A 57,671-nucleotide genomic window follows, 5' to 3' on the forward strand; every position below is an offset into this window, starting at 1 on the left:
AGCAGCCGCACCACGCTGTCCACTACAACCATCGCCGGAAGCTCCCCGCCGGTCAGCACATAATCGCCAATCGACAGTTCATCCGTGACCAGATGCTCGCGAATGCGTTCATCATAACCCTCATAATGACCGCACACAAAGATCAGATGCTCCTCTTTGGCCAGCTCCTCTGCTTTTCGCTGTGTGAAGGATTCTCCCTGCGGACACATCAGAATGACCCGCGGCGGCCTTCCGCCCTCGGTAATCGTATCCTCTACCGCTGCGAAGAGAGGCTCAGGCTTGAGCACCATCCCTCCTCCGCCGCCGTAAGGATAGTCATCTACCGTATTATGTTTATTGTTCGCATAATCGCGAAAGTTAACCGCATTCAGGCTTACGATCCCTTTATCTCTCGCCTTGCCGAGAATGCTGGCTCCGAATACGCCCTCCAGCATTTCGGGGAACAAGGTCAGTACATCAATTCTCATGCTGCTAGACCAATCCTTCCATCAACCGCACAATAACCTTCTTCGCTTCAACATCGACATCAAGCACAACCTCATCAATGACAGGAACAAGCAGCTGCTTGCCTTTAGGCTGCTGGATAACCCACACGTCGTTGGCTCCGGGAACAAGGATTTCCGTAATGGCGCCCAGCTCTTCTCCCTCTTCCGTGAAAACCTTGCAGCCGATGATCTCGTAGTGATAGTATTCGCCTTCATCCAGCTCGCCGAGATCATCCTTGGACACTTTCAGATTCCAGCCTTTATACTTCTCCGCTATGTTAATATCATCAAGATCCTTAATCTTTACGATATACATATTTTTATGCAGTCTGGCTCCGTTCACAACGACCGGAATCCGCTGCGCTGTCTCCGGATTCTCTATAACCAGCTTATTTCCTTGAGCAAAGCGCTCTTCGGGAAAATCCGTTTGCGACACCACTTTAATTTCCCCGCGAATGCCGTGTGTATTGACTATTTTGCCGACTGTCAGCCATTCTGTCTCCATCGCTATTCCCTTCACCTTCTTTCGTAATTTCCATCGAAAAAGGGCTAGGACATATCATCCTAACCCTGCTTCGATGTACGATCGCTACGAAATAATATCGACCATGACGCGCTTTTGCGATTTGACAGCCGCCGATGAGACGACCGTCCGCAACGCTTTAGCGATCCGTCCTTGCTTGCCAATCACCTTGCCGATATCGGCCGAATTGACCGACAGCATATAGACGGTGCCGCGATCGTCTTCCTTCACGTCGACTCGCACGTCTTCCGGGTAATCCACTAAAGCCTTCGCTATGACAAGAATCAAATCTTTCATCGTCTAGGCCTCCGCTAAAGAGCAGTTATTTCTGAACTTTAAGCTCATGGAATTTTTTCAAAACGCCAGCTTTGGAAAGCAGGTTGCGCACAGTATCAGAAGCTTGTGCACCATTTTGAAGCCATTTCAACGCTTTTTCCTCGTCAATGCTTACTTGAGCCGGTTGTGCAACCGGATTGTAAGTGCCGATCTCTTCAATGAATCGACCGTCACGCGGGGAACGGGAATCGGATACTACAACGCGATAGAAAGGCGCTTTGTGCGCACCAATCCGTTTCAAACGAATACGTACTGCCATGTCATTCACCTCCTTGAAAGAATAAACAATGCCGTCCTAGAACGGGAATTTCTTGCCCATCATGCCTTTAAGCCCTTTCAGTCCGCCCTTGGGACCTTTCGGACCCATCATGGACGAGAACTGCTTCATCATTTTGCGCATATCATCAAACTGCTTAATGAGGCGGTTCACATCGGCTACCGTTGTGCCGCTGCCTGTCGCAATTCGCTTACGGCGGCTGTGGTTCATAATCTCAGGCTTCTGCTTCTCTTCCTTCGTCATCGATTTCACAATCGCTTCGACGCGGCCGATCTGCTTCTCATCCACCTTGACGTTCTTCATATCCTTCATTTTGCCCATACCAGGCAGCATGTCGAACAATTGATCCAGCGGCCCAAGCTTGCGCACCTGTTCCATCTGTTCCAGGAAATCCTCGAACGTGAATTCAGCCGTACGCATCTTGCGCTCCATCTCAGCCGCTTTCTCTGCGTCAATGCTGGACTGCGCCTTCTCAATCAGAGACAGCATGTCGCCCATGCCAAGAATACGTGAAGCCATCCGGTCAGGATAGAAAGGCTCCAGCGGCTCGATCTTCTCGCCTGTCGCAGCGAATTTGATCGGGCATCCCGTTACTGCCTTAACCGATAGCGCAGCTCCGCCTCTTGTATCGCCATCGAGCTTCGTCAGAACGACCCCTGTCAGCTCAAGCTGGCTGTGGAAGCTTTGTGCCACGTTGACAGCCTCTTGGCCTGTCATGGCATCAATAACGAGAAGCACTTCATCCGGCTTCGTGATGGAATGAATCTGATGCAGCTCTTCCATCAGCGCTTCGTCGATATGAAGACGGCCGGCGGTATCAATAATGACATAATCGTGATTATTGTCCTTGGCATGCTGGAGGCCAGCACGGGCAATTTCTACCGGCGAGGTCTGATCGCCCAGCGTAAATACCGGAACGCCGATCTGTTCCCCCAGCACCTGCAGCTGCTTGATAGCAGCAGGACGATAGATATCGCCAGCGATAAGGAGAGGCCTGTGCTTTTCTTTGAGCAGCAGCTTGGCGAGCTTTCCGGAAGAGGTTGTTTTACCCGCACCCTGAAGACCGGCCATCAGAATCACTGTCGGCGGCTTATTGGCCTTGGCCAGCTTGCTGTTCGTGCCGCCCATCAGCTCTGTCAATTCTTTATTAACGATATCGACGACGACCATGCCAGGCGTGAAGCTCTTCATCACTTCTTGGCCGATTGCACGATCCTTCACCTTGGCGATAAAATCCTTTACCACCTTAAAGTTAACGTCGGCTTCAAGCAGCGCAAGCCGCACCTCGCGCATTGCCTCGTTTACATCTTCCTCCGACACTTTGCCCTTGCCGCGCAGCTTGCCGAAAACATTCTGCAGCCTGCTTGCCAATCCTTCGAACGCCATGACCGTCACCTCCCTCAAGTAATCAAAAGTTTAACTCCATGGTTCCATCTATCGCGAACATCTTTCGTGCTTTCCGTCAATATGTAACGATCACCGGCACGCATTAATTTCGTTCGGTTTCGCGCAAGCCTTCAACAATCTGGAGCAATTGCAACCGGAGCGTCTCATCGCCTGCTAATTCGTCAGCGCAGCTGGCCAGCTTCTCCAGCCACTGCCCTGCAGCCTCATGCTTGACGAGCAGCCCGAGCTTGCTTTCGTAATCCTCCAATGCTGATTCAGCCCGCTTAATATGTTCATACACAGCTTGTCTGCTTATATCGAACTCTGTAGCGATCTCGCTCAGCGTATAATCATCGTGAAAATAATATTTAAGAAAAGTCTGCTGCTTCTCAGTAAGCAGCAGCTCGTAAAAATCAAACAGCATATTGATTCGATTGGTCTTCGCCAGGGCGTCAGTCTCTTGATCGGTCATCAGCAGCCACCCCTTTCGTCAAGGTAAATACCTTGACACCTTTACCACGACGTCTATCATATCGCAGACACGAGCCTACTGTCAAGTAAAATCCCTTGTCAGCGCTCTGGTGTCTGATGCGGCTTCAACTCTAGCCTTCCAACGGGGCTTCGGATTCTTCCGCCTTCTGAATGAGTCCGGCGAACAGCGCGTGCACGAACTGATCGGAATCGAATTCCTGCAGATCGTTCATTTTCTCGCCTAATCCGACCAGCTTGACCGGCAGATTCAGCTCGTTGCGAATCGCGATGACGATACCGCCCTTTGCAGTTCCGTCCAGCTTCGTCAGCACCAGACCCGTTACACCGCTCTTCTCGCCGAAGAGCTTGGCTTGACTAAGCGCATTCTGCCCTGTCGTCGCATCCAGTACCAGCAGCACCTCATGTGGCGCACTCGGAACCTCCCGCTGCAGAACGCGGAATATTTTGTTCAGCTCATCCATCAGATTCGATTTATTCTGCAATCTGCCCGCAGTGTCGCACAACAGGACATCCACGCCACGATTCTTGGCTGCATTAACCGCATCGTACATAACAGCTGCCGGGTCAGCACCGGACTCCTGCTTGATGACGTCAACGCCAACGCGCTGGCCCCATACCTCCAGCTGCTCAATTGCGCCTGCACGGAAAGTATCGCCCGCTGCAAGCAGAACGCTTTTGCCCTCCGACTTGAACTTGTGGGCAAGCTTGCCGATTGTCGTTGTTTTGCCAACGCCGTTCACGCCGACGAACAGAATGACCGTCATTCCTGAATCTGCCATGCGCAGACCTGACTGTTCGTCACTCTTGAGCAAGCCTACCAGCTTCTCAGACAGCACGGGCTGCAGCTCTGCCGCATCCTCGATCTTGCGCTTCTTCACCTCAACGCGCAGCTCGTCAATTAGCGTCATAACCGTATTAACGCCGACATCCGCACCGATCAATATTTCTTCCAGTTCCTCATAGAATGCTTCATCAATCTTCTTGCGGCGTGTGATCAGCTCCTCAACCTTCTCGACGAAAGCTGTACGGGTCTTCGTCAGACCCTCCTTGAATATATTCGTGACCGCTTCTGTCTTCTGCGAAATACTCTCCTTCAACCGTTTAAAAAAACTCATAATTATCACTCCATCCCTTTACTCACAAAAGCCGGGCCCGGACAACATAATATCCGGCTCCGGCTAACATGTCGTTTCATATATAATTGAGGCCATTAAGAGGATGTAGCGTAGACTGGCTCCTCGTCCTCCAACCGGACGGATACAAGCTTGGATACGCCGCCTTCCTCCATTGTCACCCCGTAGAGCACATCCGCTTCCTCCATCGTTCCCTTGCGGTGCGTAACAACAATAAACTGTGTCAGCTCCGAGAACTCGCGAAGGTATTGCGCAAATCTGGACACATTGGCTTCATCGAGCGCCGCCTCAACCTCATCGAGCACACAGAATGGCACCGGCTTGACCTGCAAAATCGCGAATAGCAGCGCAATCGCCGTCAGCGCCCGCTCCCCACCCGAGAGAAGCTGCAAATTCTGAAGCTTCTTGCCCGGAGGCTGAGCCACAATGTCTATGCCGCTCTCCAGTACGCGGTCGGGCTCCACCATAATGAGATCCGCTCGTCCTCCGCCGAACAGCTTGGCGAACACGACAACAAAATGGCCGCGAATCGCCTCGAACGTCGTGCGGAATCGCTTGGACATCTCTTCATCCATCTCGCGGATAACCTGATAAAGCGTCGTCTTGGCATCGATAAGGTCATTCTTCTGATCATTGAGGAATGTATAGCGCTCTTTGACCCGCTCATATTCCTCAATCGCACCCAAATTGACCTCTCCAAGCGCAGAGATGCTCCGTTTCAGATCGCGGACCTCGGTTTGCATCGCCTGTACGTCCTCAGGGACGGGATAACGCTCCTTCGCAAGCTCAAAGCTCAGCTCGTATTCCTCGCTCAACTTCCGCAGCAGATTATCCAGTTCGACATCAAGGCGATTGGCTGCAATTTCCGTCTGCCTCAGCCCATCCTCGACCGTGCGAAGCTGAGCACGCTGCTCCTTCGTCTCGCTCTCACCCTGTTCCAGCTCACGAATCATGCTCGCACGCTGCGAGCGCTGAATGTCCGTCTGCTCCGCACAGTTATTCTTCTGCAGCCGCAGCTCATTCAATTGCTGAATCTGGACGACGCTCTCTTGTGCGTGATACGCGGCATCCTCTTCCTGACGAGTCAACATATCCCGCAGTCCGGCAAGCTCCTGCTTCGCACGGCCAATCTCAGAGCGCACCCGCGCCGCTTGATCCTCGAAGGATTGCTTCTCCTGATCGGTCTTGGCTACTGCAATCTTCAGATCCGTCAACTGGCCCTGCATCTGCTCCTTGGCCGTCTCGCTTTCCTTGCGCCGAGTTTCCGCCACACGTATCGCTTCCTGAAGCTTGGCTTCGGCAAGCGTCAGCTCCGCAAGCCGCCGCTCAGCATCCGCTGCCGTCTGCTGGATCTGCTGCCGCTCAGACTTATGACCATCACGATCGGTCTCGAACAGCTGGCGCTGCTCGTCCAGATGCCGATTCTCGTTATCGAGCTGCTGCAATTCCGCGCGAAGATGCTGCTCCTCGATTCTGCGCTGCTCTCCTTGGCCGCGCAGCTCATCGACATTCTGTCCCCGTATCGATTGTTCCTTGCGCAAATCAGCGATTTTGTCACGCAGCTTCGCAAGCTGCCCTTCTGTCGAGACAATTTCCTGATCCAACTGCTCGATCTGGCGCTGCCTTCCCAGAAGATTGGCACCTTTCTTCTGAATGCTGCCGCCTGTCATGGAGCCGCCAGCATTAACGACATCGCCCTCCAACGTGACGACACGGAACCGGTAGGAGCATTTCGCCGCAATCCGATTCGCTTGCTCCAAAGTTTCGGCAATAATAACATTTCCGAGCAGACTGTCCACGATTGACTTGTATTTGGCATCACAGGAGACAAGCTCAGCAGCTACACCGACGAAGCCCTCTGTTCCCGCAATGACCCGTTTATCCTGCTCTGGAATGCTTCTTCCCCTGATGACATCAAGCGGAAGGAAGGTAGCCCGTCCAAGCTGGCGCTGCTTCAGGAATGCGATTGCTGCCCGGGCGCTCCGCTCATCCTGCATAACAACATGCTGCAGCGCTCCTCCAAGAGCAGTCTCAATGGCAAGCTCCACCTTCTCCGGCACACGGACAAGCTCCGCTACAGCACCATGCACGCCTTCCAGGCCGCCTGCAGAGCGGCGGGATGCTTTAAGCACTTCACGGACACCCTGCATAAATCCGTCCAGGTCATCCTGCATCTCTTTCATCGTATCACGGCGTGAACGGAGCGCCTCTACCTTCTGCTCCCACTTGCGCGAAGCCCCCTGTGCTTCTTCCAGCAGCTTCTGCCCTGATTGCAGCTGTTCGCCCTCTTTAATGTAACGGTCTCGAATAGCTGCAATTTCCGCAAGCGTTGATTCCAGTCGCTGCTTGAGATCCGCGCGGCGTGCGGTGAGCTTCTCATTCTGCTCCTGCCACTTGGACTGCTCATCTCCGAGCCGCTCCATTCTCCGCTGCAATGCCTCCTCCTGCTGGGAGGCATAACGAATTTCATTGCGCAGCTGAGCCATTGAACTGAGAATGTCCAGCAGCTCGCTCTTCAGCGATTCCTCGGCATCACCGGATAATGAAGCGGCATTCCCGATTAACTGCGTCTCCTCTGCGAACAATCGCTGACGCAGAACAGCAAGCTCATTCTCAAGAGCTGCCGCTTTCCCCCTGAACTCCGCTTCTTCCTTGGTCAGGGCCGCAATCCGCTGCATCTGTGCTTCAATCGAAGCTTCCAGCTGAGTGCGGTTGCCGTCCAAATTGCGCTTGCGCTCCTTGAGAACCTCGCCATAACCCTCGCATTTCTCGTAATCCTCGCTGTACTGCAGCATCGATTCATGGAGACGGTCGAGCGCTTCCTCCAGATCCCGCAGCTTCTGGCGATCCTTCTCAAGCAAAGCATCATGCTTGCTGACGACAGTTGACAGAGCAAGCTGCTCGCCCTGCAGCTTCGACATCCGTTCATTCGCTTCGCTCCATGAACGATGCACCGTTTCAATGTTATGTACATACATCGAAATTTCAGACGTCTTAAGCTGTTCCTTCAATTGCTTGAAATGAACCGCCTTCTCTGATTGAACACGAAGCGGCTCCACCTGATCCTCAAGCTCAGATACCAAATCATGAATCCGCAGCAAATTCTGCTCCGTGTCATCCAGCTTCTTCTGCGCTTCACGCTTGCGCGATTTATATTTCACAATACCGGAAGCTTCCTCGAATATTCCGCGGCGATCCTCAGATCTCGTACTCAGAATCTCTTCGATTCGGCCTTGCCCGATAATAGAATACGCTTCTTTGCCGATACCGGTATCCATAAACAATTCCGTAATATCTCGAAGCCGGCACGGCTGTTTGTTAATCATATATTCACTGTCGCCGCTGCGGTGGACGCGACGCGTTACCGTCACCTCGTTATATTCAAGCGGAAGCGCATTGTCGCTGTTATCCAGCGTTAATGACACCTCGCCATAATTGACCGCTTTACGAGCATCGCTCCCGGCGAAAATAATATCTTCCATCTTGCCGCCGCGCAAGCTCTTCGCGCTCTGTTCACCCAGCACCCAGCGGATGCCGTCGCTAATATTGCTCTTGCCGCTGCCATTAGGCCCGACAACTGCTGTTATGCCCCGGACGAATTCAAGCTCTGTCTTGTCGGCAAACGATTTAAATCCTGCTAATTCAATCCTTTTCAGGAACATAGCTCAGCCTTCACCTCACCGACCATTGTAACATAATTAACCGAAAAGGACATGCTGAAATCCACCAATCGACATCATTCGACATTCACTCTCAGGGGGCGCTGCCTGCGTCGCTATAAGCAGCTCCGTGCAGACTGTGTATCGGAATAAAACATACGAGACCAGCCCCGAAAACCTGATTAATTTGACCATCCGACAGACATCGAAGAAAACAGTACTCGTATATAGAGAAGAAACATCAAACTATATGCAGTGAAGAAACAGCACACAACATACAGAGAAGAAGAAGCACACAACATGCAGAGAAGAAATCGACTAACGACGGAACAGAGAAAATATGCACCACGCGACATGCAGAGAAGTCCATCGCACGTGCTGTAGAAAAGCCCAACACACGATATGAAGAAAAGCCTATCACATGACCGTTAGAGAAAAATCCATCACTCGGCAGGTAGAGAAAAAATCATGCGAAAGTACAGGAATTTTCAGCTAAAAAAGCTCTAGTAGGTAGAATACCTGCTATTGCGCATCAATTTCAAGCATAATTGATCGATAGAGGCCAATTCGAGGAAAATGCCTGCACTTTAGCAGGCATTGGCTCTTCAGCAGGCCAGAATAAGAAAAAACCTGCTCATACGCAGGAATGTTCACTGGTGTTGGTGTTGGTGTTGGTGTTGGTGTTGGTGTTGGTGTTGGTGTTGGTGTTGGTGTTGGTGTTGGTGTTGGTGTTGGTGTTGGTGTTGGTGTTGGTGTTGGTGTTGGTGTTGGTGTTGGTGTTGGTGTTGGTGTTGGTGTTGGTGTTGGAATCGCTCCTGGGTAAATTATATAGGCTCCACCTTGCAACGGGCTAATAGCGAAAAAACGCCAGGCGTGGGCCATGCCTGGCCATGCCGGACCATGCCAATCGCCATTATGATTGCCGGCTGTATGGAATTCAAGCAGAAGGCGGACTGCCCAGGAAATGATACCGCCAGAAAACAATAAAAAATCCCGGTCCCCACTACAGTGGCCCAGGATTCTTCGATAACAGCCCTCAAGCTTGTTTAAATAAATGCCGCCAAGCTTCCGCTGCCGCCTGCTGCTCGGCTTCCTTCTTGGTACGGCCTATTCCCATTCCCCACTTCTGCTCGCCGATGTGCACCTCGACTACAAATTCGCGGTCATGGGCAGGCCCGCGCTCTTCCTTGATCCGATACTCGATTGGACTCATTCCGGCATGCTGCGCCCTCTCCTGCAGCGTTGACTTGTAATCCTTCACAAGCAGCCCGCCGTCAATATCGATATGAGGAAAAATATTGGCAGCCAGAAAAGTCCGCACAGCCTCGATGCCTTGATCAAGGTAGATCGCACCAATGAAAGACTCGAACAAATCCGCAAGCAATGCAGGACGCTGCCTTCCTCCCAGCTGCTCCTCACCGCGGCCCAGCAGCACATGAGCACCGAATGCCAGCATGTCAGCAAAACGCGCAAGCGAAGGCTCGCATACAATGGAAGCCCGCATCCGTGTCAGCTGCCCCTCCGGCCTCTCCGGAAAAGTGCGGTACAAATGCTCCGAAACGGTGAGCTGCAAAACGGCATCGCCCAGAAATTCCAGCCGCTCGTTATGCTCCAGCTCTTTCTGCTTATGTTCATTGACATAAGAAGTGTGTGTAAACGCCTGCTTGAGCAGGCGCGGCTTATGGAATCGAAGCTGCAGACGCTGCTGCAGCTCCTCGAAACTATCATGCTTCATATTTCTTCATCACGATCGTAGCGTTGTGACCGCCGAAACCGAACGAATTGGACAATGCCACCCGCACGTCCGCTTTGCGCGGCGTGTTCGGCACGTAGTCAAGATCACATTCCGGGTCCTGATTATCCAAGTTGATTGTTGGCGGAATGGTGCCGTTCACTAGCGTCAGCCCGAGAATAACCGCTTCAACGCCTCCAGCAGCCCCCAACAAGTGGCCTGTCATCGATTTGGTCGAACTGACGGCAACTTTATAAGCATGGTCGCCCAATGCTTTCTTGATCGCAATCGTCTCCGACTTGTCACCCACCGGCGTGGACGTTCCATGTGCATTGATGTAATCAATATCCGATGGTGCAAGACCCCCATCCTTCAGAGCGCGCTGCATGCAGCGGGAAGCTCCGTCCGGATCAGGCTCCGTCATATGATAAGCATCACCGCTCATGCCGTAGCCTGCGATCTCCGCATAGATGCGAGCACCGCGCTGTAATGCATGCTCCAGCGATTCTAGCACAAGAACACCTGCGCCCTCACCCATTACAAAGCCGTCACGGTCAATATCGAACGGCCGGCTGGCTTTCGTCGGCTCGTCATTGCGTGTGGACATCGCACGCATGGAGCAGAAGCCTGCCATACCTGTCGGACGGATTGTCGCCTCGGCGCCGCCGCAGATCATCACATCAGCTTCTCCGCGTTGTATCAATTTGTATGAGTCGCCAATGGAATGCGTTCCTGTCGCACAAGCGGTAACCGCTGTGCTGTTGGGACCTTTGGCGCCAGTTGCAATGGATACTTGACCGGATGCCATGTTCGCAATCATCATCGGAATAAAGAACGGACTAACGCGCTTGGGACCCTTCTCCAGCAAAATATTATGCTGGTCCTCCCACGTTCCAAGACCGCCAATGCCGGAGCCGATCATAATGCCGACACGCTCAGCATCCGCATTCTCGCCAATATTAAGCGAGGCGTCCCTGACAGCCTTCTGGCTGGCCGCAACCGCAAATTGAACGAAGCGGTCCATGCGGCGTCCTTCTTTTTTGTCAAAATAATCTTCTGGATTGAAGTTCTTGATCTCTGCTGCAATTTGGGTTGGATATTCGGATACGTCGAATGCCTCAACATGCGAGACTCCAGACTTACCCTCCATCAAGCTACCCCAAAATTGATCCAAATCGGTGCCGAGCGAGGTCATGACCCCCATACCCGTAACGACCACTCTCTGTTTCATTCCAAATCACCTCTGCTGGACAACAATATTTGGTACGTACAATTAATCTATTAGAAACGCGCGCTGCGATTGTTCATTTCCAGGGGAACCATGCAAGAAGAAAGAATGACGCCGTCATTAATGGCGGTGCAAGGTTTCTTCCCGTTGGAAATATAAACAAAGTATATAGAGAAACTTATACTTTCTTATATTTTGAAAAAATGCGTTAGATGGAGAGAAGTCCCGCCTTGTGAACGGGACTCTTCTTAAACTTAGGTATGAGATTGTATGTAATTCACAACTTCTCCCACACTGGTAATTTTCTCTGCATCTTCATCAGAGATCTCCATATCGAACTCATCTTCCAGTTCCATGACTAGTTCAACGACATCGAGAGAGTCAGCGCCGAGGTCGTCTTTGAACGACGCTTCGATTGTGACTTCTGATTCGTCAACGCCAAGGCGGTCGACAACGATGCGTTTAACACGATCTAATACATCGGACATCCGGTTCACCTCCTCCATGGTATTATACGAGAATTGTGGACAAATTGCCATATCTCTGTTGGCTGCCCCAGCGTTCTCCACTGAAGCAGCAGTTTGCTACATGTACATGCCGCCGTCCACGTGTATCGTCTGGCCAGTCATGTAAGAAGCCGCATCGGATGCGAGGAAACGGACCGCACTGGCGATATCTCCCGGAGCGCCCAGCTTGGCCAGCGGGATGTCTTTCGAGAGCTTCTCCTTCATCTCCTCGGGCAGCTTGTCGGTCATATCGGTCTCGATGAAACCTGGCGCAACGCAGTTAACCGTTATGCTGCGAGATGCCAGCTCGCGGGCGGAGGCTTTAGTCAATCCGATCACACCTGCTTTGGCAGCGACATAATTGGCTTGACCTGGATTGCCCAGCACGCCCACGACTGAAGATATATTGATAATTCTGCCGGAGCGCTGCTTCATCATTTGACGGGTAACCGCTTTAATGCCGTTGAAGACACCTTTGAGGTTCGTCTCAATAACTTGGTCGAATTCCTCTTCCTTCATCCGCATAATTAGATTGTCCCGCGTAATGCCGGCATTATTAACCAGAATATCGATAGCCCCGAACGTCTCAACAACCTGCTTCACCATGGCCTCGAACTCGTCAGACTTGCCTACATTCGCCTGCAGAATGAGCGCGCGCCGTCCTAATGCCTCAACAGCTTGAGCCGTCTCGGCAGCCGCTGCCTCACCACCCGCATAGTTGATCGCAACGTCAGCACCCGCCTCCGCCAGCTCAATGGCGATGGCGCGGCCTATGCCGCGAGAGGCGCCGGTTACTAATGCGATTTTTCCTGAAAGGTTAGCAAACAAGATACAGTCCTCCTTATTTCATTCAACTTTTCAACGCTGTACGATTCCGGATTCACTATCTTAACTAGGCTGTGACTGCAGTCTCCAAGGAGGACAGGCTGTTAATGGTATGCACGGTGACCGTTCTGTCGATCTTCTTGATCAGACCCGTCAGGACGCTGCCTGAGCCGATTTCGACAAAGGTATCGACGCCTTGCCGGATCAGCCAGCTTATGCTGTCTTCCCATAGCACAGGAGAATATACCTGCTCCGTCAGCAGATTGCGGATCTCTGCCGCTTCGCTCACCGGCCCTGCTGTAACATTGGCAATGACCGGAACTGACGCATCCTGCATCGGAATGGCTGCAAGCACCTCAGCCAGCCGCTCTGCTGCCGGATTCATCAGCGAGGAATGGAAGGGACCGCTTACTTCCAGCGGAATGACCCGCTTCGCTCCGGCTTCCTTGCCGCGCTCCACAACCGCTGCTACGCCTGCCGCTGTGCCGGATACGACAATCTGGCCGGGACAATTGACGTTGGCAAGCTCAACGGCATTTCCCTCTGCTGAAATTGCCGCGCATAGCGATGACAAGGCTTCACGTTCTGCGCCAAGCACGGCCGCCATGGCCCCTTGGCCGCTTGGTACGGCCTGCTCCATGAATTGTCCCCGCAAGCGGACCGTCCGCACGGCATCCTCGAAGCTCATGACGCCAGCTGCGACTAGCGCACTGTACTCGCCCAAGCTGTGGCCTGCCACATAATCGGGCTTCAGGCCTCTGTCCTTGAACAGCTCGAGCAGCGCGATGCTGACTGTCAGAAGAGCCGGCTGCGTGTTAACGGTTTGCTTCAGCTGCTCATCCGGTCCGTTAAATATAATGTCGCTCAGCTTGAAGCCCAGCGCTTCATCCGCGCGTTCGAAGAAGCTTCGCGCCTTCTCAACCGAATCGTAAACATCCTTCCCCATGCCAACCGCCTGAGCGCCTTGGCCGGGAAAAACGAATGCTGTTTTGCCCATAGCGTTTCAACCTCCTAAGCCGAAATTACCAAATCAATACGGACGCGCCCCAAGTAAGGCCGCCGCCGAATCCGACCAGCACCAGACAATCGCCCTCGTTGACACGCCCCTGTTCAACCGCTTCGGCAAGCGCAATCGGGATGGACGCCGCAGACACATTGCCATACTTGTCCAGGTTAACCATGCATTTGTCAGCCGAGAGCTCCAGCTTGTTCAGCGCCGATTGAATGATGCGCATATTCGCCTGATGCGGAATAAGCAGGTCGATCTCGCCCTTGTCAATCCCCGCCTTGCGCAGCGCCTCCTCAGCCGCATTCCCCATAATGCGCACAGCGAACTTGAATACTTCGCTGCCTGCCATATAGATATAATGCTGCTTCTCCGCAATGCTCGCTTCTGTCGAAGGAACTCTGGAGCCGCCGCCGCATACTTTGAGAAGCTCCCCGCCTGAACCGTCAGCGCCAAGCTCGAAGGAACGGAATCCGCGGCCTTCCGGCACTTCGCCAAGCACGACAGCGCCGGCCCCGTCACCGAACAGAATGCAGGTGTTGCGATCCGTATAATCCGTTATGCGCGAGAGACATTCAGCGCCAACAACCAATACATGCTTGTACATGCCCGAAGCAATCATGCTGCTTGCCGTCGCCAGTCCATAGATAAAGCCGGAGCAGGCCGCCGAGAGGTCAAAAGCCGCTGCTTTGGTCGCCCCTAATTTCTCTTGAAGCAAGCAAGCTGTCGAAGGGAAGAACATGTCCGGCGTAATCGTCGCGACGATGATCAAGTCAAGCTCCTCCGCCGTGATGCCGGCAGCCTTCAACGCTTTCTCCGATGCTATGAATGCAAGATCAGAGGTCGCCTGTTCAGCCGCAGCGATCCGCCGTTCGCGAATCCCTGTGCGCGTCACAATCCATTCATCATTCGTATCGACCATCTGCTCCAATTGTTGATTGGTTAATATACGATCAGGAACATATTTGCCTGAACCAATAATGCCTACGGAATTTAATTGCATCTTCCCACTCACTTCCTGCTGATTTCCGCAGCAATGGATTGAATCAGCTCTGTCTCAATCGCTGTACGCGCTTTGCCGACCGCATTCTTGACCGCTTTGTTGTCAGAGGAACCGTGACATTTGAGAACCAGGCCGTTCACTCCAAGCAGCAGAGCAGCCCCATACTCTTTATAATCCATCTTGGCCTTCAATTGACTTACCTTGGGACGAACGACAAGCGCAGCAAGCTTGGTGAGCCATGTGCTCATAAACGCATCACGAATCGCTCTCATTACGAAGCTCGCTGTTCCTTCCATCGCTTTGAGCATAATATTGCCCGAGAACCCGTCGCATACGAGCACATCGCACTGGCGGCTCAACACCCCATTGGCTTCCACGTTGCCCACAAAATGAATAGGCGCCGCCTCCAGCAGCTCATAAGCAGCCTTCGACAGCTCATTGCCTTTCTTGTCCTCTGTGCCTACATTAAGCAGGCCGACCCGAGGATTGGCCATCCCGTGAATCTTCGTTCGGAAAATACTGCCCATAATGCCGTACTGCAGCAAATGCTCCGGCTTCGCATCCATGTTGGCGCCCAGATCAAGCGCCAGGACGCCGACATCATCCATGGTAGGAAGCATTGGCGCAAGCGCCGGCCGCTCAATCCCTTCAATCCGGCCGACGACTAGCAAGCCCGTTGTCATCAGAGCGCCGGTGTTGCCTGCCGACAGCATCGCCTCCGCTTTGCCCTCGCGTACTAGCTGCCCTGCGATAACCATGGAAGAGCCCTTCTTCCGGCGCACGGCTTTAACAGGCTCATCATCCGGCCCAATGACATCATCCGCATGTATAATCGTTATGTTCGCGGGCTTGAAGCCGCCAAGATGGGCTTCAATCTGTGCGCTATCTCCTACAAGAAGCAGCTGTGTTTCGGGCCATTCGGCTGCCGCTTCCAGCGCCCCTTTAACAATAAGTGCCGGAGCATGGTCGCCGCCCATTGCATCGATTGCGATCCGCACGTTAAATTCCTCCCTCAATAACCGTCTCGCCCGTAGAGCGATAGATGACAAAATGGCCCTGAAACACCATCTCGTCTCCCACGTACGAGAACACCTCTACCTTCGCTTTGCTTCGTTCGCCCGAGATTGACCTGACATAGGCCTTGGCGATGCATTTCTCACCAAGCTTGACCGACCTGACGAAACGAATGTCCGCTGTAGCTGTGAGCGCAATCTCTTCATTAATAACCGCTACCGCGAGCGAGTTGGCCTGTGCAAAAACATGATGGCCCCTCGCGATGCCCGTTCTGGAAAATACATGCTCCGCCCGAATCTCGAATATAGAAATTCCGCTGCGATCCAACTGCAAATCCACAATATCGCCGATGACCTCATGCAGCGGCAATGACCGGACAGCATCATACGATCTCTCCGCCATCAGCTTCAACCGCTCACGCAGCTCGGGAATCGCAAGCTCCATCCGATCAAGCCGTATCGTTTGTATACTTACCTTCAATTGTCGTGTCAGCTCACGATCCGTAATAAATGGATTTTCATCGATTAGACGGGAAAGCTGCTGATGCCTCTGCCGTTTCGGAAGACGTTCGATGGTCCGCACCACCTTTGCCTATTGATCTCAGTATGAACGTGCTGCACGATAATTACACAACCTGCTTGTAAGCAGCTATTATAACCTGGTACTAATTATATAGAAGAATTCGCCTTTAAGCAATGTCAGGCCAATGGTAATCGCCGCTGTCCCCAAAAAAACAGCACCTCATCACAGGATGAAGTGCCGCTTATTAATGAAACTATTGTTTAATGATCTCTCTTGCTTTGTACGTTCCGCAAACTTTACAAACGCGGTGGCTCAATTTCAGCTCTCCGCATTGTTCGCATTTCACCATACCAGGCACCACTAATTTGAAGTGCGTGCGGCGTTTGTCACGACGAGTTTTGGACGTTCTACGTTGTGGTACTGCCATGTTTCCCACCTCCTTAACGAAATTCAATGGAACAGCATCATTAACAAATCATCATTTGAACAAATCTTTCAACGCGGCAAGCCGTGGATCAATCTCATCCTTCGTGCATCCGCAGTTTTGCTCATTTAAGTTGGTGCCGCATGTGTGGCATAGTCCCTTGCAATCCTCGCTGCATAGCGGTGCAAAAGGCAATGACAGAAGCATCGTCTCTTCAAAGAAAGGCTCCATATCGAGAGGTTCCTCATTTACGATGATGACCTCTTCGTCATTGGTCTGCTTTCTTGAAGCAGCAGGCTTGAATTTCTCCGCGAAGGGAACGACAACGCGTTCACTTGTCTTGTCAAGGCATCTTGAACAAGCAATATCGACCGCAATCGACAGCTCGCCCTCCACATAAGCGATGCCTTCTTCTCCCCTTGCTGTAAGATCGACCTCCAGCGGGCTAACACCTATGATGTCCTTGCGCACCTCCAGCAGCCAGTCCGCATTGAGACTTTCGCGAATAGAACGCCTGGATCCTTTGGACACCATCTCTTGAATATGAATCTCCATAGTATCACTCCAAACAAACAAAGTTTATTATATCGATTCTTGAATCGTTTTGTCAACATTTTCACGTCGTGATATAGTGAAAAAAGATTAAAACCATTCGGAGGATCGCTCATGCGCACAGTCGGGCTCATTGTCGAGTATAATCCGTTTCATAACGGACATCTATATCATTTGCAACAATCGGTCAAAATAACGAAAAGCGATGCCGTCGTGGCCGTGATGAGCGGCAATTTTCTGCAGCGCGGCGAGCCTGCGCTGCTGAACAAGTGGACGCGGGCCGAGATGGCGCTGCGCGGCGGCTGCGATCTCGTCATCGAGCTGCCGGTCGCTTATGCGACGCAGGCGGCGGAATGGTTCGCCTACGGCGCCGCCGCGCTGCTTGACGCGACGGGCGTTGTGGACGCGCTATGCTTCGGCAGCGAAGCGGGCGATATCGGCCCGCTTCAGCGCATCGCGCGGACGTTCGCACATGAGCCGGAGACCTTCGGCGGGCTCATGGCGGATGCGCTGGCGGGCGGCGTCAGCTATCCCGCCGCTTACAGCGCGGCGGTACGCCGCTATATGGCTGCCCAAGGTGACGATGAGGCAGCCGCTTTCCCTTTGGAGCAGCCCAACAATACGCTGGGGCTGCATTATTTGCTGGCTCTGGAGCGGCTCGGGAGCCGCGTGGAGCCATTCACGCTAAGGCGCGAGAAGGCCGGCTACTCCCAGGCCGAAATTACCGATGCGCAGATCGCCAGCGCTACGGCGATCCGCAAGCTCATCGCGGAGCAGCAGTCCCCGCTGGACGCGGCTCCTTATGTGCCAGCGGCGACAATGGAGCTGCTGCTGCGGGACTGCGCGGCAGAGCGCGGCCCCGCCAGCTGGCAGAGCTATGCCGCGCCGCTGTTTCATGCCATTGCCAGCAGCTCGGCACAGTCGCTGGCGGGCATTCACGAAATGAGCGAGGGACTGGAGAATCGCCTGAAGCAGGCGCTTCCTGCCCTTCCTTCGCTTGAAGTCGAGGCTCTGTTGAATGCGATGAAGACGAAGCGCTATACGCGCACGAAGCTGCAGCGCGTGCTGCTCGCCATCCTCCTCGGGCATCGGAAGGAGCAGCTCTCGCCCGAGCAGCTGCGCGGCGGCATTCAATATATTCGCGTGCTGGGCTTCTCCGCCAAGGGCCGCGAATTATTGAAGCGCATGCGCAAAGCGGCCCGTCTGCCGGTGCTGCTAAGCGCTGTGCGGCCCCCGGCGGACTATCCTTACCTGGAGCTTGATGTAAGAGCTACATCGGTCTATTCATTAGCTTGGCCGCAGGCAACGTCCCGCGACCTGTTCCGCGACTACTATGAGAAGCCTGTGACCCTATAGCAGGCTTCGAGTTAATCCGCTGCTGCGGCCAGGGCAGCAAGCGCTTGGGACAGCGTCTTCACCGGAACGATACGCATCGGCGTCCCAAGCTCTGCGGCCTTCTCGGCTGCTTCCTCCGCATTGTCCGCCGGAACGAGAAATAACTGCGCGCCTTGACGCTCTGCTGCCGCAACCTTGTGTCTGATGCCGCCAATCGCTCCGACCTCGCCTGAACGGCTTATCGTTCCCGTCCCCGCTACCCGCATCCCGCCCGTCAAATCTCCTGTTGTAATCTCATCGATGATTTGCAGGGCGAACATAAGACCTGCCGACGGCCCTCCGATCTCGGATGCATGGATCGTAATTTTCTTTGCCGGATCACGGGGCTCGATCGTTCTCACTTCAGACAATCCCTGTACGCCAAGAGCATGTGCCGCAACGGTGGATTCGCCCTCCTCGACGACATTCCAGCTCTCTCTAGCAAGCTGGAGCGAGATCCCGATCCTTTTCTCATTCCGAATAACACTTACCTGCAGCGTCTCGTCCCGTTTGCCGGAGTCCTCTTCAAGCACCATCAATAGCTGTTTCAGGCTGTGAACCCCGCGCCCATTGACTGCAACAATTTCGTCCCCTGCCTGCAAGATATCCGCAATTTCCTCCCGATCGCTGCCCGTCTCTTCCTGTTCACCGCCCGCCATCGCTTCCTCAACAAGTATTGAGACCGGAACGATATCATAAGGTGTACCGGTCACGGTGTACGCCGCCTCGATGGCATCATTTTGCGATCCCCGCATCATAAAGGACTGCCGCTGCTTATACTGCTGCTCCGTCCTGCCTCCCAGCACATCCTTCCTGCGCAGCAGCTCGACATCGGAATTCCAGCTTGAGGCAATCGTCTCCCAGAAGTTCGGATAGCTCATCAAGACGGTCGTCATCATAAACATGCCTTGACTGCTCTCATCACGCTGCGCTGCATCAACAAGCGTATTGGCATCAACCGTAATACCAGGCCGGAGGGCGGCAAAAGGGGGCGGCAAATAGAGCAGCAGCACCATCACGGCCGCCGCCAGCAGCGCCCAGCGAAGCGCATGGGCTGCAATTGATTTGATTTCGCGCTTCTCCATTCTCTTGACGTCCCCTCATCCTTGTGGTCTAACACCCCGGAGACAAGCGTACAATGTAGTGTCCTTTGTCCGGGCCACTACATCTGCAATGGAGTTGAATGGGATGAAATACACCCTGCTGCTTGCCTGTCTGTCTGTTACTGTTGTTGCTGCCATTATCGTGCGCCCGGACGAAGCATTCCAGGCATCCTTGCAGGGCCTGACGGTGTGGTGGAACATCGTCTTCCCCGGATTGCTGCCCTTTCTCGTGCTGCTGGAGCTCATGCTGGCCTTCGGCGCTGTGCAAGCATTAGGAGCATTGCTGGAGCCGCTTATGCGCCGCTTGTTCCGCCTGCCCGGCGAGTCCGGCATTGCCATGGCCGCCGGATGGACGGGCGGATTCCCTGCCGGAGCCGAATCCGCAGCCGCACTGAGGCGCAGCGGAGCGGTCACCAAGGCGGAAGGGCAGCGGATACTCGCGCTTGCCCATATGCCCAGCCCGCTGTTTATGCTGCTCGTCATCGGCTCAGGCTTTCTGAAGCGCGCTGAATTGGGTCTGGCAATTGCGCTTGCCGTATGGCTGACCGCACTATTGGCAGGACTCGTGCATGCCCGCTTCGCAAGGAATCAGGGGGAAACCCTTCCTTCACCGGGTCGTCCCGGCTCCTCTCATTCAAATGGTCCCGCCGGCATATTGCGGCGCGCCGCCAAAGCCATGGTTCTGGGCAGAGAGCGTGACGGCCGAACCTTCGGCAAGGCACTCGGCGATGCAGTAGTGAACAGCGTTTACAAGCTGATGGCTGTTGGCGGCTTCATGATGTTCGCGGCTGTTATTGTGAAGTTGATGGAGCCGGCCATTCCAGGCATCATCCCTTCCTGGCTGCCGCCGGGAATAGTCGAGAGCCATATTGGCGCCTATGCCGCAGCTGCCGCCCCCTTGCCGGGCGGACTTGCCTGGAACGGAGCCTCCATTGCCGCCATTCTAAGCTGGGGCGGCATCAGCGCCCTGCTTCAGGCTGGCAGCGCCGTAGCCGGAACGGATCTCTCGATTCGTCCCTTTGCCGCGATCCGGTTCATCCAGGGCATTCTTGCTTTTGTAGTGACACTGCTGCTCTGGCAGCCCTTAACGAGCATGCTGGCCTTTCTGCTTCCGGCAACGGCCGCTCCGGCGCTCCTGCAGCAGGGGATCAATGCAGCGGCGGCGACAGGCGAGGCGATCAGCGTATCCCAGCTTCCATCCCTCTGGCTCTATACGCCTGCGCTGCTATTCTTGTTCATCTGCTCGCTGCTGCTGCTGGCCTCCTGCTCCATCGGACTGTCCAAGAAACGGCTCCGCTAATAAAAACCGCCGCCGTGTCGCCCATCTTCGGCATTGACACGCAGCGGCGGCCCAGCTCTTATTAGCTATATGTATTTGTTGGCCAGCGCCTGCTCAATCTCCGGCGGCACCAAATCCTTCACATTGCCTTGAAACTGCGCGATTTCTTTCACAATGCTGGAGCTCAGATAGGAATACTTGGGATCCGTCATCATGAAGATCGTCTCAATTTCACTATCCAGCTTCTGATTCGTGGAAGCCAGCTGCAGCTCATACTCGAAGTCCGTAACGGAGCGGATTCCCCGCACAATGACCTGCGCATTCCGTGAGCGCATGAATCGGACGAGCAGGTCGCGGAAGCTGTCGATAGATACGTTGGGCAAATCACGCGTAACCTCAGCTAGCAGCTGCTTCCGTTCCTCCACGGAGAACAGCGGGTTCTTGCTCGAATTATTAAGTACAGCCACGATGAGATGGTCGAATTGCTTCGCGGATCGGCGAATAATATCCAAATGACCGCATGTCACCGGATCAAAGCTGCCCGGGTAGACAGCAACTCGTTTGCCTGAAGATTGCATAGCCTATAACTCCTCCAATGACGCCTCAAGATCAGCATCCGGCACGTATTCATAGATGGTAACTGCCGTATCGCCGTATTGTGCATGCTTCAACTGATGAAATGCTTGTATTTCTTCCGGATATTGATGCGCCCCGTCATGCTCAATGACAATAGAAGCATCCGGCTCCAGCAGCCCGCTCTGCGCAAGCTCCGTCATCAAACTGTCCATCTCCTTCATCCTGTAGGGCGGATCAAGAAAGACGAGCCTGAAGGGGGTTCCTCTTTTGGCGAGCGCTTTAATGGCTCGTCCTGCTTCATTGCGGTAAATTTCAGACCGATCGGCAAGTCCGGCAGCTTGTACATTCTGCTTGATGACATCGATGCTCATCCGCTCCAGATCGACGAACACGGCGCGATCTGCGCCGCGGCTGAGCGCCTCGATTCCAAGACCTCCGGTTCCGGCAAACAAATCAAGCGCCCAGCCACCGTCAAAGTAAGGACCAATCATGCTGAATATGGCTTCCTTGACCTTGTCCGTCGTCGGGCGCGTATTGGTGCCGGGCACCGCTTTAAGAGCACGGCCCTTGGCCGTGCCTGCAATCACTCTCAACGATGCTTAGCTCCTCTCATGACTTCAACTGCTGTTATAGTAACATATTTTTGCAGCCTTGTTAACGCATCATCGTTCATTATAATCGCTCGGATACGACTTTCGGCTGAAGGAATTGAAGCAGATAATCGGGCCCCCCTGCCTTGGAGTCGGTGCCTGACAGGTGAAAGCCGCCGAAAGGATGAACACCTACGAGAGCTCCCGTACATTTGCGGTTGAAGTATAGGTTCCCGACATGGAACCGTTCACGCGCAGCCTCCAGATTCATGCGATCCTCAGAGAATACCGCTCCGGTAAGGCCATAGGGCGTATCATTAGCCAGTGCCAGCGCATGCTGGAAATCCACCGCCTTCATAACCGCAAGCAGCGGCCCGAATATCTCCTCCTGCGCAATGCGGGAACGCCCCTCAACGCCTGCAATAACCGTTGGCTCGACGTAATAGCCGATTGAACGGTCCCGCCCCCCTCCGCATAACAGCTCGCCTTCGCCTTGCCCAATCTCCACATAAGCGGCGGTTTTGTCAAATGCGCTGCGATCGATTAGAGGCCCGATATTCGTCTCAAAGAGCTCGGGGTCGCCCAAGTTCAACTGCCGGGTCAGACGGACAATCTCTTCAACGACCGGATCATATACCGCCTCATGAAGAATGGCGCGCGAGCAAGCCGAGCATTTTTGCCCGCCGTATCCGAATGCCGACTGCACAATCGCCTCCGCCGCATCTCTTATGGAAGTATTCCGGTCCACAATAATCGCGTCCTTGCCTCCCAGCTCGGCGACAACCCGCTTGATCCAGCGCTGCTCCGGGCTTCTTCTGTTCGCCTTCTCGTTCAGCTGCAGGCCTACTTCCATCGAGCCCGTGAAATTGATGAATCTTACAGCAGGATGGGTAACCAGCAGATCGCCGATCGCACTTCCCGCACCAGGCACATACTGCACAATATTGTCCGGCAGCCCCGCCTCCACCAGCAGATCGACGAAAATAGCGGCAACAACGGGCGCTGCGCTTGCCGGCTTCAGCACCACCGTATTGCCGCATACGATTGCTGCAGCGGTCATTCCGGCCATAATCGCGAGCGGGAAGTTCCATGGCGATATAACAGCACCGACGCCTAGCGGCAGGTACGTCCATTGGTTATCCTCGCCTGTTACCGTAACGAGGGGAGTACGCCCCTCCAGCAGCCTTAGCGCTTCACCCGCATAATAATTCAGAAAATCAATCGCTTCCGCCGTCTCCCCATCCGCTTCCTGCCATGTCTTGCCCGCTTCATGCACAAGCCATGCAGAGAAAAGATGCTTTCGCCTGCGCATGAGCGCTGCGGTCTTGTAGAGAATGGCTGCTCTGACCGATGGCTTGACCTGCTTCCACGATTGGTAGGCATCAGCCGCAGATTCCACCGCCTGCTCGACCAGACTGCTGTCAGCTTGCGCTGCCAATCCGATCATTTTGCCGTGCTGGGCAGGGTTGACAGAAGGGAGCATCGTGCTTGTAATCATGCGCTGCCCGTTGATTACAAGCGGATATTGCTTGCCCCAGAGCGCCTTCACTTCAATGAGCGCTGCCATAAACGCCCGCCGGTTGTGCTCCAGTGCGAAATTGGTGAACGGCTCGTTGCTAAAGGTCACCATGGCCTCTCGCCCCTTCCTTTTGTTGTCATGTCATCCAAGCGTAATGTCTATATATAAGCATGATGGTTCTCAAAAATGACAGCTTGCTTGCAGGTGACGTTACCTAATCAACGCATGGGCATGGGAGAGTGATCGTTATGGATTTCGGCACGCGGCTGTTTCGAACGGCGCTGCTCGGCCTGGCCGGCAACCGCGCTGCAAGAGCGCTGTCGCAAAAGTATGGACTCAAGCTGGGCGCGAGCCGATTCGTAGCGGGGGAAACAATGGACGACGCCATCGCACAAGCCAAACGGCTGAACGCAGCGGGCATAACGGTAACACTGGATTACTTGGGGGAGAGTATTGGCAGCATGGAGGAGGCCGCGGAGAGCGAGCAGGCTTACCATGCTTTGCTTGCAAGCATTCACAGAGAGGGCATTCAAGGCAATGTCTCTCTCAAGCCGACACAATTCGGACTTGCAATTGATCGGGACGGGTGCCGGAGCGGCATACGAAGTGTTGTAAAGGAAGCGGCAAGGCTCGGACTGTTCGTCCGGCTTGATATGGAAGACAGCCCCTGGACCGAGGCAACAATTAATCTTGTTCGGGAGCTTCATGCAGAAGGCTGCTGCAACGTGGGTACGGTCATACAAGCCTACTTGTACCGGAGCGAGCTCGACATTCACCAGCTTACAGCAGAAGGCATCAATTTGCGCCTTGTGAAGGGTGCTTACAAGGAGCCTCGCAAGCTGGCCTTCGACTCCAAACGGGTGGTGGATGCCAACTTTCGGCGCTTGATCGCGGCCAGGCTGGATAGCAGAGTCTACACCGCAATCGCTACACATGACGAGGCGATTATCCGCTATACCAAGTCCTATGCAAGAACGCGCGGCATTCCGCGAACTGCCTTCGAATTCCAGATGCTCTACGGCATTCGCACACCTCTTCAGCTTGCACTGGCGAAGGAAGGCTACACCGTGCGAAGCTACGTCCCGTTCGGGCGCAGCTGGTACCCCTATTTTGTCCGAAGGCTTGCAGAGCGTCCGGCGAATCTCACCTTTATTATGAGAAGCATCTTCACACGAAAATAAAGGCATCACGAGAAGGAGGATGACGATGAAGGAGAAGCAGCCGATCTCCATCCTCCCCGTTCCATTCGATTGGGGAGCAAGCCGCAGAGGCGCGGCCAGCGGTCCGCAGGCGCTGCTCGGTGCAGGCCTGGAGCGCAGATTGCAGCTTCTTGGACATCAGACTAAGATACGTCCTGACAGCTATTTGCCTGATTTCACCTCTGACTGCCGGACATCACCGCGCATGAAGCAATGGGGTTCCGTGCTGGCAATGTGCGAAGCAGTGTCCCGCGAAATCGCTCTGCTCGCATCCGGCGGCACATTCCCGCTGGCAATCGGCGGAGACCACAGCATATCAATTGGCACGATAGCCGGTCTTGCCCAGCAGAAGCGCAAGCTGGGCGTAATCTGGATCGACGCCCATGCGGATGTGAATACACCGGAGAGCTCGCCTTCCGGCAATATTCACGGCATGGCGCTTGCTGCAGGGCTTGGCCTTGGCGATCCAAGATTTACAACCATCGGAAGTGCGGCGCCCAAGCTTCAAGCAGAGCGGATAGCGCTAGTCGGCACCCGTCAGCTTGATGAAGGCGAGAAGCGGCTGATCCGCAAGCTCGGCGTCGCTTGCTTCACGATGCATGATATCGACAAGTTCGGTATGGCTCGCATTATGGAGCAGGCTATTGCGGTCGTATCATCCGGCTCGGACGGTGTGCATGTCAGCTTCGACATCGACAGCGTTGACCCCGGAGAAGCACCGGGAACCGGCACTCCCGTAAGAGGAGGGCTGAATTTCAGGGAAGCTCATCTGGCGATGGAACTGCTCTACGAGGCAGGGGTCGTGACGTCCGCCGATATCGTTGAAGTAAATCCGCTCCTTGATAATGGCCACCAGACCGTCAGACTTGCAGTCGAGCTGATCGGCTCGCTTCTCGGAGCGCGTATATTGTGAGTGATAGAATGCATAGCTAAAATAGACCGCCTGCGCGGTGAGTGAATCACCACAGGCGGTCTCATTGGGATATCGAACATGCAAGCTGCAAATTAGCCTTACTTGGCTTCCTTATCGGCGCCCGTATTGGCTTCCTTATCAGCAGCACCCTCTGCATCCTTCTTCTCATCTTTTAAATTGTTCGTAATTTTTGCTTTGTCATTCAGGTCTTTCAACCAGGTTTGGGACATTTCGTACGTCTTGTTATTCATAATAATATCTTTAACTTCTTCCTTCTTCTCTTCCAAAGTTGCTGAATGAGCATCTTTACGGTCCAGAAGCTTAATAACATGGAAGCCGCTATCCGTCTGAACTACACCACTAAGCTCGTCCTTCTTAAGGTTGAACGCCGCGTCCTCGAATGGCTCGTGCATCGTGCCGCGAGGGAAGAAATCATACTCGCCGCCATTATCCTTGCTTCCTGGATCAGTCGACTTCTCCTTGGCAAGCTGGGCAAAGTCCGCGCCTTCCTTGAGCTGCTTCAGCACAGCTTCCGCTTCTTCCTTGGTCGCAAGCAGAATATGAGCAACCTTGACCTGCTCTACTGTGTCGAATTGCGCTTTGTTCTCATCGAAGAACTGCTTGATTTCATCGTCAGTAATCGTTACTTTAGGCTCAAGAATTTTGCGCATCGTAAGCTGCGGAGCGAGCTGCTTCTTCAACGTCTCGATCGTCATCCCGCTACTCTGCAGCTGCTTCGTCAGTTCCTCTTCAGAACCGCCGAATCTTTCCTTGATGCTGTCGATTTCCTTATTAATATCTGCTTCTGTAATCTTTACTCCTGCTTTGTCTGCTTCTTGATTGATCAGCGTTTCTTGAATCAGGTTATCCAGTGTTTGCTCGCCGCCAACTTCTACGAGAGACTTGTACAAATCTGCCTTCGTAATATCGTCTCCATTGACCGTAGCGACCACTTCATTGCTATCTCCGCCTCCGAATGGCGGCTTCCACAATACGATTACCAGCAATAGCGCCAAGCCAATCGCGATAAACATCCATGCTTTGCCACTGCTGCCCGCAGCTGGAGTGCCGCCAGCGCGTTCTTGCGTCTGCTCTTCCGCATGAGTGTCGGGAGCATCATTTCCGGATTCAGATACGATTGCATTGTCCTCTGCTACGTCCGGATCAATCCCTCTATCCGTGTCTTTCTTTGATAAATCCAAGTTCTTCTGTTCTGAATCTTTCTCGTTCAACGTTAAATCTCCCTTCTGGCATGAAAGCTCAGTGAATAGTTATTCTGACGTCACTATACCAGAAATTGAAACAAAAAACCTTAAGATTAAATAAAATTAAGCAATCGCTTACAAAATGAGCAGGTGAAGTGGAAGCAGCAGCAATGGTGTGAATACTGCGCAAGCCGCCATCGAAAAACTGCTAACACCTCCCATTTCCTCCGAATCAGCAAGCAATCTTGCCGAGCCGATCCCATGGGATGCCGCACCAATAGCAAGAGCAGCCGCTATCGCTCCTCTTACACCCGCAAGCCTGAGCAGTGGCGGGCCGATTAGACTGCCGAACAATCCGGTCAGCGCGGTGAGAGCGGCTGTCAGTTCCGGCGTTCCGCCGAGCCAGCGGGTCAGATCGACGGCTACAGCCGTCGTGACAGACTTGGGCAGCGCCGAGAGCAGCATCTCTTTTGACCCGTTCAGCAGCAGGATCGAAAGAGCATTGAGGACCAGACCGGCCGCACTACCAACAAGGGCGCCAGCTATGAGGTGCGGAAGGTGATCCTTCAGGCGAATGGCGTGTTTATACAGCGGTACGGCAAGTGCAACAGTGGCTGGGCCAAGAAAGAATGTAACGAGCTCACCACCTGCCTCATAGTAGCTATAGTCGATCTCCCCAGTAAGCAGCAGTGTATAGATGAGGATCGGAGCAGTAACTAGCGGGTGCAGCCAGCGGAATTTGCGGCGGATCAGCAGGGCACAGATGTAGGCAATTATAGTCACCGACACACCGAATAACAGTTCAGAATAGAGACCGCTGCTGTTCATGCCCCTTCTCCCTCCCTCTGGACATCAATCTCTCCGCTGCGAAGCCCGTTGCCAGCATAATCGCAGCCGTTCCTGCCGTAACACTGACAGCTGCAGCAAGCCATGAATCCCCGATTAGCGGGAGAAAGGCAATCGCGCCGACAAGCAGCGGTACAAAAAACAGCATGAAATGTCCCGTAAGCAGCGCTGCGCACCCTTCCACCCATTCCACTCTGACAATATTCAGAAATAGTGCGGCCGCTAACAGCAGCAGCCCTAGAACATGCGAAGGAAGCGGGACGCCCGCTAGTGTATGCAGGAGCCAGCCGAGACCGTCAAATCCGATAATGATAGCAAAACCGCGCATATCATCCCTCCAACCGATGCATACTCTCCGGACAAATGCCCCGTATTCCGCACCTTGCCGCCGCTCAGAACACGAGTGGAAAGCTTATCTTCTGATTGTTATTCTGATTGTTTAATACTGTCTCTGACTGCTGTCCTGTCTATTGTATGTTTATCTTCCTCTTACAGAAGCGCTTATACGCTGCGGCTCGTTCTTTTTCCCATAAGCAGATGTATAATTTGGCTGTCGGACGGCAATCATGAAGATATCGGCGTTGAGAGACGCCGTAGACAACCGCGGAGAAGACTTACGTTTCCCCATAAGCTCTTCGTCCGGTTTCTCCTCTCCCATGAAAGAGCGTCCTCGAAAGAGGGCGCTCGATTTTTTTGTTTTTAAGCCAGCTCACAACATAGATGCTAACTGTCGGAGTTTCATTAGCATTTGCCATCCCAGTCCATGAAACAAATAGTAGTAGCAATCCTAAAAGATTTTGGGACACAAACGACTATTTCGCCGTTACTTTGACGGACTTTTGGGGTATCGACTACTTCTATTTATTCCAATGACACGGAAAGTACGAAGACATATTTCCTCTAACTGTACAACCTCGGCGATCAGTCTTTCGATAACCAGTTCAAAACTATTGGTGTTGGAGGCTCTTAATTCGCCTTGCTTCGAGCAGGTGGGTCGGGAAAGTGTGTGCTATTACTGTTCCGGCACCCTGTGTCCTAGTCTACTGCCTTACGCTTTAAGTAAGCGACGTTTGCATCGGTTAAACAATGAGTTAATCCAATGTCCATTCAAACGGGGCATTTCACAAACCGATGGTTTTTTGAAAATTAATTCGATTTTGATATATTTCTCGCTATGCTTGAACTAGCTAGCACCTCATCAAAATTTTTTATTCCTATCATCTCTATCGACTGAGTAATATTGATTGCCGTATTGAATCCAGCCGTCCAAGTGGGATACTCTAATTTAGCGCTTTTGTCCGATACTTCTTCCATCAATATATTTATAATGCTACTTTCGCAGCGTATCTTTACCTTTTTTATGATTTCAATTAAATAACCATATAAATACTTACTGTACTCATAAACTTCAACATACTCAGGAATTATACCTTGATGGATTACCTTATTTCGGAAATTTTCTACATTATTTTTTACTTGGGTAGGTGTTTCGTTGAATTCATTCAGAAATAAAAAGTAGAATGCCCCCATTTGTCTTTGGGAGTTATTGGAGATAAGTTTCCAAGTATTATCATAGTTTTTTCTATCCGTTAATCCGCTCTTATTAATAAAAATCTTAATGCAACACTCATAGAACCTTTCCACTGATGCGGCAAAGCTCGAAACTGCTTCTCTATAATAGCCCTCTTCCAGTGCTTTTAATCCGAGTTCAAATAGAATCTCAAATTTGAAATTTTGAAGTACTACTGTCATTTCATGTCCGTTTCTGCAGACGACTTTAGAAACACCCTCCTCGTTTACTTCAAAGTCTGTAACAGTTTGTTCACCATATATAATAGCGCAGTGATGGCAAATCGAGTTGAATAATTTCAAGTTATACCCCTCCCCGTTCAAATTTCTACAGCGGAGAGCCTTAATCCTTTATTTGGGTTAATCCATTGTTATGAGGACATTCGCAATAGAGACAACCGCTCCCTTATGCCTCATTTAGACATAAGGAAGAAATCCCCACCCTTTTCGTCGAAAAAAACTGATCGAGGAGTTATAACAGATGCACACTTTGAAAAATTGTGGAGGCGATGATTTCAATGAGTAGCCTAAAAGGGTTACAACATTGGACTACGCTGTGTACGGGAATCTGGTCGTGCCCCTTCTTATATTTGGTGAGGATATCATGTTTCAACTACGAGAACGACACCGGCAAAATGCCGTCTTGTATGTCGACAGCACAAACGTAAATAAATTGTCACTTGTCATTGCTGATGTTCATATAATAGAAGCAGACTTCCTTAGTTAAATGTATGAGTACTACTGCAGTTTAATTGACGCAGCTAAGTTGCCATTGCAATTGCGAAAACGAGCCATCCAAAGAAATTCCTGCGAAAACGCATGGTTTTTTCACACTCCGACCAGATAACGATGAAATGCCTGCACTGTGGCAGGCATTTCATCGTATTTGCCCTTAATTGGCCCGTTCTTCTTCCTATTCCTGCACCCTAGCAGGTATTCTATCTCCTACTCGTTCTTTTAGCCGTAATTCCTGCACTTACGCAGGATTCCTTCTCTGTCTGCCTGAGGTTGTACGGCCAACCAGCTCCCTCCCTCCTCCAATCAACAAATCCCCCCCTCCTGCTCGCAGCCGACACCGTTCAACATCAGTTCAGGGCTAAAGTACGATTAACATAAACTGGTTATTTGTGACATACTTGCGTTAGACGCTGGCCGGCTCTAATAACTTTATGGAGGGTTGATTTTATCGGGATGAAAAAATTATTCAGTGCAGTCCTTATGTGGACGCTTCTGCTGTCAATCGCTTCCCAGACGGTATCGGCTGCGAATACAATTTGGGAGACGACGGATGTTTCATCTTGCATTTGCGAAGCCCAGAGCATCCAATTAAACGATCAATTTATGGGGTACTTGGGTGCGGTTGATCAGTGGGGATTTATTGACTACGGGGATGCCTTCAAATGGACCAATACGACAGATCATGACATTGCAATCGAAGCATGGCTTTACACTCCGCTTGGGATCGATTACGAGCTAAGAATTCGGATGGATGGCTACAACACGTTCGTGGCCGACAGGATAGGAAGTCAAGTGGATCATAAAGCTTCCTTCGTCCCCTCGGGCCAGCCCAGAAGGCAGATTATTATTAAACCTGGACATTCAGCCTCTTTCTGGGTCCTTCCTTCAGGCGTCAACCTCAATCCGACCAAAAACTACAAGCTTAAGATTAACGAAATTCCTATTCAATAGCTTATGACGCCATAATAATGAAACGGCTGGCTCCCCTGTTATACAGACGGGAGCCAGCCTCTTTGTCCTTCGCTGGCCGTTCGTTATCTGGCACTAACCTGCAAATGCGATCCCTGTTCATGAATAAAGAGATGCTGCGGATGCGGATGGCTCAAAAAATCATGATGCGAGATCGTCCAGCCATAGGCACCTGCCAGCTCGAACAGCACAATATCGCCAATGCGCACTTTTTCTACATAGATATCTCTGGCCAATACGTCCTTGGGTGTGCATAATTCCCCTGCTATCGTGATTTCAGCATCTGTAAGCTCCGCTCTGGCAAAAGGATAATCCCATCTCTCTATGGGCAAGATTCGAAACGGATGGTTGTGCTGCCAGGAGGACGGCAGGCGAAAATGATGGGTTCCGCCGCGGATGACGACAAAGCCGTGTCCATGGTTATGCTTCACATCCAACACTTCGGCAGCGTAGTAGCCGCAGAACGCAGACAAATAGCGGCCGCATTCAAAAATAACCGTCACACCCGGCGGACACACCTCACTCACTTCCCCCGCAAGCCCTTCTGTAAATGCCCTCCAATCGAACTGGTCGTCCAGCTCAGCGTAATTGACGCCAATGCCGCCGCCCGCATTCAAGTACGAGATATCCAGATTGAACATCCTTATCCATTCCATCACTCGGCTGCAATACAGCTTCACAAGCTGAATATGGCGTTCGCTGCTTAAATTGTTCGACAAGGAGTGCAGATGGAATCCCTCCAGCTTAATAGAAGGAAGAGTTCCGGCAAGGCTGATGACATCAGGAATTTCATGCTCGTCTATGCCGAATTGGGAGCGGGGGCCAGCCATCGTCAATGTTGCGTCAGGCAGCGAGGCTCGCAAATTCACCCGCAGCAGAACAGGAGCAACGATGCCAAGGCGGCTGGCAATATGACCGATGCGCTGCAGCTCATTACGGCTCTCAACATGGAACAACTGAACCCCCAGTTGAAGCGCGCCTTCAATCTCCGCATCTGTCTTGCCTGGACCGCCGAAAATAACCGGAGCAGCAGGTGCGGCACGCCTCACTTTCTCCATCTCGCCAAATGAGGCCACCTCGAAGCCGTGCACGCTCTCAGACAATGCCCGCAATATCGGCTCCTCCGGATTCGCCTTCACCGCATAATACAACCGGCAATAGGGCGGCAGAGCGGCTATGCTCGACGCGGCATGGCGCCGGAGCGCCTCCATGTCATACAGATAGGCGCTGTATGGCGCTTCACTCGTTCTTTTACAGGCAGCAATTTGTTCAATAATGGCATTCATCATCTTCTCCAGTCCACCAGCCGATCCTCATAAGATGCCATATTCAGCGGATTGGGCAAATCGATATAGAGGGGATTCTCGCCCCTTTGCCGATAACAGCTGATGAAATTGGCCTTCACGGGCAATGTTTCACCAGTCAGCAAATCCAGCAGCCAAGGCCGGTAGGCGGGGTTCAGGAACAGCTGCGAGCTGGCTATGCATTCGCGCACGACATGCCACAGCTCCTTCTCGCTCCTCCTGGAATGATAGCCGACTGTATGGATCACATGACCGAAATGATTGACAATGATGTAATATTTGAACCTCATCCACGCCTCTTCATCAGCATACAGCGCCGGACTATCATCCTCGACAAGCTGCTCTGACAAATATAGATGCGCTCTGCTGCGGCTGATGCTCGCCCCCTCCAGATCTCTGACAGCCAGTGTACGCGGCCAGCCCTGCTCCAAAGCAAGCAAGGAATTCTGCACATGCGCCTCCAGACTGATGCCATGCTCCAGGAACAGCCACAACAGCGGAATAAGCGAAATCCCCACATACCGCTCCAGCCAGCTCGTAATAAACGCTTCATTCAGCGGCATGCTCCGCGCAGTGGCCGCAAGCTTGATCATCCCCCACAGCGGCGCATCCACTGCGTCGGATCGCTTCTCCAGCAAGGCGGCAACGACAAGCGGAGCAGCAGCTTCGTCGTATCGGCCCCCCTGCTGCTCGCACAGCGGGTTGTGCCGAAACAGGACGCCAAAGCTTGACGCAAGGCCTTCATCACCCGTGGCAAGTGTCCGGTAGCTCCGCTCAGGAATGACGACGAGGTCAGGATACGGCATCCCGGCCGCTAATGCGCGGGTTACAATACGGCTTGCGTCAAGTGCCCGTCGAAGCTGTATCGTAGGGTTTACGCGCACAAAATTAGTAATTCTCACATTCAGCGGAAGCTTGTAGATCGCAGGAGCATCCTCCCCCCATACCGTGCGCACGGAAGAAGTGGGAAACAGCTTCTCACCCAACGGTCCAAGCTCAATAAGTCGCCGGGATGCCAGCAGAGAGCTGACTTCCCCCAGCCGCTTCACATATTCCGCCTGCCACGGGTGGCAGGGCAGCAGAATATAGTGGTGGTATTCTTCCCCGAGGCGGCGGCTTGCCTCCTCGATTACAGTGGAGCTGAACAGCCCGCTCTCTTCGACGAAACCGACTGTACGCTCCTCGACGATTGACGGATCGGCGGAAAAATAGTGCAATTGGAACTCCGCCCCCAGCTCCGGCGAATACAACTCGGAATCCCGATGCGTAAAGCCTTGGGAGCTTTTGGGCGATGGATGAAAAGGATGGCCCAGCAGCAACGCCTGCTCGGCTGCCCTTACGAGGCCAACACCCCGCTGCTGCTCCAACGTTGCGTGATGCTTCGCCCCATTACAGCGCAAGTAGCACTCCGTCCGCGCCAGCGAGCCGCGTATCTGTTCCAGCATTTTTGCACCCATGAGAGCAGCTTCCTCTGCGCGTTCAGGCCTGGCTTCAGAGGCGGCAATTTCGCCCAGCAGCACCTGAGCCAAGTCCAGGGAGCCGCTCATCTCTCTGAATCCACGCTGCTCTTCCCGGGCATCCGATCCTCTTCTTATCCAGAGGCCGGTTCCGTATTTATGATGGCCGATGGACGAAATATAGGCCAGCGTGCCCGCGATAACAACTCCCGTAGCCGGCAGTCTCAAGAGCAGCGGTCGTCCGCCTTCCTTCAACGCATCCTTCAGGGCGGAAGGCAGCTCGCTTAGGAGGCCGTCGCCAGGGACAGCAGCAGGATTACTAACAGCGGTCTCGCGCAAATAAGCATTCAGAAGCCTTTCGGACTGGGCCGCATCCGCCACCTGATCCCAGGAAGCGGTCTCAGCGGCAAGATTATGCTTGTATGGAATCATCATCGCTCCTCACCTCGTCCCGGTTCCGATCGGCTCGGCGCCGTATAATGACAGCAGCGTGCCCTTGCCCGCCTGGCTTGCAAGGCGGTAGATCGCTTGAGCGCTGGAGATGTCCTGAATAGCCATGCCCATCGGATTAAGGACAATCACTTCCTCCTCGGATTCCCGGCCCGGCTTTCTCCCGATGATGATCTCACCCAGCTCCGCATGCAGCTGCTCTCTGGAGAAGCTGCCTTCAAGCACAAGCTGGTTGATCGTCTTTTTCTCGCGGTTGGACTGCTCCCAATCATCGACCACCACCTTATCGGCGCGGAGAAATACTTCCTTATGCAGGTCCATAATCGATATGTTGCTGATGAATGCTCCTTTACTGATCCATTCAAAAGGAATGTATGACTGGTCGGCGACCGTGCAGGTGACGATCACTTCTCCTCCCCGTACCGCTTCCTCCGCATCGCCGGCCACCTTGACCTCAACATCATCAAACCTGCCGCACAATTCTGCAGCCAGCCGCTCCGCAGCCTCAGCACAACGATCATAGAGCCGAATAAGCCTGATCGCCGGGAACTGCTCCAGCATCGCGATCATTTGCATCCGGGCGATAGCACCGCAGCCGAGACAGCTCACCTGGCGGAAACGGGGGTTGGCCAGCAGCCGTGCGCCAATAACCGTAACGGCAGCGGTCCGCATGCCGCTGATCAAGCCCGCTTCGAGAATCGCGACCGGATAATTGCTTAACGGATCGTTAAGCACGATAACCCCGCTCGCACGCTCCAATCCTCTTGCTGCTGGATTGTCATGCTTGCTGCCGATCCATTTGATCCCTGACATCGGCGCACCGTCATCCAGATGGGCAGGCATCGCAATAATACGATCGGCAATATGCCCGCCCTGCGCATTGCTTCGCAAATACGGCTTCAGCGGCTGAACATATTGCCCCCTGGCATGCAGCTCGAACGCCCGGGCAACGGCCTCCACATACAAATCCGAGCATTCTCCTCCAAGCTCTCTTATCGCCTCTCGATTCAAATAAAGCAATGCGGGTACACCTGTCATCACATGGCCCCCTTCTCTATTAAATTGGTTCCAAGCATAGCGGCCCAGCTCTCGTTATATACACTGTCCATATATCGCTCTCCCCTATCGGGCAGTATCGTGACGATTCTCGAATAGCGCGGGATACCCGGCAGCAGCTGCCGGATCGCCGCGATGAGCGAGCCAGAAGAGCCTCCTGCGAAAATCCCCTCCTTGCCGAGCAAATCGTGGCAGCCCTTTACCGATTCCATATCGGTCACATAGACAACCTCATCGACATCCGCAAGCTGAGCCAGCTCGGGCACACGGCTTGCCCCGATGCCGGGGATTTCCCGCGGGCCGGAGGCCCCTCCGAATATGACCGACCCTGCAGCATCGACGGCAATCACCTTCACATGGGGAGAGACCTCGCGTATCCGCCGTGAGACTCCGATAATACTTCCCGTTGTACTGACTGCACAGATCAAATAGTCGATCCCTCCGCCAAGCTGGGCAGCTATTTCATCGCCTGCGCCATAATAATGCGCCTGCCAGTTCAGCTCATTGGCATACTGGTTGATCCAATAGGCGCCGGGAACCGTCCGCAGCAGCTCGCCGATCCGCTCTATACGGGTTTTCAGATAGCCGCCCTGATCATCCTTCTGCTCCACCATGTCAATATTGGCGCCAAGGCTGCGAATGAGATGCAAATTGGACTTTGTAATCTTGGGATCTACGACACAGGTAAGCTTCAGGCCGTATATTTTGGCTACCATCGCAAGTCCGATTCCCAGATTGCCCGAGGTGCTTTCGATCAAGTGGGTATCCTTGTTGATCTGGCCGCTCCGCAGTCCCTGCTCGATCATGTACCTCGCGGGACGATCCTTCATGCTGCCGCCGGGATTCATCATCTCCAGCTTGGCGTACACCTCGATATCCCGTTCAGAGAACAGCCGCTTCAAATGAACCACGGGCGTCCTGCCCACACAATCCACGATAGATTCTGCGACCTCCCGTCCAATAAAGCTAGATTGCAGCGCCCCGTTGTTCAATATCCGCACCATCCTTCTCTTCCCGAATAATGATAGCCAATGGATTTGTAACCTCATGATCCCTGGTTACCTGCTCGCCGAACAGCCTCCGCTTCGTCAACTCGCCAACCTTGATTGATTCCGTGAACAGATCGAACATGTCGAATTGTCGCTGAAACTCCGGAAAGCTGCGCTGATAGTCCCGGATTTCCTCGGCAACAAGCCCCCAGAAGCTGCGTTCGTCATAGCTGTATTGCTCCTCCATAAAAACCGACAATGCCGCCAAACTAATTTGCAGAAAGGAATCCATCAGAAAGTTGCGTACCTTGGACGCCTGATCCGTTTCCATCGCCGAGGTGCTGTAGCTGTTGGGATGATGGGAGACTGCCTCGCGCAGTCCTCCCGGCCGGGATGCCCCCCATGCCGCGCGGTCATAGAAGCGGACGCCGCCGGGCAAATCCCGCAGCGCGATCCGGGACGGCTCGCCGTTCTTATGGATCAGCACCATGTTCTGCCCATGTGATTCCATCGCGATGCCGTGCGCGAACAGCAGATGGAGCAGTGGACGCATAGCAACATGCAGCAGACGCTTCAGCCAATGCTCCACCCCCCGGCGGCTCACCCAATCCGCGATAAAAGGCCTGCCATCCTCAAGGACATGGCACAGAGCTGTGAAGGGGATCGCCTCTTCCCCGCTGACCAGATGAGCGTCCACACTTTCCCGCCATATAACGCCAAGCGTTCCCAGCGCCCGTTGACGCACCGTTTCCGGCAGCAGCTCGTAGCGGAAGGACATGCCCGCAACCTCCTTCAACAGAAGGAGACGCAGCTCTTCCTTCAAGTAAGGATCTCCATCAACAACGGAGCCGAGCCAATCCGACAGCGCCGGTGCATTGGCCGCATGATGAGCTCCGATTATGCGCAGCGCCGAAGTATTGAGAATGCTGAGCGATGCCTTCACATGGCATCTGGCGGGATTCGTTCGGTTGCTCAGCGTCCGGATGGATTGCTGCGGGGAATAGACATCCTCGCCCGCTCCCAGCGGCACGATCGTACCATCGTGAATGTACCGGAAGAACAAGCCAGGCAGCAGGTTGTTCCATTGCCACGGATGGACGGGCATGAACCGGTAATGCGGGGGTTCCTTGCCACCGTCGGCCAGCTTTCGCACGAAGCGCTCATGCAGGGATTCACCCAGTTCTCCCTTGAAGAACCCCGTCTCATCCAAGGACGTCGACAATGCAAGCTCCACCGCATCACGATGTACAGCAATCCATAACAACGCGAAAGAAGGATGGAATTCCGGCCCGAAAGAGGCATTGTCCTCCAGATCAAAGCCTATTCTGGACTTGAAGCACGGATGATAGGGATGGGCGTCCAGCACATCGCCTTCCAGATCGGCGCAGCTGCGCTTTGCCGGTGCCGGACCGATAAGGCTGCGCCGGTAGCGGGCAGCCGCGTCCTTGAGCAAGGTCTGCTCCAGCTCGCTCACAAAGCCTGCCAGATGCTGCGGCGTCTCCTTCAAGAACGGTGCAATCTCCGCCATAAAAATAGCCAGATCATCCGCCTCCTCTTCCTCTCCGCGCGACCCCCGCATGACCGTCCCCGTCAGACGCACCCTGCCGAAGCCGAGCAGCCTTCGGCCTGTGCAATGATAGCTCACATGCTCGCCGAGCTCGTCCCTGCCGGGAATGGCATAATGGCGCACAGCGTCATGCGGTCCGGATAGCTGCGGCTCTATAATTTCTTCATACAAGAGCGCCTCTATAAGCTGGCGGAACACCTTTCTGCGCGATTCCAGATATGCGGCGGAACGCAGCATCGCATTGCAATCCTTCCAGCCTGACCAAGCTTCGTTGTCATATCGTGGCATATTTTCAACCAACCTGCCTTTCTTTTGAATGATGATGAATCCGTGCTTCAAGCATAGGTCGCCATATAATGAAGGACGTTCGGAACACGATGATCCCGCTCGCCCGCTTCATTCCCGAACAGACGGCGCCTGGCCAGCAGACCGACCTCGGCCTCCGCCCCGAACAGATCAAAATCGCGGAAGGATTGCGCCAAATGCGGAAACTGCTCCTGATAATCCTGGATAATCCCCCGAAGCTCCTCCCAAAATTTCAGTTCAGGCCAGTCGTAATGCTCCTCCAGAAAGAGAGACAATTCCGCCAGATTGATGAAAAACAACGCATTGTGCACAATATCGCGCACCTCACCGCCTGCCTCCGTCTCAGGCAGCAGATCCGGCTCCGCTCCCTTGCCCTTATAGAACAGCACGCCCCCGGAGAAATCTCTTGCAGCCAGTCTGGACGGCATGCCGTCACGATGCAGAAGCAGCAGGTTTTGCGCATGGCTTTCGACCGCAATCCCGTGCGCGAACAGCAGATGCAGAAGCGGATGCAACGTCGTTTGCAGCAAACGCCGCAGCCAGCGTTCCAGCCCGTGCCGCTCCACCCACTCGTCAATGAAGGGACGGCCGTCCCGGCGCACATGGCATAGCGCTGTAAAAGGCGCCGCTGCCTCCCCTTCCCGCAGATGACAATGGATGCTCTCTCTCCATATCGCGCCAAGCGATCCTAAGGATGCTGCCCGTACCAGTCCGGGGAGCTGCGCCCCCTCCAGCGCAATGCCGAACAATTCCTGGAGCAGAACAAGCCCGCCTTCACCCTGCAAATATGGGTCGCCGCATACCGCCTCATGAAGCCGCTCGGATACGATGGGGCCATTGCGGACATGGCGCGCTGCAAGCGTCCGCAGGGAAGAGGTGTTCACGATGCCGAGGGAAAGCTTGATACTGCATTTCTCCGGGCAAGTCCGATTCGCCAGCGTTCGGATCGACTGCTGGGGCGAATAGAGGTCAGCACCTTCCCCCAGCAGCAGCATTCTCCCTTTGGCTATGAGCCGGAACAACTGCTGGCAGCCAATCTCCTGCCACTGCCATGGATGGACGGGCAGCATAAGACAGGCTCCGGTCTCATATCCCGCCCCATGCAGCATTTGTTCGAATCGGGCATAAACAGCGTCCCCCAGCTCCCGCCGGATAAAAGCGCGATAATCGGCGTCGCCCGTTCCCGACAGCAGTACGTCATCACGATGCGCCGCAACCCAGAGCAGCTTGAAGCGGGCATCGGAATCAGGCCCGAACCGCTCGTTATCCTCCAGATTGAAGCCGATTCTCGACTTGAAGCAGGGGTGATACGGATGCCCGTCCCTGATGCCGCCTTCAAGATCATCGTAGCTGCTCCCGCCATGCACATTCGCCTCGCCCCCGCAAGCTTGGGCCAAAGCATGATGGATGAGCGTCTGCTCCAGCTCCCGGGTAAATCCGATGGTGTCCGCATGCCGGATCGCCGAGCCGGGGGCGTTCTCGATGCTGCCCGCTCGCCCGCTTGCCAAGCCGGAAGCATTCTCGTTGCTGCCCGCTCGTCCGCTCGCCAAACCGGGGATAATCTCGGCGATAAATTTGGCGATATCGTCAGCCTCCATCTCCTGCCCTTCCCGCAGCCGCCTTACCGGCTCCTCTGTCAGACGATAGCGTCCGAAGACGAGTCTTCTGCGTCCACGGCACAGATAGCTTATGCGGCATCCCTGCTCATCCATGCCGCCAATCTCATAGAGTGTTAATCCGTCCTGCTCCTGCAAAGCCCGAAATGCGACGATGCCTTCGTACATCAGCACCTCGACAAGCTGCCGGAACAGCCGTCTTCTTGCCTTAACGTATGCGCCAGAGCCAAGCACATGTCCCATCTGCGTTAGACTGCCGCTCCAATCCCGCATCTCCACTTCATTCCCTCCTCCTCTTGTGTTAAGGTTCAGCAAATATTGATCGACGACAAAAGATAACGATTATCATTATCAATTATGACTCATGAATCATGGACATCTCGCGTCCATGACAGCATTTATCATCTTTGCTGCAGTAATCGATCTCCCGTCTCCCTCCCGGCCCCCCTCCTCTCCACCCCCTGCATCATCATCCTGCTGTACAGCTTGTCCGCGAGCAATAGCTCCTCATGGGTACCGGACTCCGCGATACGTCCCTTGTCCATCACATGAATGAGATCCGCATGGCGCACAGTCGACAGCCGATGAGCAATAATAATCGTGGTCTTGCCTGCACGCAGCTGCTCCAGATTGCGCTGCACGATCCGCTCCGTCTCCAGATCAAGCGCAGAGGTCGCCTCATCCAGAATGAGAATGTCCGGATTGACAAGCATCGCCCGGGCAAGAGCAAGACGCTGGCGCTGTCCGCCTGACAAGATGATTCCCCGTTCACCGACCGGAGCGTCGAGGCCGCCCGGCAAGCTTGAGATCGCATCATCCAGCCCCATAAGCCTGCATATCTCCATCAATCTATCGGTCGCAATGTCCTCAAGCCCCAATGTCAAATTCAGCCTGATAGAGCCCGGAAACAGGTATGGCTCCTGGAAGACAATATCAATGACTCTGTGCCACTCCTGGCGCCTGATCCGCTGAAGCGGCATGCCGTCTACCTCTATGACGCCATGAAGCGGTTCATAATACCGGATCAGCAGACCCGCTATCGTCGATTTGCCGCCGCCGCTCATGCCGACAAACCCGACTATTTTGCCTGCCGGAATATGCAAGGTCAGCTCCTTTAATACCGGGTCCAACGAAGGTCCGTATGCGAATTGAACGGAGTTGAACCTGATCTCCCGCACTGGCAGCTTCAGTGGCAGATCGCCCTGCGGCTCGCTTTCGCGTTCCAGCATCCGCCGAAGCCTCTCGACATAGCCCATATTTTCCGATAGCCGCATAACCTGCTCGAACAACTCATTGCATGTGTCCATACATTTTTGAGTCAAGGAGTAAATAACGACGAATGTCCCGATTGACAGCCCTTCGTTCAGCACCAGATAACCGCCGAAGCCGAGCACCGCAAGCAGCGCCCCCCACCGGATAGGCTCACTGGCGAATAATTGGCGATTCACCAATGCTCCCTGCTCCATCACTTTGGCCAAATAACGGTGAAAGGAATCTCTGTAGCGGGCTTCCTCCCATTCCATCCGGTAATTGGCAAGCACCTCGCGCGTAGATGCAATCCCTTCCTCAATCGTAACAATCATCCCGTCCCGTGCAGACTGCACATCGCGATTCATTCGCTGCATCCTTGAATGGTAATACTTAGTCAATAAGCTATATACTGCGCTTACAATAATCATGACTATGATCAAGGGCAGGCTGCCGCTTCCGACTGTGAGCAGCAGAACCGCCAGCATGGCAAACTTGGCTGCGAACTGCGGTAATGTGCGGGCAGAGAATTCGCATATTCTCGGAATGTCGATTGTCATATGATTGACGTACACCGCAGTCCGCTCCTTCTGAAATTCTTGTATCGGCAGAGCATGAACCGCCCTCAGCAGATCATCCGCCATCCTGCTGCTGATCCGGCTGTAGGGCCCTGTATACGCAAATGCGCCAACTGCATTGAAGCCGATATTGAACAGACAGATCAAGGCCAGCAGCAGCAGAATAGAGGGCAGCCGCCCAAAATCCTGCGGCAGGAACACATCGTCGATCAGCAGCTTCTGAATATAGACCGTGCCAAGCTCCGTCAGCGAAGTGCCGCAAAACACAGCCGCCATGGCAGCGAGCCCCCACTGCTCACGCCGGATATAGCGCCAGAGCCATCTTGCGTCATCCACTTCCGTCCGCCCTCCCCTCGACCAGCCGGTACAAGGCACCCCGTCGGCGCAGCAGCTCATCGAAGCCGCCTGCCTCTACGGCCATGCCCCGCTCCAGCACAACAATGCGGTCATAGTGGCGGACCGTTGTAAGCCGGTGGGCTACCGTCACAATCGTCTTCTCCCTCATCAATGCTTCAAGTGCCTGTACCACTTCCTGCTCGCTGTGATTGTCAAGTGCAGAGGTTGCTTCATCCAGCACGATGACCGCAGCATTTTTGAGGAACATTCTTGCAATTGCAATCCGCTGCTTCTGGCCTCCTGACAAGCGGTAGCCGCGTTCGCCCACCTCTGTCTCATACCCTTGCGGCAGCCCTTCGATGAAAGTATGCAAATAAGCAGCCTTCGCTGCCGCTGCCACCTCCGCATCGGTCGCGTCCGGCTTGACGAAGCGGATATTATCGCGGATCGTAGTCCCGAACAGGTACGTTTCTTGAAAAACAAACCCGATCGATTCCCGGATCTGGCGCAGGGACAGCTCCTTGTAGTCGACCCCGTCAAGCAGGATGCGCCCTTCTGTGGGATCATAGAATCTGCCCAGCAGCTTGAGAATCGTCGATTTGCCGCCGCCGCTCTCACCTACTAGCGCAACCTTCTCCCCTGGCCTCACATCCAGCTTGAAGGCGCGGACAATGTCGGCTTTGCCGGAGGGATAACGGAAAGATACGCAGTCAAAAGCAAGATGCCCCTTGACAGCGGGCAGCTTTACAGGATGCTCCGCCTCTGTCAGCTCCGCCTTCTGCTCTGCAAGCCGGTACAGCTTGCCCGCCTGCGACATGAGCACTCTGATCTCCGTCATAATCGTAATGACGAGCGTCAAATTAAAAATCATGATCATGTAATACAGCGCGAATGCTACGAACTCGCCTACCGACAGAAAGCCGTCGCGGACGAGAACCGCACCGTAGGCAAACATCGTGAGCGCGCTGCCGTACACGACGATTCTCCGCGGCACGCCCCGCAGCCACAACGGAACCGTCATTCGTCTCCAGCTTCGAAGATAACGCTCCAGATCTTGCAGAACGCGCTGCCGATCCCAGTTTAGCCTGCCGTGGGCACGCAGCTCGGCTTGCGCCGAAATGCTGTCGTAGACGGATTGCCCGTATGCGACCCGTTCCTCTGTCATGCGCAGGACGCCGAGCATCGATCTGCGCTCAAGCAATGGGCCGCAGATGGCGTACAGCCCGGCCCAGGGCAATGTCCACAGCAGGAGCGGGGCGTGAAGAATAGCCAGCATAACGGCAATAACGAGGACGTACAGGGAGCAGCGGACAAGCTCTGGCCAATGCCGCTGGTAGATCGTCTGCATCGCGCTGACCTCGGTATTCATGAGCGAAAGGGAATCGCCGGTGGAATGCTTCTCATAATAAGAGAAGCCTAGCTCCCGGAGCTTGCGGAAGAGGGCCAGCTGCACATCGCTTGCCGCCTTCTCCCGCAGCTCGCGCTCAATCAAATTGCGATACGCGCGCATGCCGAGCATCAGCGCAACCATAACCGCCATGGCAGCGAGCAGTCCTGCAAAATAGCTCCAATTCCGCTCAGGAATGACATGATCAATGAACAGCTCCAATGATTTCGGAACCATCATTTCACAGGCGGTGAGCAGCACGCCCAGCGTCAACTGCAGCAGGAGCTGCCGGCGGTACGGCTTCATGAACGACAGCGTCCACCGCCATACCTGCACCATGCTCGCTGCCGCTTCTCCGCTCATACGCTGCACATTTCGGCCAAATCCGCTGCCGCATCGTTTAATCGCTCCATCAGTTCCTCAGCCAGCTCATAAGAGCCGTCAGCGTTTCTCGCGACTTGAGTCTCGACAGCGTAGACCCCGCCCAATTGATGACAGGCTCCCAGTACGGACAGAACGGGCTTCAGCGCATACTCGATGGCCAGCAAATGAGCCATGGAGCCGCCGATGAAGACCGGAAGTATCGTTTTGCCCGCAAGCCCTTTCTGCGGCAGCAGATCAAGATACGCCTTCAGAATACCGGAATAGGAAGCTTTGTAGACCGGGCTCGCCACAACAAGCACCTCCGCCTGCTTCACCAATTCATTCGCCTCTGCAATAGCCGGGCTGTCAAAGCGGGCATAGACCAGATCCTCCGGCGGCAGGTCCGCAACCGCGATCCAGCGTACCGTGCAGCCGTCTGCCTTCAGTATGCGCTCCAAATATTGCAATACACCTGTCAGCCGCGATGTCCGGGACGGGGTCCCGGCGATAATGACCGCTTGTTTCATCATTCTCCTCCATTCTTCATTTCGTTTCTATCGTTGTTCTCTCTTCCGCATCACCTCCATGAAGGAATTGTCCCCCTGCAACGGGGGCAAGCGTACTGAAATCCCGCATCAGCTCCGCGAAGGGTTCAGGGGCCAGCGCCAGCCGGGAGCTGTCCGGATCTCCAAGGTCAAAGCCAAGAAAAACGCCGCTTGCCCCGGCCGCAACCGCTGCTCTGGCCAATGGCACGACCATTTCCCCCCTTGCGGCGGAATGAGTCGCATCCACGAATACCGGCAGATGGCTCAGCGTCTGCAGAGCCGGAACCGCCGCGATGTCCAATGTGCTGTCGGTATACGGCTCATAGGTTCTGATCCCCCGCTCCAGCAGGATGACATTGGGATTGCCGCGCTGAAGAATATAATCGGCGGCGTTCAACATATCCGCATAAGTTGCGCTTAGCCCACGCCGGAGAAGGACAGCATGGGACAGATCGCCCAGTTCATTATGCAAATCCCGATTCTGCATATTTCTGACTCCAACCGCCAGAATGTCCGCATAGGCCGCACATTGCTCCACCTGGCGCGGTCCCGGCACAGTCGTCAACGTAGTGAGCCCGTACTGCTGCGCCACCTCCTTCATCATGCGGAGCCCGTCGATGTCCATCCCTTCCTCGGCGCCGACGACAAACTCGCCCCGCAAAATTTGCGCCCCGCATCGCTTCATCCATGACGCAATCGCGGACAAATGCTCGTAAGAGCGAACCCTTCCCGGCCCAGCGATAACGGCCAGCGAATCTGAGCCAATCGTCAAGCCGCCGATTCTAATTACAGTATTCCTTCGCTGATATTCGCGATCTGCCAGCGTGTACGGCTTGCCCGCCGTTACCCGCTTTACATCCGGCAAGCTCCGCAGCCGCTCGGCGACTGCCTTGTTCCCTTTGCCGTACAGCGCAGTAACATCCTGTCCCAGATCAGGAGATTGCTTGGCCTTGAAGCCATATTCCTCGATCAGCCCCATCATCTCGCTTCTGCTCTGCGCCGTCATCTGGCTTTCGGTAATAACGATCATGTTCCGTATCCCGCCTCCTCTACTGGAATTCCTGTCAGTTCCAACAGCTCGTTAATAATGGCGCTGCGCCCTGATGGCGTCCAGCTCATGCGAAGCCAATGCGGAACAGCCTTCACATTGCCGTTCTTGACCGCGTGAATGGACTTCCATGCCGGCACACCGCATAGACGCTCATAGATATGGTCACTGCCGGCACGCTCATGCTTCTGCAGGATGAACAGATAGTCCGCCTCCAGCGGCGGCAGCCACTCTGGAGGCAGCTCCAGCATTTTCGCATGAAGCGGCACGCTCCTGCCCGGTCTCAAGCCGAGGTCGCGATACAACAGCTCATTAAGCGGATGATCAATCGCTCCCTGAATGCCGATGCCATCATGGCTGACTTGAATAACGCATACCGTCTTGCCCTCCAGCTTGCGCTGCAGCAAGCCCTTTGCCTCCGTTACACGCAGCTCCAGCTGATGGATCGTCTGCTCCGCTTCCGGCTTCCGGCCCAATATATCAGCCATCTTGCGGTAATTTACGATCCAATTGCCATCGGATGCCAGCACGACGGAAGGGGCGATCTCGCAAAACTTGTCATACAGGTGCTTATGATAAGCATCGCCAATCAGTATATCCGGGGCGGAGCGCACCAGTTGCTCCCACTGATTCGTGAAGAAATATTCGTATTCAACCTCTCCCATGCCTGGATTTTTGCAGCAATTGACAGATGCGACGGGCTCTACGCCGAGCGAAAGCAGACTGTTCTGCAGCTGAAGACAGGAAGCGACCGCGACCTTCAACCGGTTTCGCTTCATATAGAAGGTAGGAGATACGCCAACTGCGCGATGAAAAATGCGGCTGAAATGAAACTCGTCCTCATAGCCGACGGCGGCAGAGACTTCTCGCACCTTGCTGCCCTTCTGCGATAAGAGCGTCTTGGCGCTGTCAATTCTGATGCGGGTCAAATATTCAATAGGCGATTCGCCCATCGTTTTTTTGAATAAGCGGGAAAATGAACTTGGGGTAAGGTTTGCCATGGCGGAAAGGGTCTTCATATCAATCTTGTCGTGGAAATGGGACTTCATAAATTGTATGACGTGATGCAAGCCCTGCTTGGCCGTATGCTGCCGCGGACGGTCGCTGCAATCCTGCAGGATGAGATAGAGCAGCTCTTGAAATTGCAGATGAAGCCTCATCCCATCGGAAGAATGGCGGCTTGCCTCATATAACAGCTCTATGCGGTTCAAAATTTGCTTTGATTTTCTGGTGCGGATCAAGCCCGGTATGAACAAATCCGGCGATTCTCTGTGCATTTGCACCGCTGCTGCTTGCTTGGTTCCGGCATGATCGTTGTATTGCTCGAAAGCAATCGTATACACTTCGAGCCTCTCCGAGGCCAGCGACAATTCTGCCTCCGTATCGCAATCTACATAGTAAAGCTGGGACGGCTCGAAATCTCTCCGCTCGCTGCCGATAAGCAGCGTTCCCCTGCCTTCCGCTATAAAGCACAGCATCGCCGAAGGAAACCCGCTGAAGCGCAGGCGGCTATCCTTTGCGCAGCCCCGCTTGCGAATGGAAGTAAGGAATTGAACGGAACGTTTCGTCAAGGAATTATTTCTATCGTACACGCCGCAACTCAGTCCTTTCCCGATTTCATTCCTAGTGGGGGCTATCCCATAAGTAGATTATTTATTGTTCCCGGGAGGTTCCCCAGCGCAGCTTTTACCTTCTCCAAGTGTGGTTTGAAGGTAGAGTGACAGAGTATTTGAGGGAAAATCTGCCGTTAAGGAGAACCGAAGGTGAAATACCTGCACGCTGGCAGGCATTTTAGCCCCAATGAATCCATCCCATTCTGTTCAACAATGGACTCCGTCTACAGGCAGGCTCCCATCATACAGGCTTGGGCATCCCCGCCCCGGAGCGGATTACCTGCAGCAATTGCTGACAAACCAGCTTGTTCCCCTCCTTGTTCAAATGCTGGTCGTCCGGCAGTAAATATTGCTGCGGATCATGCGGAGAAATATGGGAGGCCAGATCGACGTAATGAATTTGATGATGGTCAGCTATGCAGGACAAGACATGGTTGTAATCGGCTATCTGCTGCAAAATGCCAGGATACCGCTCCTCCATCTTGCAGGACGTCGGCGCAATCCCGATTACAAGCAAATTCGTTTCCGGGCGCCGCCGCATATGTTCCACCAGCTTGAGACAGCTCTTCGTGAAGGTTTGAATGTTGACATAGCTCCTGCCCTCCAGCTCTGCCCTGTACCAGCAATCGACGATGCCAATATGCAGAATAAGGTAATCCGGTTGAAAATAGTACAGATGATCCTCGATTTGATGCAGCACATCCAGAATCGAATAGCCTCGCTGCGACCGGTTCTGGACGCTGACGGCATACTCCGGGTATTGCCTTGCAAGTGCCAGATTCAGCAAATACCCGTAAGTGTCCGTATACGAAATCGCCAGCCCGCGCTCAGTGGCAGGATCGAAGGCTTTGATCTGATGCGGCCTCGGAAGCGAGAGTGAATTGCCAGCCAAAACAAGCAGCATGCTTTTCGGCTCCATACGACTCTATCCCGCCTCCTTCGCGTTCTTATTGAAATGCTGGAGATTGCTTCGGTTCGTTTTGCTTGGTATGCGGTTGCTTTCGCCCTACTTCAGCCCAAAGAATGTGTACAAATCCTGCAGGAGCAGCTGTGCAGCCGTGCTTCCTCCGCCCAAATTCCAGATGATCGGATTCGCCAAGAAATAATTGCCATCCTTCACCCCTCTAAGGTTGCTCCATAGCGGATGGGAGGTCCAATCTGCCTTCGTCTTGGCATCTTCTTCAGATGTTCGGGATATATCAAATATATAGTCGCCGTCCAATTGTCCCATCTGTTCTTTCGTATTCAGGGTCACGGCTGTCTTGCCCTCGACCTGCTGCGCCTTAGGCCGCGCCAAGCCAAGCTCGTCAAAAATCTCGCCGGCGAAGCCCGACACATAGAACCTGGCTGTTCCGTCAGACTCGAACCGGACAATCGACATTTCCTTCCCGTTCAGCTGGTCGCCCAGCTTCGCTTTGAAATCAGCAACGCTTGCGTTCCAATCATCCATAATTTTGGCGGCCGCATCCTGCTTGCCTAGCGCTTCGGCGGCAGTCGCCAGATTTGCTTTCCAATCAAACAGCTTCTCCAGCACAATGGTTGGGGCAATGTTGTTAAGCTGGGAGTAGATTTTTTCATGGCGCGACTTGGCGGCGATAATAAGATCAGGCTTAAGCGATACGATCGCCTCCATATTGGGCTGCGTTTCCTCGCCCAAATTCTCTACCCCCTCCATACCTGCGCGCAAATACGCATACCACGGCTTCTCCTCCCATGATTCAACAGCGCCGACAGGCTTGACACCCAGCGCAACAGCGATATCCACCATACCATTGAATAATACAACGACACGCTTAGGCTCGCCCTTTATCGTCGCCGTCCCCATAGCATGCTGAATGCTTCGCTCGCCTGCCGCTTCCGTGCCAGCCGAGTTGACCGTCCCGGCTCCCGCCTGCTCATTCGTCTTCCCTGCCGCCGGCTTTGACTCCCCTGTCCCGCCTGCTTGATTGGTGTTGTTCCCTCCGCAGCCAGCGGCGGTTAGCAGTACCGCCAGCAATACGAGCAATGTTGCAGCTTTCATTTGTTTCATCTCTCTCTTCCTCCCGGTTATCGATCACTGTTTATTGGCCTTGGGCATCCTGCAAAAATGATAGAGACACCCTGCACCTTTGATATTGATTATGATAATCATTATCACTCACAATGATAGCCTTCCCGGTTCCGAAAGTCCATGCACATTTTTACCCCTCTGTCTGTGCGTTTTTGTCCTATGAAGTGACAGCCGTTCCATAACAGGCATGATTGTTAACGGCATTGTTTTCCTTCCGGCCGTTTCAATCCATAATGCTCCCGCAGCGTACAGCCGGAATATTCCTTGCGGAACAGACCGCGGTTTTGCAGCTCCGGCACTACCTTGTCCACGAAATCCTCCAGCCCTGCGGGCAGACTGGATGGCATCAGATTGAAGCCGTCTGCCGCGCCATTGACGAACCAACGCTCCAGCTCATCCGCGATTTGAACCGGTGTTCCAGTGAATGAATAATGGCCGCGAGAAGCTGCTGTCCGAAACATGAGCTGCCGGATCGTCAGCCCTTCTCTTCTTGCCATCTCCACGTACAATTGATGCCTGCCCCGATGGCCGTTAATCGTCTCCTGAAGAGGCAGCTCCGCAATTGGAAGCTGCTCATCCAGTGGATACTGCGACATGTCCGTATTGAACATATTCGACAGCCGCTTCAAGCCGTACTCCGTCTGGATCAGCTCCTGCAAAGCATCTTCCTTGTCCTTCGCCTCCGCTGCCGTATCGCCAATAATCGCACTGAATCCCGGCAGTATCTTCACTTCATGGAAGGTGCGGCCATAGCGGGCCAGGCGGGCTTTGAGATCAGCATAGAAATGCTGTCCGTCCGCCAGCGTATTCTGTGCCGTGAAGACAACCTCCGCCGAACGGGCAGCGAACTCCTTGCCGGCTTCCGATGCGCCCGCCTGCACCAGCACGGGGTAGCCTTGCGGGGGGCGCGGAAGGTTAAGAGGGCCCCGAACAGCATAGTAGCTGCCCTTATGGTTCAATTCCCGGATTTTCTCAGGATCGGCATACACTCCGCCCCGCTTGTCCGCTACTACCGTATCGTCCGCCCAGCTATCCCACAGCCCCTTGACGACCTCCAGAAACTCATCGGCCCGTTCATAGCGCTCCCCATGCGCCGGCAGCCGTTCATCGGCAAAGTTCGCAGCGGTCACATCATTCGTGGACGTCACGATATTCCACGAGGCGCGGCCGCCGCTAATATGATCCAGAGAAGCGAATTGCCTGGCTACATGAAAGGGCTCGTTATAGGTCGTCGAAGCCGTTCCGATGAGGCCGATCCGCTCCGTACACATCGCCAGCGCAGCCAATAGCGTAAACGGCTCCATTCCCTGCAGCACTTTATAGGCGATCGTTGGCGGCAAATTATAGGTGTCCGCGAGAAACAGCGAATCCAGCTTGCCGCGTTCAGCGGTTCGCAGAAGCTCGCGGTAATAGGCGAAATCGGTTACGCCTTGCGGGCTGCTCTCATCCAGCCGCCAAGCGGCCTCGTGATGCCCATTGCCCATGGCGAACAAATTCAGATGCATCTGCCGGCTGGCCTCTTTCATGATCCTCCCCCTCATCATCCCTGTCATTGCTGCCTGACCGCTTGTTCATGGCTATGTCTCCAGTTCCTGCAAGGTGGCCTCTTCAGACCATAATGATCCCGCAGTGTGAACCCCTCGTATTCTGTACGGAACAGCCCCCGGTTCTGCAGCTCCGGCACAACTTTATCAACAAATTCCTCCAGGCTGCCAGGCAGATAAGGCGGCATCAGATTGAAGCCGTCGGCTGCGCGGTTCATGAACCACCGCTCCATCTCGTCCGCGATTTGCACCGGCGTGCCCGCCATTGCGTAATGGCCGCGTGACGAGGCTGTCCGCATCATCAGCTGCCTGACCGTCAGCCCCTCCCGCCGTGCCATGTCCATAAACAATTGATGACGGCCGCGATGGCCGTTAATCTCCTCCTGCTTCGGCAGCTTGTCGAACGGAAGCGGCTCGTCCAGATCGAAGACGGACATATCCGTCTTGAACACATTGGACAGCCGGCTCAGGCCAAACTCCGGCTGGATCAGCTCGTGCAGGCTGTTCTCCTTCTCAACTGCCTCCGCCTCCGTGTCCCCGATAACCGCACAGAAACCCGGCAGCACTTTCATCTCCCAGGACGAACGACCGCATGCGGCAGCGCGTGCGTGCAGATCCGCGTAGAACCTCCGGCCATCCTCCATCGTGTTCTGTGCCGTGTATACGACCTCCGCCGAGCCTGCTGCGAATGCCTTTCCGCTGTCCGAGGCGCCTGCCTGAACTAGCAGCGGATGGCCCTGCGGCGGCCGCGGCAAATTAAGCGGGCCGCGCACAGCAAAGAAGCGGCCCTTATAATTCAGCTGGTGTATGCGCTCCGTATCGGCGTATACACCTTCCGTCTGATCGGCAAGCAGGGCGTCGTCCTCCCAGCTGTCCCACAGCCTCTGCACCACCTCCAGAAACTCGCCTGCCCGCTCATAACGCTCGGAATGTGCGGGCAGCCGCTCATCCGCGAAGTTGGCAGCTGTTACATCACTGGTCGAGGTGACAATATTCCACCCCGCTCTGCCGCCGCTGATGAAATCCAGAGACGCGAATTTGCGCGCTACATGGAAGGGCTCGTTATAGGTCGTCGAAGCCGTTCCGATCAGACCGATCCGCTCCGTGCACATCGCCAGCGCCGACAATAGCGTGAAGGGCTCCAGGCTCATAAGCACCTTGTATTGGATTGTCGGGGGAAGACCGTAAGCATCGGCCAGAAACAGCGAGTCCAGCTTGCCGCGTTCTGCAATATGCGCCAGCCGCTTGTAATAATCGATTCCCGTCACATGATCCGGTGCGCTCTCATGAAGCCGCCAAGCCGCTTCATGGTGGCCGTTGCCCATGACGAACAGATTCAGATGCATCATTCCATCCCGTTTCATCCCGAGCCCTCCATTATGTGAATGACCGCGAAGCAGACGCATGTTCTCTGCCATATTCTCGCCAGGACGGCCGTGCAAGCCCGTAATGGTCGCGCAGCGTCAAGCCGGTATATTCCGTGCGGAACAGACCGCGGTTCTGCAGCTCCGGAACGACTTTGTCCACGAAGTCATCCAGCCCTCCGGGAAGATAGGGCGGCATTAGATTAAAGCCGTCCGCCGCACCCGTTCTGAACCAACGCTCCATCTCATCGGCAATTTGGAGCGGCGTGCCCGCAATCGCATAATGTCCTCGCGACGATGCCGTCCGCATGATCAGGTCCCGGATCGTCAGCCCCTCCCTGCGCGCCATGTCCAAATAAAGCTGATGCCTTCCTTTCTGCGAGTTGATCTCGGCAGTCTCAGGCAGTGCGTCATAGGGCAGCGGCCCATCTAGCGGATAGACGCTCAAATCGATTTTGAACAAATTGGACAGCCGATACACGCCGTATTCCGCTTGTGTCAGGCCGTGCAGCTCAGCTTCCCTCTCTCTGGCCTCCGCCTCGGTATCGCCGATTATGGCGCAGAAGCCTGGCAGCACTTTGAGCTGATCGGCCTGGCGGCCGTATTTTCTCATCCGCGATTTCAAATCCGCATAGAACAGCCGTCCGTCTTCCAGCGTGTTCTGGGCAGTGAATACCGCCTCGGCTACTTTAGCCGCGAACTCCTTGCCCGTATCGGACGCTCCAGCTTGCACTAGCAGAGGATGGCCCTGCGGCGGCCGGGGAATGTTAAGCGGCCCGCGCACAGCGAAAAATTTGCCCTTATGGTTGAGCGGATGCAGCCTGTCAGGGTGAACGTAGATGCCCGCCGCTTTATCGACCGCCAGCGCATCATCCTCCCAGCTGTCCCAAAGACCGCGAACCACCTCCACAAACTCATCCGCACGCTCGTACCGCTCCTCATGCCGGGGCAGCCCCTCGTCCCGAAAGTTAAAGGCTGTTGTGTTGCCTGTCGAAGTGACAATATTCCAGCCTGTCCTGCCGCCGCTAATATGATCCAATGAGGCGAATTTGCGTGCAATATGGAAGGGTTCGTTGTACGTTGTGGATGCCGTTCCAATTAGACCGATCCGTTCTGTAGCAACAGCCAGCGCAGAAAGCAGGGTGAACGGCTCCAGCCCTTGCAATACTTTATAGCGTATCGTCGGGGGAAGGCCGTAGGCATCAGAGAGAAACAATGAATCCAGCAGCCCGCGTTCCGCCGTTTGCGCAAGCCGCTTATAGTAGTGAACATCCGCCGCTTGGCGTGGCAGCGTATCCCTATGCCGCCATGACGCCTCGTGATGTCCGGTATTGAGAATGAACAAATTGAGATGAAGCTGACGTTCCGTTGAACTCATCACTGCATCGCTCCTTATATGCCGGCAGTGCCGAATTAATCAAGAAGAGAGTACCTATGCAGGCCATGATGTACGTATTCACGTATTAATGTGCGGAGCGGGTATCACGAATCGTCAAATAATGGGCAGCGTCCGTGCGCGGCCGTGGCTCGGGAATAAGCTCCGGATATCCGATATGCAGGAGCCCGACGATCTTCTCCCCTGCAGCAACGCCCGTTCTCGCCCTGAAGCGGGGATCATAGATGAACGGATTCGTCTTCCAGACGACGCCGATTCCCTCTTCCCAAGCCGCAAGCTGGAAATTCTGAATCCAGCAGCAGACCGCGGCATAATCCTCCTCCCACTGGCGCGGGCGGGGATCCTCCTTCATCACAACGAGCAAATGCAGCGGAATATGATTGAAGTAATTTCTCTTTCCGTCACCGTATTGCTCTCTTTCCGCTGCCGACAATGCTTCCAGCATCGCTTCCGCCAGCTCGGTCCTGGCTTCATTCTTATACAGAATGAACCTCCAGGGCTCCCGGACACCGTGGTTCGGCGCCCATACCGCAACATTGAGCAGCTGCATTAGAAGCTCCATCGATACCGGATCGCTCTTGAATTGCCGAATCGTTCTTCTCGCTTTAATGACCGCCGCTGCCGGGCCGCCAATATATCCGTTATTTGCCTTCATCCTGAATCCCCAATCTACGCGAAATATAAATGATAGCATCACTGGCAGAGGCCATTTCGCATGCCTTGCGAGAATGATTATCATTCAGATAGGTAGATCATACTGGGACAGTGTTTCATTTGTACATGCATTCTTTTGTCTCAAAAGCTGGTCATTTTTGCCCATTGACCCGAATCTCAATTCCCTCCTTCAAGTGATAATGAATTTCATTATCAAATATAACGGACGGTTGCACTCCCGTCCATGAACATTTTTATCCGATTCGCTTCCTCATCAGTAAAAATATTACACCAGTGTGTACGTTGTTCCACTGACAAAATAAGCAAAAGCCGCTCTCCGACTCAACTAATGAGTCCGCAAGAGCGGCTTCTTGAAAGATCATTCTCATTTCATCTCCCGTGAGCGATAGATCTGCTTATTCTCCAATATTCTGACTGGCGCTGTCCATTCCTCCGTATCCGGCATCGTGCTTACCGCGTCCTCAACGGCTTGCAGCTTGGCATCCAGCTGATCGATGTAATGGAGGGCAACGGCCTCTGGAATTTGCGGCTGAACCGGGCTCCCCCACTCTCCCAAATTGTGATGCGATAGAATCATATGATGCAGAATAATGACCTTCTCGGAATCTACTGCAAGCCCAAGCTTTATGGCAGCCTCCGTTACCCAGTTCGCCGCGATGGACAGATGTCCCAGCAGCTTGCCGGTAAAGCTGTATTCCTTCACAATGCCGAGCTCGGCCGTTAATTCATCGGTCTTGGCAATATCATGCAAAATGATGCCTGCGCGAATGAGATCAGGATTCAGGAACGGACGCTGCTTCGCAACGAACTCTCCCAATTCCAGCATCCGGACAATATGATAGGCGAGCCCGGAATAGAAGGCATGATGCATCGCTTTGGCCGCAGGATAATGCATGAGCTTGTCCTCTACCCGGGAAATGCAGACATTGACGATGTCCCTGATCTCGTCATCTGCAATGCTTTCGGCAGTACGCTTGATCGTATGTACGAGATCGACTGGCAGAACCGGTGCAGATCGGATAAAATCAGTCAGATCCTGATGATCATGCTCGGCCGCAGGGCGTATCTGCATAATTTTGAACTGCGGCTTGTCCCGATAGATTTGAACGATCCCCCTCACCTTAACGATCATCGGTGCAATGAAGGTATCCTTGTCTCTTGAGGACGCATCCCAGAATTTGGACTGAATCTCACCGCTCTTGTCTGCCAATACCAAATCCATATAGTCTTTGGGCGGTGTTGCGTTCGTCTGTTTCGCCTCGGCGCTTTTCAATAAATAAAAGCCTGTAATTTCGTCGCCTTCAACAAATGTTTTGATCTGTGTCATCTTGTAATCTCTCCTAGCTCCTCGTTGTTGCAGTTCTCAGCCAACTATCTTTTTCTTGATTATGACATAATGAAAATGTTTTGTCATAACAAATAACGGCTCTGCATATACATCTAGTACAGCCCAAGCGAGAGGAGGTGAGGGCAATGAAGAAGATCAGACTTTTACTCCGGTTCAGTCTTAAAATGATTGGCTTGAAAATGTTCGTCTCCATCGTCAAGAACTAATGTCACCCGCAGCAAGAGAATGAAGATCAGGCTTCAAATATTTGACCCAATTAGCTTTGAACAGGGATCGTGCGCTACCGCTCTTCTCCTTCAAAGATAACAATAAATAGCTTCATTCATGCGACAATATCCCACTGATGCGTTATTATCAGTGGGTTTGTCGTTTATTTGGGGGAACCGTGACAAGCAACCAAGCCACCTGTCTCCCGTACACATATAATGGATTGTACCTTATTTAACGAAAGGAGCTAGATATTCTATGTCCTTTTGCCCGCAGTGTCCGACTCAGACCGTCTACGACCCTCCGGTAACGTTATATGATAACATTTATCATCCGCAGGTCGTTCAGGTCATCCATCCGGTAGAGCTTGTGAATCAGCATCATTGCGTTCCAGTTCCTCACCATTTCTACACGTACTCCACCAAAGATGTCATGTGCAATATATCCAGCGTCAAAAAGAAAAAACGCTCCCGCAGGAAGTAACGGAACCGTTCAAGAAGCCGAATTGTGCAGCGCACGAGTGTGGGGGCATTTCGCCCCCCGCTAGTCGCGCTTGCAACTCTCTTGGCATACATAGTCCTACGCGCATTGCCCAGTCTGCGTTATGGCCTCCCATGATGTGCATATGCAACGGGACTGGGGCTGGACGCTGGACGTGGTTCCAAGCCATACGCTTAGCGAAAGCTGGCTCCGCATCGTGCGCGGTGCCATCGCGGCATGCGGTGCTCGGTCACACGTCGGCGGTGAAACCTCGTGCGGCCTTGGCGGCTGTTGCCATGAGCGGAAAACATGCGAAAAGGCATTTATTTATTCGTTTTCGGCCCCATGAAGGTAAAATGCCTGCCAGCGTGCAGGTATTTCACCTTCGTTTTCTTTTATCGGCCGAATTCCTCTCAAATTCATGCATGATCGCAGGAATTTGACCATTTAGGTGTCGTGTAACCGAAATTCCTGCACTTTCGCAGGCTTCCTGCTCTGCTGCGCCATCCGCACCGCGCGCGCCTCCCGGCGCGCGGTGCCATTGCGGCACGCCGTGCTTCGGTCACACGTCGGCGATCAAACCTCGTCGGCGGTTGGCAGTCGGTCGGCGGCCCTGGCCAAGAGGATGTCAGGTACGTTCCCGATCCTTGCTTCTCAAACCCGCAAGACCAATCAGGCCAAGCAATCCAAGCCAGCCCCAGCTAAAATTATTGTCATTATCCGCCACAGCAGCGGCTCTGTAGTTGGCATTATTGTAGTTGGCATTGTTGTAATTGGCATTGCTGTAGCGGTAATCATTATCAGCATTAAAATCAGTTCTCGGTGTATTGTACATATTCACACCACGAGCAGACGGAGTCCCATTGTTATCCACCTTGGTTTCTTTGTTGGTGGTATGCGGGCTTGTCATATTTCCTTCAGCAAAAGCAGGAACCAACAGCATAGCGGACAGCGCGGCGCAAGCCACAAAACTTGTGATGAGCTTCTTCAAGTTCTAACCTCCATTTGTGAGCTGTCAATTTGTATTTCACTGTTGGTTTCTCCTCTTTGTGAAGCAATTATTCTCCGTTCGGGCTTGGGAACGATCCCCTTGTCAGTTCCTTGAAGACCATCCATCATTCAATCCCTGCAGTCCATAAAATGTACACGCATTATCAAGCAGCTTGCGCTCTGCTTGTTCTGCCGCAACACCTTTCAGCCCCGCAATGGCAGCCGCAACATCACGCACCATCGCAGGACGGGTCGCTTGTCCGCTGAACGGACCTTCGAACGGCCATGGGCCGTCCGTCTCTGTCATCATCAGCTCCAGGGGGTACTCCTTGACAAGCTGCTGAATTTCCGGCTCGTACAGAACATCAGGCGTTATCGAGATGTAATAACCGGCCTCCATCATGCGCTTGATGGTCGAAGGCGAGCCCTTGAACCAATGAAAATGCGCTCGCTTCACACCATGCTTCTCAAGCAGGTCGCATGCCTTGTCGGCATCCTCATAGACAGCATGCAGCACAATTGGCCGCTCGCAACGCGCTGCCAGCCTTACAAACCGCTCCAGGAGCTGAACATAGGGGCGCTCATCAAAAGGCTGGCCCTTCTCCTTAGCCTCATGACGCGAATAATAGGGAAGGCCTACTTCTCCTATTGCACAATGCTCTCCGTTCTTTATCCGCTCGTCAATCCAATGAAACAGCTCATTCAGCTCCCGCTCGCCAGGAAGGCTCTGCTCGGGATGAAAGCCATATGCCGGCAGCAGCCGTCCTTCAT

The 57,671-nt window shown here is 53.9% G+C and carries 53 protein-coding genes (2 of these 53 only partly in view); 6 read left to right on the forward strand and 47 right to left on the reverse strand.

All coding sequences use genetic code 11. The annotated features are described in order from the left end of the window. The 19 genes from trmD to K0T92_RS01125 form a co-directional block, all read right to left on the reverse strand. Positions 1 to 467, reverse strand: partial view of a tRNA (guanosine(37)-N1)-methyltransferase TrmD gene (gene trmD, locus K0T92_RS01035; protein ID WP_219870561.1) — the 5' portion only. 310 nt of this gene lie to the left of the window's left edge; 467 of the gene's 777 nt are visible here — the first part of the coding sequence; its start codon is at positions 465 to 467; its stop codon lies off the left edge, out of view. Positions 468 to 471: 4 nt separating this feature from the next. Next, a complete protein-coding gene (gene rimM, locus K0T92_RS01040; protein WP_219870562.1) occupies positions 472 to 990 on the reverse strand; it encodes a ribosome maturation factor RimM in 519 nt (172 codons plus the stop codon). 84 nt (positions 991 to 1,074) lie between these two features. After that, the gene (locus tag K0T92_RS01045) at positions 1,075 to 1,305 is read right to left on the reverse strand and encodes a KH domain-containing protein (RefSeq protein ID WP_219870563.1); all 231 of its coding nucleotides are present in this window, start codon (positions 1,303 to 1,305) and stop codon (positions 1,075 to 1,077) included. 25 nt (positions 1,306 to 1,330) lie between these two features. Next, positions 1,331 to 1,603 carry a 30S ribosomal protein S16 gene (gene rpsP / locus K0T92_RS01050; protein ID WP_219870564.1) on the reverse strand — a complete coding sequence of 91 codons (273 nt, stop codon included), beginning with the start codon at positions 1,601 to 1,603 and terminating at the stop codon, positions 1,331 to 1,333. Positions 1,604 to 1,639: 36 nt separating this feature from the next. Next, complete coding sequence (ffh, locus tag K0T92_RS01055) at positions 1,640 to 3,007, reverse strand: signal recognition particle protein (RefSeq protein ID WP_219870565.1); 1,368 nt, start codon at positions 3,005 to 3,007, stop codon at positions 1,640 to 1,642. Positions 3,008 to 3,110: 103 nt separating this feature from the next. Continuing rightward, complete coding sequence (gene ylxM, locus K0T92_RS01060) at positions 3,111 to 3,479, reverse strand: YlxM family DNA-binding protein (RefSeq protein ID WP_219870566.1); 369 nt, start codon at positions 3,477 to 3,479, stop codon at positions 3,111 to 3,113. Between the two features lie 130 nt (positions 3,480 to 3,609). Continuing rightward, positions 3,610 to 4,614 (reverse strand): signal recognition particle-docking protein FtsY, encoded by a 1,005-nt coding sequence (gene ftsY, locus K0T92_RS01065; RefSeq protein WP_219870567.1) that lies wholly within the window; start codon positions 4,612 to 4,614, stop codon positions 3,610 to 3,612. Positions 4,615 to 4,709: 95 nt separating this feature from the next. Then, entirely contained in the window at positions 4,710 to 8,294 is a 3,585-nt protein-coding gene (gene smc, locus K0T92_RS01070; RefSeq protein WP_219870568.1) for a chromosome segregation protein SMC, read from the reverse strand. Positions 8,295 to 8,813: 519 nt separating this feature from the next. Then, positions 8,814 to 9,275 (reverse strand): hypothetical protein, encoded by a 462-nt coding sequence (locus K0T92_RS01075; protein ID WP_219870569.1) that lies wholly within the window; start codon positions 9,273 to 9,275, stop codon positions 8,814 to 8,816. A gap of 52 nt (positions 9,276 to 9,327) precedes the next feature. After that, complete coding sequence (rnc, locus tag K0T92_RS01080) at positions 9,328 to 10,026, reverse strand: ribonuclease III (protein WP_219870570.1); 699 nt, start codon at positions 10,024 to 10,026, stop codon at positions 9,328 to 9,330. Then, a complete protein-coding gene (fabF, locus tag K0T92_RS01085) occupies positions 10,016 to 11,254 on the reverse strand; it encodes a beta-ketoacyl-ACP synthase II (RefSeq protein ID WP_219870571.1) in 1,239 nt (412 codons plus the stop codon). Before fabF ends, rnc begins: the two co-directional genes overlap by 11 nt. 251 nt (positions 11,255 to 11,505) lie before the next feature. Continuing rightward, a complete protein-coding gene (gene acpP / locus K0T92_RS01090) occupies positions 11,506 to 11,739 on the reverse strand; it encodes an acyl carrier protein (RefSeq protein ID WP_219870572.1) in 234 nt (77 codons plus the stop codon). A 96-nt stretch (positions 11,740 to 11,835) separates the two neighbouring features. Further along, entirely contained in the window at positions 11,836 to 12,585 is a 750-nt protein-coding gene (fabG, locus tag K0T92_RS01095) for a 3-oxoacyl-[acyl-carrier-protein] reductase (protein ID WP_219870573.1), read from the reverse strand. 64 nt (positions 12,586 to 12,649) lie between these two features. Next, a complete protein-coding gene (gene fabD, locus K0T92_RS01100) occupies positions 12,650 to 13,579 on the reverse strand; it encodes an ACP S-malonyltransferase (protein ID WP_219870574.1) in 930 nt (309 codons plus the stop codon). Between the two features lie 25 nt (positions 13,580 to 13,604). Then, positions 13,605 to 14,591, reverse strand: coding sequence for a beta-ketoacyl-ACP synthase III (locus K0T92_RS01105; protein ID WP_219870575.1), 987 nt, complete (start codon positions 14,589 to 14,591; stop codon positions 13,605 to 13,607). Positions 14,592 to 14,599: 8 nt separating this feature from the next. Continuing rightward, on the reverse strand, positions 14,600 to 15,589 hold the full coding sequence (plsX, locus tag K0T92_RS01110; RefSeq protein ID WP_219870576.1) for a phosphate acyltransferase PlsX: 990 nt from the start codon (positions 15,587 to 15,589) through the stop codon (positions 14,600 to 14,602). Between the two features lies 1 nt (position 15,590). Beyond that, positions 15,591 to 16,190 carry a transcription factor FapR gene (fapR, locus tag K0T92_RS01115; protein ID WP_219870577.1) on the reverse strand — a complete coding sequence of 200 codons (600 nt, stop codon included), beginning with the start codon at positions 16,188 to 16,190 and terminating at the stop codon, positions 15,591 to 15,593. A 190-nt stretch (positions 16,191 to 16,380) separates the two neighbouring features. Then, positions 16,381 to 16,554, reverse strand: coding sequence for a 50S ribosomal protein L32 (gene rpmF / locus K0T92_RS01120; protein ID WP_219870578.1), 174 nt, complete (start codon positions 16,552 to 16,554; stop codon positions 16,381 to 16,383). Between the two features lie 51 nt (positions 16,555 to 16,605). Then, positions 16,606 to 17,106 carry a YceD family protein gene (locus tag K0T92_RS01125; RefSeq protein ID WP_219870579.1) on the reverse strand — a complete coding sequence of 167 codons (501 nt, stop codon included), beginning with the start codon at positions 17,104 to 17,106 and terminating at the stop codon, positions 16,606 to 16,608. Positions 17,107 to 17,217: 111 nt separating this feature from the next. Between K0T92_RS01125 and K0T92_RS01130 the strand changes: the two genes are divergently transcribed. Beyond that, a complete protein-coding gene (locus K0T92_RS01130) occupies positions 17,218 to 18,459 on the forward strand; it encodes a nucleotidyltransferase (RefSeq protein ID WP_219870580.1) in 1,242 nt (413 codons plus the stop codon). 11 nt (positions 18,460 to 18,470) lie between these two features. On the opposite strand, the gene K0T92_RS01135 is transcribed toward K0T92_RS01130, so the two are convergent. Next, positions 18,471 to 19,562 (reverse strand): S16 family serine protease, encoded by a 1,092-nt coding sequence (locus K0T92_RS01135; RefSeq protein WP_219870581.1) that lies wholly within the window; start codon positions 19,560 to 19,562, stop codon positions 18,471 to 18,473. A gap of 103 nt (positions 19,563 to 19,665) precedes the next feature. Between K0T92_RS01135 and K0T92_RS01140 the strand changes: the two genes are divergently transcribed. Further along, complete coding sequence (locus K0T92_RS01140) at positions 19,666 to 20,880, forward strand: nucleoside recognition domain-containing protein (RefSeq protein WP_219870582.1); 1,215 nt, start codon at positions 19,666 to 19,668, stop codon at positions 20,878 to 20,880. A 65-nt stretch (positions 20,881 to 20,945) separates the two neighbouring features. Here K0T92_RS01140 and coaD read toward each other — a convergent pair whose 3' ends face one another. The 3 genes from coaD to pruA form a co-directional block, all read right to left on the reverse strand. Beyond that, positions 20,946 to 21,437, reverse strand: a complete 492-nt coding sequence (coaD, locus tag K0T92_RS01145; RefSeq protein WP_219870583.1) for a pantetheine-phosphate adenylyltransferase — start codon at positions 21,435 to 21,437, stop codon at positions 20,946 to 20,948. 3 nt (positions 21,438 to 21,440) lie between these two features. After that, positions 21,441 to 22,028 carry a 16S rRNA (guanine(966)-N(2))-methyltransferase RsmD gene (rsmD, locus tag K0T92_RS01150; RefSeq protein WP_219870584.1) on the reverse strand — a complete coding sequence of 196 codons (588 nt, stop codon included), beginning with the start codon at positions 22,026 to 22,028 and terminating at the stop codon, positions 21,441 to 21,443. Positions 22,029 to 22,107: 79 nt separating this feature from the next. Beyond that, positions 22,108 to 23,655, reverse strand: a complete 1,548-nt coding sequence (gene pruA, locus K0T92_RS01155; protein WP_219870585.1) for an L-glutamate gamma-semialdehyde dehydrogenase — start codon at positions 23,653 to 23,655, stop codon at positions 22,108 to 22,110. A 137-nt stretch (positions 23,656 to 23,792) separates the two neighbouring features. Between pruA and K0T92_RS01160 the strand changes: the two genes are divergently transcribed. Continuing rightward, positions 23,793 to 24,725 (forward strand): proline dehydrogenase family protein, encoded by a 933-nt coding sequence (locus tag K0T92_RS01160; protein WP_219870586.1) that lies wholly within the window; start codon positions 23,793 to 23,795, stop codon positions 24,723 to 24,725. A gap of 25 nt (positions 24,726 to 24,750) precedes the next feature. Further along, positions 24,751 to 25,656, forward strand: a complete 906-nt coding sequence (gene rocF / locus K0T92_RS01165) for an arginase (RefSeq protein WP_219870587.1) — start codon at positions 24,751 to 24,753, stop codon at positions 25,654 to 25,656. Positions 25,657 to 25,754: 98 nt separating this feature from the next. Here the strand turns inward: rocF and K0T92_RS01170 are convergent, their stop codons facing one another. The 4 genes from K0T92_RS01170 to K0T92_RS01185 form a co-directional block, all read right to left on the reverse strand. Beyond that, positions 25,755 to 26,888, reverse strand: coding sequence for a peptidylprolyl isomerase (locus tag K0T92_RS01170; RefSeq protein ID WP_219870588.1), 1,134 nt, complete (start codon positions 26,886 to 26,888; stop codon positions 25,755 to 25,757). A 108-nt stretch (positions 26,889 to 26,996) separates the two neighbouring features. Next, the gene (locus tag K0T92_RS01175) at positions 26,997 to 27,689 is read right to left on the reverse strand and encodes an LrgB family protein (RefSeq protein WP_219870589.1); all 693 of its coding nucleotides are present in this window, start codon (positions 27,687 to 27,689) and stop codon (positions 26,997 to 26,999) included. Beyond that, on the reverse strand, positions 27,664 to 28,035 hold the full coding sequence (locus K0T92_RS01180) for a CidA/LrgA family protein (protein ID WP_219870590.1): 372 nt from the start codon (positions 28,033 to 28,035) through the stop codon (positions 27,664 to 27,666). Before K0T92_RS01180 ends, K0T92_RS01175 begins: the two co-directional genes overlap by 26 nt. An 818-nt stretch (positions 28,036 to 28,853) precedes the next feature. Then, positions 28,854 to 29,579 (reverse strand): hypothetical protein, encoded by a 726-nt coding sequence (locus K0T92_RS01185; protein ID WP_219870591.1) that lies wholly within the window; start codon positions 29,577 to 29,579, stop codon positions 28,854 to 28,856. An 888-nt stretch (positions 29,580 to 30,467) separates the two neighbouring features. Between K0T92_RS01185 and K0T92_RS01190 the strand changes: the two genes are divergently transcribed. Next, positions 30,468 to 30,965 (forward strand): hypothetical protein, encoded by a 498-nt coding sequence (locus K0T92_RS01190; RefSeq protein ID WP_219870592.1) that lies wholly within the window; start codon positions 30,468 to 30,470, stop codon positions 30,963 to 30,965. Between the two features lie 83 nt (positions 30,966 to 31,048). Here K0T92_RS01190 and K0T92_RS01195 read toward each other — a convergent pair whose 3' ends face one another. The 18 genes from K0T92_RS01195 to K0T92_RS01280 form a co-directional block, all read right to left on the reverse strand. After that, a complete protein-coding gene (locus K0T92_RS01195) occupies positions 31,049 to 32,272 on the reverse strand; it encodes a type III PLP-dependent enzyme (protein WP_246627782.1) in 1,224 nt (407 codons plus the stop codon). Next, positions 32,269 to 34,179, reverse strand: a complete 1,911-nt coding sequence (locus K0T92_RS01200; RefSeq protein ID WP_219870593.1) for an IucA/IucC family protein — start codon at positions 34,177 to 34,179, stop codon at positions 32,269 to 32,271. The genes K0T92_RS01195 and K0T92_RS01200 overlap by 4 nt, the downstream gene beginning before the upstream one ends. Positions 34,180 to 34,185: 6 nt before the next feature. Continuing rightward, positions 34,186 to 35,232 (reverse strand): 2,3-diaminopropionate biosynthesis protein SbnB, encoded by a 1,047-nt coding sequence (gene sbnB / locus K0T92_RS01205; RefSeq protein WP_219870594.1) that lies wholly within the window; start codon positions 35,230 to 35,232, stop codon positions 34,186 to 34,188. Further along, positions 35,232 to 36,254 carry a 2,3-diaminopropionate biosynthesis protein SbnA gene (sbnA, locus tag K0T92_RS01210; protein WP_219870595.1) on the reverse strand — a complete coding sequence of 341 codons (1,023 nt, stop codon included), beginning with the start codon at positions 36,252 to 36,254 and terminating at the stop codon, positions 35,232 to 35,234. The genes sbnB and sbnA overlap by 1 nt, the downstream gene beginning before the upstream one ends. Next, positions 36,217 to 38,094 (reverse strand): IucA/IucC family protein, encoded by a 1,878-nt coding sequence (locus tag K0T92_RS01215; protein WP_219870596.1) that lies wholly within the window; start codon positions 38,092 to 38,094, stop codon positions 36,217 to 36,219. The genes sbnA and K0T92_RS01215 overlap by 38 nt, the downstream gene beginning before the upstream one ends. 47 nt (positions 38,095 to 38,141) lie before the next feature. Continuing rightward, the gene (locus tag K0T92_RS01220; RefSeq protein ID WP_246627841.1) at positions 38,142 to 40,001 is read right to left on the reverse strand and encodes an IucA/IucC family protein; all 1,860 of its coding nucleotides are present in this window, start codon (positions 39,999 to 40,001) and stop codon (positions 38,142 to 38,144) included. 128 nt (positions 40,002 to 40,129) lie between these two features. Further along, on the reverse strand, positions 40,130 to 41,890 hold the full coding sequence (locus K0T92_RS01225) for an ABC transporter ATP-binding protein (protein ID WP_219870598.1): 1,761 nt from the start codon (positions 41,888 to 41,890) through the stop codon (positions 40,130 to 40,132). Further along, the gene (locus K0T92_RS01230; RefSeq protein ID WP_246627843.1) at positions 41,883 to 43,640 is read right to left on the reverse strand and encodes an ABC transporter ATP-binding protein; all 1,758 of its coding nucleotides are present in this window, start codon (positions 43,638 to 43,640) and stop codon (positions 41,883 to 41,885) included. Before K0T92_RS01230 ends, K0T92_RS01225 begins: the two co-directional genes overlap by 8 nt. After that, positions 43,637 to 44,167, reverse strand: a complete 531-nt coding sequence (gene ssuE / locus K0T92_RS01235) for an NADPH-dependent FMN reductase (RefSeq protein WP_219871157.1) — start codon at positions 44,165 to 44,167, stop codon at positions 43,637 to 43,639. The genes K0T92_RS01230 and ssuE overlap by 4 nt, the downstream gene beginning before the upstream one ends. 16 nt (positions 44,168 to 44,183) lie before the next feature. After that, the gene (locus K0T92_RS01240) at positions 44,184 to 45,215 is read right to left on the reverse strand and encodes a 3-deoxy-7-phosphoheptulonate synthase (RefSeq protein ID WP_219870600.1); all 1,032 of its coding nucleotides are present in this window, start codon (positions 45,213 to 45,215) and stop codon (positions 44,184 to 44,186) included. Beyond that, complete coding sequence (locus K0T92_RS24775; RefSeq protein WP_219870601.1) at positions 45,212 to 46,825, reverse strand: AraC family transcriptional regulator; 1,614 nt, start codon at positions 46,823 to 46,825, stop codon at positions 45,212 to 45,214. The genes K0T92_RS01240 and K0T92_RS24775 overlap by 4 nt, the downstream gene beginning before the upstream one ends. A gap of 262 nt (positions 46,826 to 47,087) precedes the next feature. After that, on the reverse strand, positions 47,088 to 47,765 hold the full coding sequence (locus tag K0T92_RS01250; RefSeq protein ID WP_219870602.1) for an SGNH/GDSL hydrolase family protein: 678 nt from the start codon (positions 47,763 to 47,765) through the stop codon (positions 47,088 to 47,090). Between the two features lie 87 nt (positions 47,766 to 47,852). Beyond that, entirely contained in the window at positions 47,853 to 48,875 is a 1,023-nt protein-coding gene (locus K0T92_RS01255) for an ABC transporter substrate-binding protein (RefSeq protein WP_246627783.1), read from the reverse strand. A 215-nt stretch (positions 48,876 to 49,090) separates the two neighbouring features. Continuing rightward, positions 49,091 to 50,422: an LLM class flavin-dependent oxidoreductase gene (locus K0T92_RS01260; RefSeq protein ID WP_219870603.1), complete on the reverse strand. Its 1,332-nt coding sequence runs from the start codon at positions 50,420 to 50,422 to the stop codon at positions 49,091 to 49,093. Positions 50,423 to 50,445: 23 nt separating this feature from the next. After that, positions 50,446 to 51,804, reverse strand: a complete 1,359-nt coding sequence (locus K0T92_RS01265; protein WP_219870604.1) for an LLM class flavin-dependent oxidoreductase — start codon at positions 51,802 to 51,804, stop codon at positions 50,446 to 50,448. Positions 51,805 to 51,817: 13 nt separating this feature from the next. Further along, on the reverse strand, positions 51,818 to 53,182 hold the full coding sequence (locus K0T92_RS01270; protein WP_219870605.1) for an LLM class flavin-dependent oxidoreductase: 1,365 nt from the start codon (positions 53,180 to 53,182) through the stop codon (positions 51,818 to 51,820). An 85-nt stretch (positions 53,183 to 53,267) separates the two neighbouring features. Then, positions 53,268 to 53,855, reverse strand: coding sequence for a nitroreductase family protein (locus K0T92_RS01275; RefSeq protein ID WP_219870606.1), 588 nt, complete (start codon positions 53,853 to 53,855; stop codon positions 53,268 to 53,270). A 384-nt stretch (positions 53,856 to 54,239) separates the two neighbouring features. After that, positions 54,240 to 55,202, reverse strand: a complete 963-nt coding sequence (locus K0T92_RS01280; protein ID WP_219870607.1) for a 3'-5' exoribonuclease YhaM family protein — start codon at positions 55,200 to 55,202, stop codon at positions 54,240 to 54,242. Positions 55,203 to 55,688: 486 nt separating this feature from the next. On the opposite strand from K0T92_RS01280, the gene K0T92_RS01285 reads away from it, so the two are divergent. After that, positions 55,689 to 55,913: a hypothetical protein gene (locus K0T92_RS01285; protein WP_219870608.1), complete on the forward strand. Its 225-nt coding sequence runs from the start codon at positions 55,689 to 55,691 to the stop codon at positions 55,911 to 55,913. Positions 55,914 to 56,538: 625 nt separating this feature from the next. Here K0T92_RS01285 and K0T92_RS24780 read toward each other — a convergent pair. Both K0T92_RS24780 and K0T92_RS01295 read right to left on the reverse strand, forming a co-directional pair. Next, entirely contained in the window at positions 56,539 to 56,901 is a 363-nt protein-coding gene (locus K0T92_RS24780) for a WGxxGxxG family protein (protein ID WP_246627784.1), read from the reverse strand. A 102-nt stretch (positions 56,902 to 57,003) separates the two neighbouring features. Continuing rightward, positions 57,004 to 57,671 carry the 3' portion of a TatD family hydrolase gene (locus tag K0T92_RS01295; RefSeq protein WP_219870609.1) on the reverse strand. 178 nt of this gene lie beyond the right edge of the window, so the window shows 668 of its 846 coding nt (coding positions 179–846); its start codon lies beyond the right edge, outside the window; its stop codon occupies positions 57,004 to 57,006.

The organism is Paenibacillus oenotherae, assembly GCF_019443105.1.
Taxonomy (GTDB): Bacteria; Bacillota; Bacilli; order Paenibacillales; family Paenibacillaceae; genus Paenibacillus_Z; species Paenibacillus_Z oenotherae.

Bases quoted from the DNA above. Each gene is read 5' to 3' on its own strand.
- sbnB (WP_219870594.1), bottom strand. From the start codon at position 35,232: ATGACAGGTGTACCCGCATTGCTTTATTTGAATCGAGAGGCGATAAGA.
- rpsP (WP_219870564.1), bottom strand. From the start codon at position 1,603: ATGGCAGTACGTATTCGTTTGAAACGGATTGGTGCGCACAAAGCGCCT.
- K0T92_RS01230 (WP_246627843.1), bottom strand. From the start codon at position 43,640: ATGAGCGGAGAAGCGGCAGCGAGCATGGTGCAGGTATGGCGGTGGACG.
- K0T92_RS01125 (WP_219870579.1), bottom strand. From the start codon at position 17,106: ATGGAGATTCATATTCAAGAGATGGTGTCCAAAGGATCCAGGCGTTCT.
- K0T92_RS01260 (WP_219870603.1), bottom strand. From the start codon at position 50,422: ATGAAAGAGGCCAGCCGGCAGATGCATCTGAATTTGTTCGCCATGGGC.
- K0T92_RS01215 (WP_219870596.1), bottom strand. From the start codon at position 38,094: ATGCCACGATATGACAACGAAGCTTGGTCAGGCTGGAAGGATTGCAAT.
- K0T92_RS01270 (WP_219870605.1), bottom strand. From the start codon at position 53,182: ATGAGTTCAACGGAACGTCAGCTTCATCTCAATTTGTTCATTCTCAAT.
- rpmF (WP_219870578.1), bottom strand. From the start codon at position 16,554: ATGGCAGTACCACAACGTAGAACGTCCAAAACTCGTCGTGACAAACGC.
- sbnA (WP_219870595.1), bottom strand. From the start codon at position 36,254: ATGGTGCGGATATTGAACAACGGGGCGCTGCAATCTAGCTTTATTGGA.
- K0T92_RS01105 (WP_219870575.1), bottom strand. From the start codon at position 14,591: ATGCAATTAAATTCCGTAGGCATTATTGGTTCAGGCAAATATGTTCCT.
- coaD (WP_219870583.1), bottom strand. From the start codon at position 21,437: ATGCAATCTTCAGGCAAACGAGTTGCTGTCTACCCGGGCAGCTTTGAT.
- K0T92_RS01200 (WP_219870593.1), bottom strand. From the start codon at position 34,179: ATGATGATTCCATACAAGCATAATCTTGCCGCTGAGACCGCTTCCTGG.
- K0T92_RS01250 (WP_219870602.1), bottom strand. From the start codon at position 47,765: ATGGAGCCGAAAAGCATGCTGCTTGTTTTGGCTGGCAATTCACTCTCG.
- rocF (WP_219870587.1), top strand. From the start codon at position 24,751: ATGAAGGAGAAGCAGCCGATCTCCATCCTCCCCGTTCCATTCGATTGG.
- K0T92_RS01240 (WP_219870600.1), bottom strand. From the start codon at position 45,215: ATGATCGTTATTACCGAAAGCCAGATGACGGCGCAGAGCAGAAGCGAG.
- ftsY (WP_219870567.1), bottom strand. From the start codon at position 4,614: ATGAGTTTTTTTAAACGGTTGAAGGAGAGTATTTCGCAGAAGACAGAA.
- ylxM (WP_219870566.1), bottom strand. From the start codon at position 3,479: ATGACCGATCAAGAGACTGACGCCCTGGCGAAGACCAATCGAATCAAT.
- K0T92_RS01195 (WP_246627782.1), bottom strand. From the start codon at position 32,272: ATGATGAATGCCATTATTGAACAAATTGCTGCCTGTAAAAGAACGAGT.
- fabD (WP_219870574.1), bottom strand. From the start codon at position 13,579: ATGGGCAAAACAGCATTCGTTTTTCCCGGCCAAGGCGCTCAGGCGGTT.
- ssuE (WP_219871157.1), bottom strand. From the start codon at position 44,167: ATGAAACAAGCGGTCATTATCGCCGGGACCCCGTCCCGGACATCGCGG.
- acpP (WP_219870572.1), bottom strand. From the start codon at position 11,739: ATGTCCGATGTATTAGATCGTGTTAAACGCATCGTTGTCGACCGCCTT.
- rnc (WP_219870570.1), bottom strand. From the start codon at position 10,026: ATGAAGCATGATAGTTTCGAGGAGCTGCAGCAGCGTCTGCAGCTTCGA.
- K0T92_RS01045 (WP_219870563.1), bottom strand. From the start codon at position 1,305: ATGAAAGATTTGATTCTTGTCATAGCGAAGGCTTTAGTGGATTACCCG.
- smc (WP_219870568.1), bottom strand. From the start codon at position 8,294: ATGTTCCTGAAAAGGATTGAATTAGCAGGATTTAAATCGTTTGCCGAC.
- K0T92_RS01220 (WP_246627841.1), bottom strand. From the start codon at position 40,001: ATGCGGGATTGGAGCGGCAGTCTAACGCAGATGGGACATGTGCTTGGC.
- K0T92_RS01130 (WP_219870580.1), top strand. From the start codon at position 17,218: ATGCGCACAGTCGGGCTCATTGTCGAGTATAATCCGTTTCATAACGGA.
- K0T92_RS01160 (WP_219870586.1), top strand. From the start codon at position 23,793: ATGGATTTCGGCACGCGGCTGTTTCGAACGGCGCTGCTCGGCCTGGCC.
- rimM (WP_219870562.1), bottom strand. From the start codon at position 990: ATGGAGACAGAATGGCTGACAGTCGGCAAAATAGTCAATACACACGGC.
- K0T92_RS01135 (WP_219870581.1), bottom strand. From the start codon at position 19,562: ATGGAGAAGCGCGAAATCAAATCAATTGCAGCCCATGCGCTTCGCTGG.
- K0T92_RS01255 (WP_246627783.1), bottom strand. From the start codon at position 48,875: ATGAAACAAATGAAAGCTGCAACATTGCTCGTATTGCTGGCGGTACTG.
- K0T92_RS01180 (WP_219870590.1), bottom strand. From the start codon at position 28,035: ATGCGCGGTTTTGCTATCATTATCGGATTTGACGGTCTCGGCTGGCTC.
- ffh (WP_219870565.1), bottom strand. From the start codon at position 3,007: ATGGCGTTCGAAGGATTGGCAAGCAGGCTGCAGAATGTTTTCGGCAAG.
- K0T92_RS01285 (WP_219870608.1), top strand. From the start codon at position 55,689: ATGTCCTTTTGCCCGCAGTGTCCGACTCAGACCGTCTACGACCCTCCG.
- K0T92_RS01140 (WP_219870582.1), top strand. From the start codon at position 19,666: ATGAAATACACCCTGCTGCTTGCCTGTCTGTCTGTTACTGTTGTTGCT.
- K0T92_RS01190 (WP_219870592.1), top strand. From the start codon at position 30,468: ATGAAAAAATTATTCAGTGCAGTCCTTATGTGGACGCTTCTGCTGTCA.
- K0T92_RS01265 (WP_219870604.1), bottom strand. From the start codon at position 51,804: ATGAAACGGGATGGAATGATGCATCTGAATCTGTTCGTCATGGGCAAC.
- pruA (WP_219870585.1), bottom strand. From the start codon at position 23,655: ATGGTGACCTTTAGCAACGAGCCGTTCACCAATTTCGCACTGGAGCAC.
- K0T92_RS01280 (WP_219870607.1), bottom strand. From the start codon at position 55,202: ATGACACAGATCAAAACATTTGTTGAAGGCGACGAAATTACAGGCTTT.
- K0T92_RS01175 (WP_219870589.1), bottom strand. From the start codon at position 27,689: ATGAACAGCAGCGGTCTCTATTCTGAACTGTTATTCGGTGTGTCGGTG.
- fabF (WP_219870571.1), bottom strand. From the start codon at position 11,254: ATGAAACAGAGAGTGGTCGTTACGGGTATGGGGGTCATGACCTCGCTC.
- K0T92_RS01275 (WP_219870606.1), bottom strand. From the start codon at position 53,855: ATGAAGGCAAATAACGGATATATTGGCGGCCCGGCAGCGGCGGTCATT.